The following is a 57395-nucleotide window of genomic DNA, read 5'->3' on the forward strand; positions in this document are numbered from 1 at the left end:
CGAGGACGACGACTTCCCCGGCTTCACCGTGCCGGCGGGGGGCACCGTCACCGTCCAGGTCCGGATGGCCTTCACCTCGGACACCGAGCCCGGACGGGTCACGGCCAACGCGGCCGTCGTGCAGCGGCTGGCGGCGGTGGAGCGGCGCGGCGACGACGGTGACTGGGTGGGGGAGTCGGAGGACTACACCTTCGACGTCGTCGAGGGAGACCTCGACGGGGGGACCGACCTGGAGCCCACCGGGCCCGGGAAGGACGCCGACGAGGAGAGCGGTACGGAGACCTCCGAACTGGCCCGCACCGGGCAGGAGGACCAGGCCGCCGCGGCCGGACTCGCTGCCGGTGTGCTGCTCGCCGGCGGTGTGGCCGCCCTGGCGGGCGCACGCAGGATCCGTCGCGTACGGGCCTGACCTGGGCCTCCCCGCGGGCGAGTGCGTCGAGGGACCGGGAGCCGGCCCCGACCGGCTGCCCGCGTCCGGTCGGTTCCGGCCGGTGGAGCGTGCGGCCTAGGATCAGGGCGTCGGCGCTGCACAACGCGGTGCCGCCGGCGTCCAGCACCCCGAGTGCACAGCGCGTACGGCAGGAGCCCGTCACATGGCAGAGCGCAAGCCGATCGAATCCTGGCTGACCGACATGGACGGGGTCCTCATCCACGAGGGCACACCGATCCCCGGGGCCGACGCCTTCATCAAGCGGCTGCGCGATTCCGGGCTGCCGTTCCTGGTCCTCACCAACAACTCCATCTACACCGCCCGCGACCTGCACGCGCGCCTCAAGCGCATGGGTCTGGACGTGCCCGTGGAGAACATCTGGACCTCCGCCCTGGCCACCGCCCAGTTCCTGGACGACCAGCGGCCGCGCGGCACGGCGTACGTCATCGGCGAGGCCGGGCTCACCACCGCGCTGCACGACATCGGCTACGTCCTCACCGACCACGAGCCCGATTACGTCGTGCTGGGAGAGACCCGGACCTACAGCTTCGAGGCCCTCACCAAGGCGATCCGGCTGATCAACGGCGGTGCCCGCTTCATCTGCACCAACCCGGACGAGACCGGCCCGTCGGCCGAGGGGCCGCTGCCCGCGACCGGCTCGGTCGCCGCGCTGATCACCAAGGCCACGGGCAAGGCGCCGTACTTCGCGGGCAAGCCCAACCCGCTGATGATGCGGACCGGGCTCAACGCCATCGGTGCCCACTCCGAGACCTCCGCCATGATCGGCGACCGGATGGACACCGACGTGCTGGCCGGTCTGGAGGCGGGGATGCAGACCTTCCTGGTCCTCACCGGCCTGACCACGGAGGACGACATGGACCGGTACCCCTTCCGGCCGTCCACGGTCGTCGACTCGATCGCGGACCTCGTCGACCTGGTCGATCTGCCCCTGACGTAACCCGACCGGGCTACAGCGGATGCGGGGTGCCGCCCGGAGCGTGAACCTTCACTCAGGAGGTTTACGATGCGTTCACTGCCCCTCACGTTCTGTGCCGCGATCGTGGCCGGGACGATAGCCCTTCCCGCGTCCGCCGCGCAGGCCGATTCCAAGTCCGACGACTCCAGGGACGAGAAGCGTTCCGGGACGGTCTCGGTCAGCCCGTCCCGTGTCTCACCCGGCGGGGAGGTGGAACTCCGGACCGATGCCTGCGGCAAGGGCAGGTCGGCCCGGGGTAACTCCGAGGCCTTCGCCTCCGAAGCGCGCTTCGAGCGGGGTGACGGCAAGGAGCTCGTCGCCGAGGCCCGGATCCGCTCCGACGCCGCCCCCGACGACTACGAGGTCTGGGTGACCTGCAAGGACGGCCACGGCAAGGCCACCGGCACGCTCACCGTCGTCCATCACAGCCGCCCCTCGCCCGTCGCCCCCGTGAGGGCCGGCGGCGGAGGGACCGCGGTGCTCGCCGAGGAGGCCGCCGACGAGGGCCCCGGCACCCGGCACGCGGTGATCGGTCTCGGACTGGGCGCCGTCGCGGCCGTCGCCGTCGCGTTCCGCAGCGCGCGACGCCGCCGCCCGGCGCAGCACTGACATGTCGGCCCCGGACCGTCCCGCCGGGACCGGACGGCTGCTGACCGGTGTCACGTGGGCCGTTCTCCTGCTGGGACTCTGGCTGTGGGGCCGTGCGGCCACAGCGGGGAACTCCGCCCCGACGACAGGGGACGTCGCGGCGGTCGGCCGCCCCCTGGGTGTGCCGCTGCCCCCGGCGCACGACCCGCTGGACGGTGCCACGCCGCAGCGGGTCGAGATCCCCTCCATCGGGATCGACGCGGACCTCGTGAACCGCGGGCTGGACGACGAAGGGGCGATCGAGCCCCCGCCGTTCGAGACGCCGGGCGCCGTCGGCTGGTACGCCGAGGGCACCGAGCCCGGCACGGAGGGCGCCGCGCTCTTCGTCGGCCATGTCGACACCGAGACGAAGCCGGCCGTCTTCTACGGGCTCAGCGCCGCGAGACCGGGCGAGAAGGTCCGGGTGAGCCGGTCCGACGGGAAGATCGCCGAATTCACCATCGACGACGTCCAGGTCTTCACCCGCGAACGCTTCGACGCACAGAAGGCGTACGGGCCCCGCAAGGACGGGCGGGCGGAGCTCCGGCTGATCACCTGCGGCGGTACGTACGACCACAAGTCCCATGCGTACACGGCCAACGTCGTCGTCTCCGCGTACCTGACGGCGGAGAAGGGCGTGGAGAAGGACGGCTCGAAGAGCCGCGCATGAACGGCAACCCGGCCCGGTCGGCGCCCGCTCCCCCTCGGAGCCGCCGGCCGGGCCGGTCCTCCACCACGGTGTCCGGACCGCGGGAGTGACCCGGGCACGACGCGGGAGGTCGGGTCGTTCGCACCGGGACGACACTGTAGGCCGACGGCGCCCCGCACTCGGAGTGTTTTCGGCAGGATGTCCGGATCCGGGCGGGGCCTGGCCCGCGCCACCGGGCAGCCCGGCGGGTCCCGAGGCGTTCCGTCAGAGTGCGGCGGTCTCCAGGACGGCCTTGACGAACGCGCGCACCTTCGGGGTGTTTCCCGTGGCCGGCCAGAGGAGTCCGTACTCCACCGGCGGCGCGTCGCGGAACGGGACGTAGACGATGTCCGGGCGCGAGTAGTACTGCGCCGCGCGGTGGGAGGTGGGGGAGACACCCTTGCCCGCGCCGACCAGGGCCAGCACCTCCTGCCAGGCGGTGGTCGACGGGCCGCGCGGGATGGGCCGGCCCTTCGGGGTGTGGCGGGGGTAGTGGAGGTCGAGGAAGTACGAGGGCTGGCCGGTGATGGTGACCAGCGGTGCCTCCGCGAGGTCCTCCACGGAGACGGTCTCCCGTTCGGCGAACGGGTGGCGGGCGGGAACGACGAGTGCGCGGGGCTCGGAGAAGAGCACCGGGCCGTTGACGATGTCGGGCTCGTCGATCGGCAGCTCGCTCAGCTGGATGTCGCGGCTGCCGTCGCGCAGCGGCCCGAGGGGATCGTTCAGCTGGGAGTCCTGGATGTGGACCACGCAGTCGGGGTGGCGGGTGCGGAACGTGTCGGCGGCCGCCACGACGAGGTTGCCGGCCCAGGCGGCCGAGTAGGCCACGCGGAGTTCCCCGGAAATGCCCTGGCCGGCTGCGGCCGCGGTGGCCAGGGCGTCCTGGATCTGCTGATAGCCGACGGCGAGGCCGTCCCTCAGCTGCCGGCCGACGTCGGTCAGCTGGACGTTGCGGCTGGTCCGCTTGAACAGTTCGGCGCCGATGGCGCGTTCCTGCTTCTTGATGACCTGGCTGACCCGGGCCGGAGTGACGCGCAGCCGGTCCGCCGTACGGCCGAAGTGGAGCTCCTCCGCCAAGGCGAGGAAGATCTCGATCTCCCGCAACTCCACGCTGTCCGACCCCGATTCATGAAGTGCTGTGTTAACCGGCGTTGCAGGATACGTCGTTGATTCACCTTCCCGTACTGCCGATGCTTGACCAGAGGGCAGTCGGCCACGAGGAAGGAGCTCAGCGCATGAATATCATCGCGTCGGCGGTGGTGCTGGCCGTCGGCGATCCGGCGGCATCGAGCCGGTTCTTCACCGACCATCTGGGGTTCCGGGAGGTGCTGGCGGCCGAGGGCGTCATCCACCTCTCGCGGGACGACGCGGCCAGCGACCTCGTCGTACTGGAATGTGGTCCCGAACCGCGTTCCCGCCGGGAGCAGTCAGGCATGCAGCCCGAGGTGCGGGTCTGCTTCACGGTCACCGACCTCGCCGCCGAACACCAGCGGCTGCGGCGGGAGGGCGCACGGATCCTGGAACCGTTGCGCCAGGAGCCGTGGGGCGAATGGATGCTGCAGCTCGTCGACCCCAACGGCGTGGTGATCCAGATCGTGGAGTGGGTGCCGCCCGCCGGCGCCTGAGGCCCCTCCTTTCCCATCCCGCGAGCTCCCCACTTCCGCGAGCTCCGCGACTCAACTGATTTCCCTGACACTTCACCCCGAACGGGAGGGCTCCATGCCTTCATCTGTCATGCCCACGATCGGTCGGCCCGGTGGTCAGCGGCCGCCCGCCGCCATCTCCGCCGTCGGTCTGCGCAAGTCCTACGGGGACAAGACCGTCCTCGACGGCATCGACCTGCACATCCCGGCCGGCTCGGTCTTCGCCCTGCTCGGCCCGAACGGGGCGGGCAAGACCACCGCCGTGAAGATCCTCTCCACGCTCGTCACCGCCGACGGCGGGCAGGCGCAGGTCGCGGGCCGCGATCTGGCGACCGACCCGCAGGCGGTGCGGGCCGCGATCGGTGTCACCGGGCAGTTCTCGGCGGTCGACGGTCTGATCACCGGGGAGGAGAACATGCTCCTGATGGCCGACCTGCACCACCTCTCCAAGGCCCAGGGGCGGCGCACCACGGCCGAGCTGCTGGAGCGGTTCGATCTGGTGGAGGCGGCGAGGAAGCCGGCCTCCACCTACTCGGGCGGTATGAAGCGCCGTCTGGACATCGCCATGACGCTGGTCGGCGGCCCGAGGATCATCTTCCTGGACGAGCCGACCACCGGTCTCGACCCCCGCAGCCGCCACAACATGTGGGGCATCATCCGCGGGCTGGTGTCCGAAGGGGTGACGGTCTTCCTCACCACCCAGTACCTGGAGGAGGCGGACGAACTCGCCGACCGCATCGCCGTGCTCCACGACGGCAAGCTCGCCGCCGAGGGCAGCGCCGACGAGCTCAAGCGAATCGTCCCCGGCGGACACATCCGGCTCCGCTTCACCGACCCCGCCGCGTACCGTTCCGCCGCCTCCAGCCTGGGCGAGGCCGCCCGGGACGACGAGGCACTCGCACTGCAGATCCCCAGCGACGGCAGCCAGCGCGAACTGCGCGCCGTCCTCGACCGGCTGGACTCGGCCGGCATCGAGGCGGACGAACTCACCGTGCACACCCCCGACCTCGACGACGTGTTCTTCGCCCTGACCGGCCCGGCCGGTGTACCCAGCCAGTCCAAGGAGACTGTCCGATGAGTTCCCTCTCCCTCGCCGTGCGCGACTCGTCCACCATGCTGCGCCGCAACCTGCTGCACGCCCGGCGCTACCCCTCGCTCACCCTGAACCTGCTGCTCACCCCGGTCATGCTCCTCCTGCTCTTCGTCTACATCTTCGGCGACACGATGAGCGCGGGCATCGGCGGAGGAGACCGCTCCGACTACATCGCGTACCTGGTCCCGGGCATCCTGCTGATGACGATCGGCTCCACCACGGTCGGTACCGCCGTGTCCGTCTCCACGGACATGACCGAGGGCATCATCGCCCGCTTCCGCACCATGGCCATCCACCGCGGCTCCGTCCTCATCGGGCACGTCGCCGGCAGCGTCCTGCAAGCGGTCATGAGCGTGGTCCTCGTCGGCGCCGTCGGCGTGGCCATCGGGTTCCGCTCCACCCAGGCCACGGCCGTCGAGTGGATCGCGGCATTCGGGCTGCTCGTGCTCTTCGCCCTGGCGCTGACCTGGATCGCCGTCGGCATGGGGCTGGTCAGCCCGAACGCCGAGGCCGCCAGCAACAACGCCATGCCGCTAATCCTCCTGCCGCTCCTGTCCAGCGCCTTCACCCCGGTCGAGTCGATGCCGGGCTGGTTCCAGCCGATCGCCGAGTACCAGCCCTTCACCCCGGCCATCGAGACCCTCCGGGGCCTCCTCCTCGGCACCGAGATCGGCCACAACGGATGGCTGGCCGTCGCCTGGTGCCTGGGTCTGGTGGTGCTCGGCTACGTCTGGTCGGCCTCGAGGTTCAACGACGACCCGAAGTAACGCCAGGCGCAGATCTCGATGCGCTGCTCGGATGTGCCGCGCAGAGGCGGACATGAGCGAGGCCCCCTCACACTCGGTGAGGGGGCCTCGCTGTTGCGTGCGCCGTCAGGGACTCGAACCCCGGACCCGCTGATTAAGAGTCAGCTGCTCTAACCAACTGAGCTAACGGCGCCTGCTGACCTGAAGAACTTTACCCGATGTCCAGGAGTGCTCCTGACCAATTCCTCTTCGGTACGGCCTGTCGGATGGTCGTTTTGTCTCTTTAATCCGTCACCATGAGATATGCCCGGAAAGTTGAGATGCGGAAGATCTGGACGACTGCCGAGGGGAAGAGGAGTCGCATGACCGTGCCGGTCTTCGAGGAGTACGAACCCGCTGCCGACTGTGGCTGTCCGGGCTGCGCGCAACGACGCCGTACGGCCGCCGCGCTACCCGTGCGGCACGGCGGCCACCCGGCCGCGTACGGTGCGAGGCGGGCGCTGGTGCTGGTCACCGCGGCGGGGGTGGTCCTGTCCTGCGGCGCAGGTCAGGCCGCCACCGCAGCCGGGCGGGACGCCCGCGGCGGCACGGTGACCGACCCCCAGCCGGTCACCCCCCAGGGCACGGTGGGCCCCCTCAACAGCGACGGATCCTCCGGGCCGCCCTCCGCCCCGGACACGGCGCCGCGCACGACGACACGGACCGAGATCATCAACCGCGCCAAGAAGTGGGTGACGGCGAAGGTCCCGTACGACATGGCGGCGTACTGGTCGGACGGCTACCGGCAGGACTGCTCCGGCTTCGTGTCGATGGCATGGAACCTCGGCAGCAACGAGTGGACCGGCAGCCTCGCCACCTTCGGGACGAAGATCGCCCGGGCCGACCTGGAGCCCGGCGACATCCTCCTCTTCCACAACCTGGCCGACCCCGCGGTGGGGTCGCACGTCACGGTCTTCGGCGGTTGGACCGACCACACGCACAGTCACTACCTCGCGTACGAGCAGACCCGCCCGAACGCGCGGAAGGCGACGACGCCGATGGCGTACTGGAGCAACTCCTCGAAGTACGTGGCCTACCGCTACAAGGGCATCGTCACCGGCGCGGGCGGCAGCGGCTCGGCCACCCCGTTCCCCGGGGCCGGGAAGTTCGGTCCCGGCGCCGACAACGCGCATGTGACCCGGCTCGGGCAGCTGCTCATCGCTCAGGGCGGCAAGCGCTTCTACAAGGAGGGCGCGGGGCCGCGCTGGAGCGACGCGGACAAGCGGGCGACCCAGGCGTTCCAGCTGGCGCAGGGGTGGAAGGGCAAGGAAGCGGACGGCGTCCCCGGCCCGGGCACCTGGAGCCTGCTGGTCAAGGGCACCGGCCACAGGATCCCCGCCGCCGGGTCCGGCGGCACCACGGGCGGGGCCGTGGCGTACCCGGGGAAGAGCTTCTTCCGGCCGGGGCAGTCCAGCAGCCACGTCGAACAGCTCGGCGACCGGCTGGTGAAGAAGGGATACGGCGCGCACTACGTGACCGGCCCCGGCCCGCGCTGGACGGAGGCGGACCGCCGCAACGTCCAGGCGTTCCAGCGCGCCCAGGGCTGGAGCGGGGGCGCGGCCGACGGATATCCGGGGCCGGAGACATGGCGACGGCTCTTCGCGTGACGGGTGAAGCGACGGAACGGACATGACGGAGGCGGGAATGCGGTCAACGGAGAACGTACGGGGCGAGTGGGACGAGCTGGGCGAGCGGGAGACGCGGGTGATCGTGCCCGGTCCCGGCGTGGGGGACGCGCAGGGAGAGGGGCCTGTCGAGGTGCTGCCGGTGGCGGTTCCGGAGCCGTCGGCCGAGCCGGCCGGGGACGGGGCGCACGCGGCCGCGGCTCCTGCGGTGGACGTGCCGGCGGCGCTGGAGGACGACATCCCGGCGGACCTGGGGCCGGCCCTGGACGCCGTCGCCGTGGTGGGCCGGGCGGTACCGGCGGACGGCGGGGGTGTTCCGGCGGACCTGGACCTGGACCCGGACCTGGACCTGGGGCTGGGGCTGGATATGGAGCCGGAGCCGGAGCCGGAGACGGAGCCGGAGACGGAGCCGGAGACGGCGTCCGGTCCGAGGGACCTGGGCTTCGACCTGGACCTCGACCTGGAGCCGTGGCTCGGCTCCGAGCCGGCGCGTGACTCCGAGCCCTTGGGGGCGGAGCCGGAGACGTGTCTTCTGCCGCCCGTCCCGGAAGCGGTCGTCGGGGCGGACTCCGGGACGGCGCCCGCCCCGGCGGACCAGGACGCCGGCGAGGGGGAGCGGCCGCCGGATCTCCGGAAGCCCGAGCCCGGCCGGTTCCGGCCGGCCGGCGGAGAGGGTGCCCCGGTCACGCTCACCGTCGGTGCCGCGGACCCGGTCGCCTGGTGGGGGGCCGGGCGCCGGCAGCCCGTCATCACCACCGAGACCACCGCGCCCATCCCCGTACACCTGCTCTTCCGCGACGACGACCAGGGCGACAGACCCGCCGGTGCGGGGACCGGCACCGCGCGGCGGTCCGACGTGCGCCGTGCACCCCTGCCGCGGTCCCGCCGGACGCCGGTGCCCACCCGGCCCGCACCCCTCGCCGACCCCCGGCTCACCGAGCGGCCCGGGCCCGTACTGCCGGGCTGGGCCGCGCTGTTCACCGCGACGGCCGGGGCGGCTGCCGGACTGGCCGCGCTGTGGTGGCACGGCGCGCTGCCCACAGCCGTGACCGGCCGGCTCGGCCTCGGGGCACGGCCGTACGACGGCATCGGCACCGGGACCTGGGCGCTGCTCGCCCTCGTGGTGGCGGTGGCACTGTTCGCGCTCTGCGGTCTCGGCCGGGGCCGGTCCGGACACGCCTCGGTGCTGACGCTCTTCGGCGACTACCGGGGCAGCGTCCGGCGCACCGGCCTCCTCTGGATCTCGCCGATCCTGCGGCGCCGCCGGATCGACGTACGCCTGAGGCACTGGCGCAGCGAGCCGCTGTCCGCCGTGGACGCGAGCGGCACGGCGCTGCGGGCCGTGGTCCTCGTCGTATGGCGGGTGAGGGACACCGCGCGGGCCACGCTCGGGGTCGCGGACCACGAGCGGTACCTGCGCGACCAGGTGGAGGCGGCGCTGGCCCGGGTCCTCTCGCAGCTCCCCGCCGACGCCTTCCACGAGGACAACACCCGCACCCTGCGCGACGCGGAGGCGGTGGGTGACGCGCTGACCCGCATGCTGAAGGCGGACTGCGTGCCCGTGGGCATCGAGGTCTACTCCGCGCAGCCCACCGGGATCGAGTACGCCCCCGAGGTCGCGGCGGCGATGCAGCGGTGCCGGGTGGCGGCCATCGACGCGAAGCACCGGGACGAGGTGCTGACCTCCGTCGTCGACGCGGTGGACGACACGGTCGGCCGGCTGACCGCGCGCGGCATCGTCGAGCTCGACGCCTACGAGCACAAGGCCCTGGTCAGGGATCTGACGGTGGCCTTCTACACCGGTCGCGGCGGCGGTGAGGGGGCCTGACCGCCTCCGCCTGCGCCGGAGGGCGCGCGGAAACCCGATCCACATTGGTCTGGACATGTTCATGCCGTGTCAATAATCTGGACTTGGTCTAGACCGCACAGCGAGGCGCGCAGCACAGTTCGGATCATCCCCAGAACATCCCCCACGTTCTCGAGGAGCGACACAGCATGCGGAAAAGGGCAAGCGCGGCCGTCATCGGCCTGGCGATAGCGGGCGTCTCCATGTTCGCGACCAGCAGTGCCAGCAGCCATGGCTACACGGATTCCCCCATCAGCCGGCAGAAGCTCTGCGCCAACGGCACCGTCACCGGCTGCGGCAACATCCAGTGGGAACCGCAGAGCGTCGAGGGCCCCAAGGGCTTCCCGGCGGCAGGACCGGCGGACGGCAAGATCTGTGCCGGCGGGAACAGCAGTTTCGCCCAGCTCGACGACCCGCGCGGCGGCAACTGGCCCGCCACCCAGGTCACCGCGGGGCAGGGCTACAGCTTCCGCTGGCAGTTCACCGCCCGGCACTCCACCAGCGACTTCCGCTACTACATCACCAAGAACGGCTGGGACTCCACGAAACCGCTGACCAGAGCGGCCCTGGAATCGCAGCCCTTCATGACGGTGCCGTACGGCAACCAGCAGCCGCCGGCGACGCTGACGCACCAGGGCACGATGCCCACCCAGAAGTCCGGGAAGCACGTCATCCTGGCCGTCTGGAACGTCGCCGACACCAGCAACGCGTTCTACGCGTGCTCCGACGTGAAGTTCTGATCCGGAACGGCACAAAGCACAGTGGGCGGTCTCCCCGGAAGGAGACCGCCCACTGTGGTGTCTGTGCGCCGTCAGGGACTCGAACCCCGGACCCGCTGATTAAGAGTCAGCTGCTCTAACCAACTGAGCTAACGGCGCCTGGTGACTCGAAAATAATACCTGGTCCTCGGGGGTGCTGATGACACCTTCCGCACGCCTCCGTGTGACCCTCCCCGCACGCCGCCCCGTGGTCCTCTCCGACGAGGAGGGGCGGCCGCTCCGGAGTGAAAGTCATTTTCTTTCGTAAGTGATCTTTATTTTTGCGTAGCTCTTTGTAGGGTGAGCTCCGTGACGAAACGACGACTCTCTCAGGTGGCCGAGTACGCGGGTGTCAGCGAGGCGACGGTCAGCCGTGTGCTCAACGGCAGCCCCGATGTGGCGAGCACGACCCGTGAGGCGGTGCTGAGCGCACTGGACGTCTGCGGGATCGAGCGGCCGAGCCGCTACCGGGCCGAGCGGGCCGCGCTCATCGGCCTGGTCGTGCCCGACCTGCAGAACCCGATCTTCTCCGCGTTCGCCGAGGCCCTGTGCGGGCTGCTCAACAAGCGCGGCCTCATACCCGTGCTCTGCACCAGAACGGCCGACGGCGTCTCCGAGGCCCACTACATCGAGATGCTTCTGCGCCAGAACATCGGCGGCATCGTCTTCATCGGTGCCAGTTACGCCGACGCCGGTCCCGAACACGGCCGTGCGCTGCGCGAACGCAGGGTCCCGATGGTGCTCCTCAACGCAGCCGACGAGAACACTGGCGTCGCCCAGGTCAGGGTGGACGACGCGCTGGCGGCCGACCAGGCGCTGACGCACCTCTCGGCACTGGGGCACGAGCGGATCGGCATGATCCTCGGCCCGGTGGGGCACGTCCCCTCCGCCCGGAAGCTAGCCGGCTTCGCCGCCTTCTGCGCGCGCCGCGGTACGGCCCCGGACGACTGGCGGCGGCTGGTGGCGCACGCGCTCTTCACGATGGAGGGCGGTGCCACCGCGCTGCCGCGGCTCCTGGCGGAAGGGGTCACCGGAATCGTTTGCGCCAGCGACGCACTGGCGCTCGGCGCTGTCCGGGGGGCCCGTCGGCAAGGGGTGTCCGTGCCGCGTGACCTTTCGGTGGTCGGGTTCGACGACTCGCCGTTCATGGTGGCCACGGACCCGCCGCTGACCACCGCCCGGCAGCCGATCCAGGCGATGGCCTCGGCTGTCGTGGCCTCACTGGCGGCGCAGATCGACGGCCACGCGGGTGCAAACGAACTGATGATGTTCGACACGGAGCTGATCGTCCGGGGATCGACCGCCGCCCGGCCGCACTGAGGGTCCGGGGCGGGTGTCGTGTTTCTTGCACAAGCCGCCGAGATTACTTTCTTGCGTAGATGCATTGACTTCTTGCGTAACCGGCTTCTACCTTCGGCGCAGCTCAGTGCGCGGGGTCCGACATCCCCGTGGCGGACCTTCAGGAAGGCACGATTCCCATGGTTGGCATGCCCGGCATCAGCAGACGTCAGGTTCTCGGTTCGGCGACAGCGGTCGCCCTCTCCCTCGCCCTCACTGCGTGCGGGGGCTCCGGCTCCTCGCCGTCCGGGGTGGACAAGAACGGCGTGGTCACGATCAGCGTGAACGGCATGCCCGCCAAGACGCAGGCCCTCGACCGCCAGAACTTCATGGAGGACGTCAAGGCCTTCGAGAAGAGCCACCCGAAGATCAGGATCGACGCCCGCGAGGGCCAGATGGACCCGAAGACCTTCGCGGCCAAGCTCGCGGGCGGCCAGCTGGAGGACGTGTACTACGTCTACTTCACCGACCCTGCCGGACTGATCCAGCGCCGTCAGGCGGCCGACATCAGCAAGTACGTCGGCGACGTGCCGTACTTCGAGGACATCGACCCGGCCCTGATGAAGGTCTTCAAGGACGCCGAGGGCAAGACGTACGGCCTGCCCACCGGCAACTACTCGATGGGCCTGCTCTACAACCGCGATCTGTTCGCCAAGGCCGGTCTCGACCCCGACAAGCCGCCGGCCACCTGGGAAGAGGTCCGCACCGCCGCGAAGAAGATCAGCGCGCTCGGTGACGGCACGGTCGGCTACGCCGACTACAGCAAGAACAACCAGGGCGGCTGGCACCTTACTTCGTGGATCTACTCCATGGGCGGGGAGGTGGCCACGAAGCAGGACGGCCGCTGGAAGGCCGCCTTCGACAGCGAGGCGGGCCGCAAGGCGCTCGATGCCCTGCACGACATGCGATGGACCGACAGGAGCATGGGCACCCGCCAGCTCCTCGAGATAGCCGACGTCCAGAAGATGATGGGCTCCGGCAAGCTCGGGATGTACATGGCCGGCCCCGACAACATCCCCACCATCGTCAAGCAGTTCGAGCGCCAGTACGAGGAGTACGGCCTGGCCGCGCTCCCCGGCACGGCGACCCTCGGCGGCGGCGACGGATTCATGTTCAACCCGAAGGCCTCCCCGGAGAAGATCAAGGCCGGACTGCAGTGGGTCCAGTGGAAGTACCTGCGGAGTCCCGAACGCGAGGCGTTCGACAGCAAGAGGTCCAAGAAGACGGGTGTGCCGATCGGACTGCCGCAGCCCCGGCTCTTCGCGGGCGACGCGCAGGCGGAGATCGACAGGATCCACGAGCAGTACGCCAACACCCCGGTCGGGAACTACCAGCCGTTCATCGAGCGGAACGCCAAGGTGGAGACCAAGGTCGAGCCGCCCAACGCCCAGCAGCTCTACACGATCCTCGACGGTGTCATGCAGTCCGTGCTGACCAAGGAGGACGCGGACATCGACGCACTGCTCGCCGAGGCCGCCAAGAAGGCCGACACCGTCCTCGCCTCGGTGAAGTGACATGACGGTGTCCCTCCAACCGCTCTCCGACGCGGGTGAGAAGACCACGGAAGGCGAAGACCCCCCGCCCTCGCCCCGGGCCGGGACCACAACCGGGAACCCCCGGCTGCGCCGTGCCCTGCGCGAGAACCTGGTCGCCTACCTCTTCCTCGCCGCGGGAGTCCTCTGCTTCGCCCTCTTCTCCTGGTACCCGATCGTGCGAGGTGCCCTGCTCGGCTTCCAGCAGGTCACCTTCGCCGAACCGGCCCGGTGGGTGGGCCTGGACAACTTCCGGCGCCTGTTCGACGACCCGCTGTTCCTGACCGCCTGGCAGAACACCGGCTACTTCACGCTGCTCGCCCTCGTGTTCGGATTCGCCGCCCCGTTCGCCACCGCGGTCATCCTGAACGAGCTGCGGCACGGGCGCTCGTACCTGCGCATGACCGTCTACCTGCCGGTCATGCTGCCGCCGATCGTCACCATGCTGCTGTGGCGGCAGTTCTACGACCCGGGCCCCGGCCTGTTCAACAACGCGCTGGAGGTCTTCCACCTGCCGGCCCAGCAGTGGCTGGAGTCGGAGAACCTCGCGATGGTGTCCCTGGTCCTCGTCTCCACCTGGGCCAACATGGGCACCACCACCCTGATCTACATGGCGGCGCTCGGCGGCATCCCCGGCGAGCTGTACGAGGCGGCCGAGCTCGACGGCGCGTCGATCCGGCAGAGGCTGTGGCACGTCACCATCCCGCAGATGCGCTTCATCCTGATGATCACGCTGCTGCTCCAGGTCATCGGCACCATGCAGGTCTTCGTCGAACCGTTCGTCCTCACCGGCGGCGGGCCCGACGACGCGACCGTCACCGTGCTCCTGCTCCTCTACCGCTACGCCTTCGTCTACAACGACTTCGGCCTGGCCAGCGCCATGAGCACGCTGCTCTTCGTGGTGCTCGGCCTCTTCTCCGTCGTCTATCTGCGCCTGACCCGGAGCAAGGGCTGAGAGGAACTGCTGCCATGGCTGCCGAAACCCCCGTACGCACACTGATCGCGCCCGCCGAGATGACCCGGCGCACCGGCCGGTTCCTCTACCGCTTCGTGCTCGTCGCCACTCTGACCGGCTTCACCATCGCCTTCGTCTTCCCGCTCTACTGGATGACGACGGGAGCGGTGAAGTCGTCGTCCGAGCTCGCCGGCCAGAGCCTCAGCCTGTTCCCCGAGAGCTGGCACCCCGAGAGCTACGTGGACGCGTGGACGAACGTCGGCCTCGGCCAGTTCTTCCTCAACACACTGCTGCTGGCCTCCGGGGCCTGGCTGACGCAGCTGCTGGTCGACGTGTCCGCCGCGTACGCCCTGTCCAAGCTCCGGCCCGTGCTCGGCAACGTCGTCCTCGGCATGATGCTGGCGACCCTGATGCTCCCCGTGTCGGCGCTGCTCGTACCGACGTATCTGGCCGTGGTCGACGTGCCGCTCTTCCACGTCAACCTGATCAACACGCCGTTCGCCATCTGGCTGCCCGCCGCGGCCAACGCCTTCAACATCTTCATCCTCAAGCGGTTCTTCGACCAGATTCCCGCCGAACTCCTCGACTCCGCACGGATCGACGGTGCCGGCACGCTCAGGGTCCTGATCTCGGTCGTCCTGCCGCTCTCCCGGCCGGTGCTGGCCGTCGTCTCCATCTTCGCGGTCGTCGGGGTCTGGAAGGACTTCCTCTGGCCGATGCTCGTCCTCCCGGACGAGGCGAAGCAGCCCATCACCGTCGCGCTCAACCGGCTCTCGGAGTTCATGCCGGCCAACCAGCTGTTGGCCGGGATGGTCATGGCGAGCATCCCCCTGCTCGTCCTCTTCCTGATCTTCCAGCGCCACATCATCGCGGGTCTCACCGCGGGCAGCCTCAAGGGCTGACCCACCACCCCCAAGGGAAGGACACACAGTCGTGTCTCCTGCACCAAGAACGCGCTCCCGAGCCGCCGCGCGGTTCACCTATCCCGTCCTTCTGTCCCTGCTCGGCACCGTCCTGTACGGGACGGCGTCGGCACAGGCGGCCACCACCACCCTGGAAGCCGAGTCCGCCCGGCTCTCGGGCGGAGCCGCCGTCTCCACCGAGCACAGGGGCTACACCGGGACCGGCTTCGTCGGCGGCTTCACCGACGCCAACAAGGGCAGTGCTTCCGTGTCCTTCGGCATGACGGCGGAGGCGGCGGGCAGCGGTTCCGTCTCCGTGCGGTACGCGAACGGGACCGGCGCCACGATGACGCTGAGCCTGTACGTGAACGGGGCGAAGGTCCGCCAGGTGAGCCTGCCGGCGACCGCGAACTGGGACACCTGGGCCACGCACCAGGAGACGGTGACGTACGCGAAGGGCGCCAACACCGTCGCCTGGACGTTCACCACCGCCGACAGCGGCAACGTCAACATCGACAACGCCACCGCGGCCACCTCCACCGGTACGGGAGCACCGACGCCCGCCGGCAGCCTCGAAGCCGAGTCCGCCCAGCTGTCCGGCGGCGCCGTCGCGGCCTCCGACCACAGCGGCTACACCGGCGCGGGCTTCGCAGGCGGTTTCACCGACGCCAACAAGGGTTCCGCCTCCGTGTCCTTCGGTGTGAACTCCGCCGAGACCGGGGCCGGTTCGGTCTCCGTGCGGTACGCGAACGGGACCGGCGCCACGATGACGCTGAGCCTGTACGTGAACGGGGCGAAGGTTCGCCAGGTGAGCCTGCCGGCGACCGCGAACTGGGACACCTGGGCCACGCAGGAGGAGGCGGTGACGTACGCGAAGGGCGCCAACACCGTCGCCTGGACGTTCACCACCGCCGACAGCGGCAACGTCAACATCGACAGCCTCACCCCGGCCACCCCCACCGGGCCCACGGACCCGGTCCCCGTCACCCTGACCCACCAGGCCGAGGACGCCTTCGTCTCCGGCGGCCCGGCGAAGGCCACCACCGCCACCGGCTACGAGGGCAGCGCCTACCTCTCCGGCTTCACCGCCACCGGTGCCCGTGCCGTCTTCGCGGTGAACGCCCCCGGCGCGGCGACGTACCCCGTGACCGTGCGCTACCGCACCCCGGGCGCCGACGCGTCCACCGTCACCCTGCTCGCCAACGGCACCACGGTCCGCCGCGTGACCCTGCCCGGCACCGGCGGCGCCTGGAAGAGCGCCGCGACCGACGTCCCCCTGCGCGCCGCGCTCAACCACGTCACCCTGCGTACCGCCGCCGGGGACAACGGGACCCTCCAGCTCGACGGCATCGGGGTCACCGGCTCCACGGCCGGCAGCACCCGGGGCGCCACCCTCCCGTACACCACGTACGAGGCGGAGAGCGGCAGCACCAACGCCACCACCATCGGCCCCGACCGCACCTACCTCACCGTCCCGTCCGAGGCGTCCGGCCGCAAGGCCGTCGTCCTGGACGCCACCGGCGAGTACGTGCAGTTCACGCTGACCAAGCCCGCCAACGCCCTGACCCTGCGCTACTCCGTCCCGGACAACACCGCGGGCACCGGCATCGACACCACGCTCAGCGTCTACGCCGACGGTACCCAGCTCCGCGACCTGCCCCTGAGCTCCAAGTACAGCTGGGTGTACGGCGGTTACCCGTACAACAACGACCCCTCCCAGGGCTCGGGCCACCACTTCTTCGACGAGACCCGCACCCTGCTGACCGCCGGGCTCCCGGCCGGAACGGTCCTGAAGTTCCAGAAGGACGCCGGCGACACCGCCGCCTCCTACACCCTGGACCTCGTCGAGACCGAGACCGCGCCCGGCGCCCTGGCCATGCCGTCCACCGGTTTCGTCTCCGCGACCACGCTCGGCGTCACCCCGAACGACTCGACCGACGACACCGGGGCCCTCAACTCGGCGCTCACGAACGCCACCTCGCAGGGCAAGGGACTCTGGCTGCCCGCCGGTACGTACGACATCTCCGGCCACGTCGACCTGGCGGGGGCCGACCTGCGCGGGGCCGGTCAGTGGCACACCGTGCTGCGCGGCAAGAACGGCAAGGGCGGGCTCTTCGGACGCGGCGGCACCAGCAACGTCCAGGACCTGATGATCGCCGGAGACGTCTCCTACCGCGACGACGCCAACTTCGACGCCGCGGTCGAGGGCGACTTCGGCAACGGATCCACCCTGACGAACCTCTGGATCCAGCACACCAAGGTCGGTCTCTGGATCGACGCACCGACCAACGGCCTGTACGCCTCCGGGCTCCGCATCCGCGACACCTTCGCGGACGGCGTCAACCTCCACAAGGGCACCAAGGCGACCGAGGTCTCCCACAGCAGTGTCCGCAACACCGGGGACGACGGGCTCGCCATGTTCTCCGAGGCCCAGGCCGTCACCGACAGCGTGTTCCGCTTCAACACGGTGCAGCTCCCGATGCTCGCGAACACCGTCGGCATCTACGGCGGCCACGGCAACCGGGTCGAGGACAACCTCCTCGCCGACACGGTCACCGGCTCATCCGGCATCGCCATCAGCAGTCGCTTCGCCCCCGTGCCCTTCAGCGGGACGACGTCCGTGCAGCGCAACACCCTGACCCGTACGGGCGGATACGAGCCCAACTGGCAGAGCAAGCTCGGCGCCCTGTGGATCTACGCCGACTCCTCCGACATCACCGCGCCCGTCCTGGTCAAGGACAACGAGATCCTCGACAGCACCTACAGCGGGCTGCTCATCTCCTGGCAGAAGAACGTCGGCGCGCTCACCGTCGACGGACTGAGGATCGACAAGGCCGGTTCGTACGGCATCGAGATCAACTCCGCGGGCGCGGGGACCTTCTCCGGCGTCACCGTCGCCGGCGCCGCCGCGGGCGGACTCTCCAGCGCGGGTGGCTTCACGATCACCCGGGGCACCGGCAACACCGGCTGGTAGCCCGAACGGTGCGGGCCCGCCCCTGACCTGCGGGCCCGCGCCACCTCATATATACCGAGCAAGGAGTCTCAGTGACCACCCACTGGTGGCGGCACGCCGCGATCTACCAGATCTATGTACGCAGTTTCGCGGACGGTGACGGGGACGGCACCGGCGACCTCGCCGGAGTCCGCAGCCGCCTCCCGTACCTGCGGGAGCTCGGCGTCGACGCCCTGTGGTTCAACCCCTGGTACACCTCGCCGATGGCCGACGGCGGATACGACGTCGCTGACTACCGCGACATCGACCCGCTGTTCGGCACCCTCGCCGAGGCCGAGCGGCTCATCACCGAGGCGCACGAGCACGGACTGCGGGTCCTGATCGACCTGGTGCCCAACCACTGCTCGGACCAGCACATCTGGTTCCGCGACGCTCTCGCCGCGGGGCCCGGATCCGCGGAGCGCGAACGCTTCTGGTTCGTCCCCGGAAGGGGAGAGGGCGGCGAGCTGCCGCCCAACGACTGGACCTCGTACTTCGGCGGCAGCGCGTGGACCCGGGTGACCGAGGCCGACGGCAGCGCCGGGCCCTGGTACCTCCATATGTTCGCGCCCGAGCAGCCCGACCTGAACTGGGAGCACCCCGAGGTGCGCGCCGAGTTCGAGGACGTCCTGCGTTTCTGGCTGGACCGGGGCGTCGACGGTTTCCGCATCGACGTCGCCCACGGCCTGGCGAAGAAGCCCGGCCTGCCCGATGTCGGCCCGGACCCGGACGTCACGGATCTGCCCTACCAGGACTGCGACGCGGTGCACGACATCTACCGCTCCTGGCGCAAGATCCTCGACAGTTACGAGGGCGACCGCACGTTCGTCGGGGAGGTCTGGCTGCCGACCCCCGAGCAGTCGGCGCGCTATCTGCGGCCCGACGAGCTGCACTCGGCGTTCAACTTCGACTTCCTGTGCTGCGCGTGGGACGCCGACGCGCTGCGCCGTGTCATCGAGGAGACCTTCGCCGGGCACGCGCCGGTGGGGGCGCCGCCCACCTGGGTGCTCTCCAACCACGACACGATCCGCCACGTCACGCGGTACGGACGGGAGGACACCTCGTTCGACATGGGCGACAAACGGCTGCTCGACCCGAGCGACCTGGTACTCGGCCGCCGACGGGCCCGGGCCGCGGCGCTGCTGACGCTGTCCCTGCCGGGCGGGGTGTACGTGTACCAGGGCGACGAACTGGGCCTGCCGGAGGTGCAGGACCTGCCCGACGAACTGCTCCAGGACCCCACCTTCGTACGGTCGGGCGGCTCGGACCGGGGGCGGGACGGGTGCCGGGTGCCGATGCCGTGGAGCGGGTCCGGGGCCTCGCTGGGCTTCTCACCCGAGACGTCCGGCGCCGCCCCCTGGCTTCCGCAGCCGGCGGCCTGGTCCGGACTGAGCGTGGCGTCGCAGCACGACGATCCGGAGTCCTTCCTCAGCCTCTACCGCTCCGCGCTGGCACTGCGCAGGGACCGCCTGACCGGCCTGCCGGAGTCACTGGCCTGGGTGGACGCGGGGCCCGGAACGGTGTGCTTCGACCGGCAGGACGGCTTCCGCTGCCTGCTCAACGCATCGGCGACGGCGGTCCCGCTACCCGAGGGTGCGCAGGTCTTGCTCGCCAGCGGCCCGCTCCCGGACGGCACGGTGCCACCGGACACGGCGGTATGGCTGCACCTCTGAACGAGGGCCCTCCTCGATCGGGAACGAGGCGTTCCGGGCTCCCGGAACGCCTCACCCGACGGGGCTAGAGGGCCAGCGACAGCAGAACCGGTGCCGCGCGCCGGTTCAGCGTGGCGGCCGCGGCCCGCAGCCGGTGCGCGTGCTCGATCGGCAGGGAGAGCGCCAGGCACCCGGCCGACGACCCCGCCGTCAGCGGAACGGCCGCGCACACCGTGCCCACGGCGTACTCCTGGAGGTCGAGCACCGGGACCGTCGCCGGCTGGCTGTCCAGCTTGGAGAAGAGCACCTTCTCGTTCGTGATCGTCCGCGACGTCAGCCGTGCGATCCGGTGCCGGGACAGATGGTCGCGCCGGCCGTTCTGGTCGAGCTGCGTCAGCAGACACTTGCCGATCGCGCTGGCGTGCGCCGCCGAGCGGAAGTCGACCCACTCGTTGACGGCGGGCGTGCGGGGCCCGTCGGCCATCTGCGTGACGCGGATCTCCCCGTCGACGTAGCGGCTGACATAGACGGCCGCACCGACCGAGTCGCGCAGCTGCACGAGGGTCTGCTGGAGCTTCGCCTCCAGGGCCCGCCTGCGGGCGGCTCCGGAGCCGAGCTCCAGGAGCGAGGACCCGATGATGTACGCGCCGTCGGCGACCTGCTCGACGTATCCCTCGCGGCGCAGCGTCAGCAGGAGCGGCGTGAGATGCCCCGTCGGCAGCCCCGTCTCCCGGGAGAGCCGTGCCTCGGTCACCCCGCTGCCGTGGGTGGACACGGACTCGAGGACCCGAAGGGCGTACTGCACCGAATGGAACGGCGCCTTCGGCTCGGGCTTCAACGCCACGGTTCCCCCTCCAGGGCATCTGCCAGGTTGTGACCGCAAGCTCACGACCCACGATAGTCGTCAACAGGCCGTTGGGGAGGGGCTGTCGAGGAGTTGATGGTGCGCCCCGGCTGTGTCAGCTGGGGCGCACCCGCTCGGCATATGCCAAGGTCACGGTCGTTATGCCAAAGGCAAGGTCACAGCACCGCGTTGAGGAATTCGCGCGTGCGTTCGTGTTCGGGGTCGGTGAATATTTTTTCCGGCGTACCGGACTCCACGACCCGTCCCGCGTCGAACATCAGGACCTTTTCGGACACGTCCCGGGCGAAGTTCATCTCGTGGGTCACACAGAGCATCGTGATGTTGGTGTTCCTCGCGATGTCACCGAGGAGCTCCAGCACGCCCGCCACCAGCTCCGGGTCCAGGGCCGACGTCACCTCGTCGAGCAGCAGGATCTCCGGCCGCATCGCCAGCGCGCGGGCGATGGCGACGCGCTGCTGCTGGCCGCCGGAGAGCTGGGAGGGATGGGCGTCGATCTTGCCGGAGAGCCCGACCAGGTCGAGCAGCTCCCGGGCCCGGGCCTCCGCCTCGTCCTTGTCCATGCCGAGGACGTTGACGGGCGCCTCGGTGATGTTCTGGAGCACCTTCATGTTCGGGAAGAGATTGAACTGCTGGAAGACCATCCCGATCTTCTTCCGGGACTCCCGTAGCTGCTTCTCACCGGCGGGCTTCAGCGAGCCGGAAGGCGTCCGCACGTGCGAGAGCGGCGAGCCGTCCACCCAGATCACGCCGTCGCTGACCTTCTCCAGCGTCATCAGGAGCCGCAGGATGGTCGTCTTTCCCGAGCCGCTCGGTCCGATCAGCGTGACGTGCTCGCCACGCCGCACGGTGAAGTCCAGCTCGTCCAGGACCACATGGTCGCCGTACCGCTTCACGACCTTGTCGAAGCGGACCAGCGGCTCGACGCCGGTCAGCGGGGCGTCCGGAGCCGTGTCCGCGGGCCCGGGTTCCTTTTCGAGAGGTGCGGATTCAGTGGCCAAGGCGCTTCTCCAGCTTTCTCATGAGCAGTGAGGTGGGGTAGCTCGCGACCAGGAAGACCAGTCCGGCGAGCGTGAACACCTCGGTGTACACGAAGTGGTCGGCTCCGTACTTCCGGGCTTCGAAGACCATTTCCTGCACCGTGATCACGGCGAGGAAGGGGGTCTCCTTGAACATCGAGATCGCGTAGTTGCCGAGCGCGGGCAGCACGTTGCGCACCGCCTGCGGCAGGATCACGGCCTGCCAGGTCCGCCGCGGCGACATGGAGAGCGCCCGGCAGGCCTCCCACTGCCCCTTGGGCACACCGTCGATCCCGGCCCGGTAGACCTCCGAGGTGTACGCGGCGTAGTGGATGCCCAGCACGACGATGCCGATGGTCAGCGGCTCCACGGAGCTGAAGACGGCTGCCGCGCCCACCAGCTGGACCAGCAGCGGGGTCGAGCGGACGAACTCCGTCAGCGCCTTCACCGGCACGGTCACGAAACGGGACGGTGCCCGCCCGGCCACGGCGACGGCCAGCCCCAGGACCGCCGCCACGAGCGTGCCGAGCACGGTCGCGAGCAGCGTGACCCTGAATCCTTCGAGCAGCAGGGGAAAGGCGTCCCCGACGGCATCCCACCGGAACGACTGGTTCACCGGGCACCTCCCGCTGTGGCGGCGGCTTCCGCCGTGCGTGTCCTGAGCAGGCTGCCCGCACCGGTGTGCAGTCCCAGCCGCCGCTTGGCGGTGCGCTCCAGCATGTTCATCAGCAGCGTCAGCGCGTAGGCGAGAACGAAGTAGACGGCCAACAGCAGCAGATAGGTGAGGAGGCTCTCACCGCTCCGGCTGCGGACGTGTTCGATCGCGGTCATCAGATCCGCCGCGGAGAGCAGCCACAGCAGGGGCGTGCACTTCAGCAGCTGGATCAGCAGGTTGGTGAAGGACGGGATCATCTGCACCCAGGCCTGCGGCATGATCACCTTCCGCATGCGGTGGAAGGGCGTCATGTTCAGCGCCACCGCCGCCTCGTACTGCGCGCGTGGCACGGAGTTGATCGCGCCGCGCACGATCTCGGAGCCGTACGCCCCGTAGTTCAGCCCGAAGGCGACCACTCCGCAGACCAGCGGGGTGAGTTCGTAACCCGTGAGGGGCGGCATCGCGTAGTAGAGCCAGAACAGCTGGATGTAGAGCGAGGTGCCGCGGAAGAACTCCACGACGGTCCGGGAGACCCCGCGCACCAGCAGCAGCTTGCTGCCCGCGGCGAGGCCGAGGACGAACGACAGCAGCAGGGCGAGCAGGGAGCCCAGGACCGTCGCCTCGAGCGTCACCCACAGGCCCGACCTGACCTGGGGAAACTCTTCGCCGAGTATGGAGAGGAAGTCACTCATACGCTGGGGTCCGTCCTCGTCAGCCCTTGCACAGGTCGGCCGTCTTGAGCGTGGCCGGCGGAATCTCCGTGGCGCCGAAGCCGTACTCCTGGAGGAGCTCCACGTAGCGTGACTTGTCCGAGACGATCTTCTTGAGCTCGCGGTTGAAGGAGTCCCGCAGATCCTCGTTGCCCTTGCGGAACACCGCGCCGCCCGGCGAGAACTGCTTCGTGCCGTCCAGCTCGGGGACGAAGGCCTCGGTGACCTCGGTGTCCGGGTTGGTCTTGGCGAGCCAGCGCAGCGAGATGCCGGTGAGCAGGAAGGCGTCGATCCGGCCGCCCTTGACGGCGTCCGCGCCGTCCTGCGGCTTCTGCAGGGTCTTGATCTTCCCCTCGGCGATGCCCGCACCCTCGGCGTACGAGGCCTCGACAGCACCGGACATCACGCCGACGGTGACTCCGGCCGCCTTCGCGGACGCCAGGTCGGTGAGCTTCTTCGGGTTGCCCTTCTTCACCATCAGGGCGGTGGGGGAGATGAACTCCGGTTCGGAGAACAGGGCGTTGGCGCAGCGCTCGGGGGTGATGGCCATGCCCGCGCTGACGACGTCGTACTTGCCCGCCTGGAGACCGGGGATGAGGCCGTCCCACTCCGAGAGGGTGGGCTTCAGCTCGTCCACGCCGAGCGCCTTGAATATCTCCCGGTGCAGCGTGGGGGCCTCACCCTTGAGCTGCTTGCCCTCCATGTAGCCGTAGGGGGCCTCGTTGGCGTACGCGACCCTGACGAAGCCCTGCTTGCGGAGCTTGTCGAGCGCGCCCTCACCGTCCGTGGCGCCGGCGTCGGTCTTGCTGCACGCGGAGAGCAGGCCGGGAACGACGATCAGACCTCCCACAGCTGCCGTTCGATTGAGGAAGCCCCGACGGGACAGGTGAGGGAAGTCAGCCATGGTTCGCAATCTCCTGGAGAAATCGGGGTGTCGAACAGTCCGGACAGGGTGAGCACCTTCCCGCTCCCGGACGTCTATGCAGCAAGCGCTGCCATGTAACCGAACAGTGGCCGGAGGGTGACCTTCCCGTGTCTCGTCATGGGCGGAGGGCGACGACGGGTGTGCGGGGCGTATTCCCCGCCGCAAGCGGGTTCATGACTGCCCGTCACTCCGGACCGTCAGGCGTGGATGTCCGGAGAAGGTACGTAACCACGCACCATGTCCACCACGTTGGGGAGCGGCTCACCGGCCACCCAGCCCTCGTACATCGAGACGAACTGCTCGCCCAGCCGGTCCCGCCAGCCGGCGGTGTCGCCGCTCATGTGCGGGGAGACCAGCAGCCCGGGCACGTCCCACAGCGGGCTGGACGGAGCCAGCGGCTCCTCGTGGAACACATCGAGCGCCGCGCCCGCGATCCAGTGCTTCCGCAGCGCGTCGGCGAGATCCTCCTCGACGGTCATCGGGCCGCGCCCCACGTTGATGAAGTGGGCGGAGGGCTGGAGCAGTCCGAAGAAGCGGGCGTCGAACATCCCGCGCGTCTCGTCCGTCAGCGGGGCCGCGCAGATCACCCAGTCCGCGCCGGCCGCCAGCCGGCCCAGATCCTCGGCGCCGTGGATCGTGCGCCGGCCCGTCCGGCCGACGAGCGCCACCTGGACGCCGAGGCCGTGCAGCAGCCGCATGATCTCCCGGCCGACGGGGCCGGCACCGACGACCACGGCGCGGCTGCCGGCGAGTCCCCTGGTCTCCCGGTGGCGCCAACGGCGCTGCCGCTGGAGCTCCAGCGTGCGGGGCAGGTCCTTCGCGAAGGCGAGCACCAGCCCCGCGACGTACTCGGCGATGGGCAGCTCGAAGACGCCTCGGGCGTTGGTGACGACGGTGGGGGAGGCGGCCAGCTCGGGGCAGAGCAGCCGGTCGACACCGGCGCTCGCGGTATGCACCCAGCGGGGGCGTGGCCCGTCGCCCGGCCAGGCCTCGCGGACGGCGTCGGAGGTGAAGTCCCAGACGAGCAGCACATCCGCGTCGGGCAGCCGGGCGGCCAGCGTCCGCTCGTCGGCGTACCGGACGACGGCCCGGCCGGTCAGCCGGCCCAGGCGCGGTGACGGGTCGGTGTCCAGGACGAGGATCACGGGAGTGGTCATCGGAATGACCACGCTCGCACCGGGGAACACGCCCGTCAACAGGGCATCCGCCTACGAGGAGAAACCGCTGGTCACCCCGGTTGCGGGCGGCGGTATGGGGTGAAAAGGGGAATACTTGTCCCAGGCAGGGGCAGCGGTGGTTACGAGTGCCGACAGGACATCCGGACGCACGGGAAGGGTGGACATGACGACCGTAGGACTTCTCTACCCGGGCCACGCCGCGGAGGACGACTTCCCGCGGATCGAGGTCATGCTCGACAGCGACATCAGAGTGCCGCTCTTCCATACCGACATCGACGAGGACGTCCGCAGGGCCGACAACCTCCGAGCGGCGGGCTCGGCCGAGCGCCTGAGCGCCGGCGTCGAGGAACTGCGGCTGGCCGGCGCCGAGTCGCTGGTCTGGGCCTGCTCGGGCGGCAGTTTCGCCTACGGCTGGGCCGGGGCGCACGAACAGGCCGCGGACCTGGCCAGGGCCGCCGGGCTCCCCGCGTCCAGCACGTCCATCGCCTTCGTCCAGGCGGTACGCGAGCTGGGGGCCACCCGGGTCGCGGTCGCAGCGACCTACTCCGATGACGTCGCCGCGCTCTTCGCGGGCTTCCTGGGGTCCGGGGGCGTCGAGGTGACCTCGACCCGGGGCGGCGGCATCGTCACGGCGTCCGCGGCGGCCGACGCGGACATGGAGCTCGTGAAGGAGCTGGCCGTGGCCGGCGACCACCCGGACGCCGAGGTGGTCCTGCTCCCCGACAACGCCCTGCACACCGCCGCGTACGTCCCCGAACTGGAGGAACTCCTCGGCAAGCCGGTCCTCACCGCCAACCAGGTGGCGGTCTGGGAAGGACTCCGGCTGGCCGAACGCCGGATCTGGGCCCCCACGCTCGGCACCCTGTTCGCCACCCGGGAGCCCCCGCTGGGCGCCTCGGAGCCCCGGGGCATCGAGGTCCGGGAGTAGGCGTCCCGCCCCAGGTCCGGGGAGCGGTCGGGAATAAGCGGAGCCATCCTCCTGTTGGCACCCTCCGGTACACAGACGTAGCACCGGAGAGGCCGAACACGTGGACGAGAACCGAGGCGACGAGAACCGAGGCGACGGGATTCGCGGCACAGCGGGCGGTACGGCCTCCGTGCCCCTCTCCGTGCTCGACCTGGTGACCGTGGGCCAGGGCCGCACAGCGACCCAGGCCCTGCGCACCGGCGTGGAGATCGCCAAGCTCGCCGAGAGCCGCGGTTTCCACCGCTACTGGGTCGCCGAGCACCACTCCATGCCCGGGGTGGCCTCCTCGTCCCCCGCCGTGATCCTCGCGCACCTGGCCGCCCACACCGAGCGCATCAGGCTCGGCTCCGGCGGGGTGATGCTGCCCAACCACGCCCCGCTGGTGATCGCCGAGCAGTTCGGCACGCTGGAGGCGATGGCCCCCGGCCGTGTCGACCTCGGCCTCGGCCGGGCCCCCGGCACGGACGGCGCCACCGCCGCCGCCCTGCGGCGCACGGACCGGCTGAACGAGGGCGCCGACGACTTCCCGCAGCAGCTGGCCGAGCTGACCCGCTTCCTGGACGACGACTTCCCGGACGGGCACCCCTACGCCCGTATCCACGCCGTCCCCGGGCCCGTGCAGGCCACCTCGCCCGGTGGCGTGCAGTCGCCGGGCCGCCCGCCCGTCTGGCTGCTGGGCTCCTCCGGCTTCAGCGCCCGGCTGGCCGGCGTGCTCGGCCTGCCCTTCGCCTTCGCCCACCACTTCTCGTCCCGGAACACCGTGCCGGCCCTGGACCTGTACCGGGAGTCCTTCACGCCCTCCGCGGTGCTCGACGCCCCCTACGCCCTCATCGGGGTCGCGGCCCTGGCCGCCGACGACGAGCGCGAGGCCAGGCGTCAGGTGCTCACCGGCGCCCTGTCCATGGTCCGGCTGCGCACCGGGCGCCCGGGCCTCGTGCCGAGCCCCGAAGAGGCCGAGGCGTACGACTTCAGCCCCATGGAGCGCGAGTTCGTCGACGGCTGGCTGAAGGACATCGTCCACGGCACGGCGGACGAGGTTCGCAGCGGCCTTGACGACCTCGCCAAGCGCACCGGTGCCGACGAGCTGATGATCACGGCCAACGCACACGGCGGCGAGGCCCGGCTGCGCTCGTACGAACTCATCGCGGACGCCTACGGGCTGCCCCGCCTCGGCTGACCCGGTCAGCTCTCCGGTGGCCTCGTGCCGATCAGCTCGGCGATCCGCTCCGGGGCCACCGCACGGGAGTACAGCCACCCCTGCCCGGTGTCGCAGCCGATCCGGCGCAGCCGCTCCGCCTGGCCCGAGGTCTCCACGCACTCCGCGGTGACCGTCAGGCCCAGGCGGTGCGCCAGCTGCACCATGGCCTCGACGATCGTCTCGTCGGCCGGGCTGGGGTGCGCGCCGTCCTCGTAGCGGAAACCGCGTACGAAGGAGCCGTCCAGCTTCAGTACGGACACGGGCAGCCGGCTGAGATAGGCGAGGTTGGAGTAGCCGGTGCCGAAGTCGTCGATCGCGATGCGGACCCCCATGTCGCTGAGCGCCTGGAGCACCCGCAGCGGCCTGCCCGACGACCCCATCACCGCGGACTCGGTCAGCTCCAGCTGCAGCAGCCCCGGTTCGAGGCCGGTCTCGGCGAGGATCTCCGCGACATCGGTCACCAGGTCGGAGTCCCGGACCTGGCGCACGGCGACGTTGACGCTGATGAACAGCGGCGGCTCGTCCGGGTGCTCCAGCTGCCAGCGGCGGGCCTGACGGCAGGCCGTGCGCAGCACCCACCGGCCGAGCTGGACGATCGTGCCGTCCTCCTCGGCGATCGGGACGAACCGGCTCGGCGCGAGCAGACCGAACCGCGGGTGATTCCACCGGACCAGGGCCTCCACACCCCGTACGACCTCGTCCGCCATGCCGACCAGCGGCTGGTACTCCAGGGTGAACTCCCCGCGCTCGACGGCCGGGCGGAGCGTGGAGGAGAGCGCCTGCCGGGTCATCCGGTGGGCGTTGCGCTCGGGGTCGAAGAGGGTCCAGCGGGCCCGGCCGTCGGCCTTCGCCCAGTACAGCGTGGTGTCCGCGGCCTGCATCAGGGCGGTGGCCGAGGTGCCGGCCGACGACCGCTCCACCACCCCGATCGACGCGGAGACCGACAGCCGGTGCCCGGAGACCTCGAACGGCCGCTGGAGGGCGGAGAGCACCGAGCGGGCGAGTTCGGTGAGCTGCTGCGTACCCGACGAGTCCTCGACCAGGATCGCGAACTCGTCCCCACCCAGGCGCGCCACCAGATGACCGCCGGTGCGCCGGCCGTCGGCCTCGGCGCAGTCGGTGAGCCGCCCGGCGACGGCGGCGAGGAGACGGTCGCCGGTGCGGTGCCCCAGGGTGTCGTTGACCGCCTTGAAGCCGTCGATGTCCAGGTAGCAGAGGCCGATCCGGCCGTGCGGGGCCGTCGACCCGTCCTGGTGCGGCGGAGCCTCCAGCGCACTCGCGAGCCGCTCGAAGAACAGGGTGCGGTTGGGCAGCCGGGTCACGGGGTCGTGTATCCGCAGATGGCGCAGCCGCTCCCGCATCTCGCGCCGGTCACTGACGTCGGCGACCGACAGCAGCACACGGCCGGCGCCGGTGGTCCGGTCGCCCATCGGCACGACGGTGACCTCGGCCCACAGGGGCCGGCCGTCGGCGTGCTTGAGCCGCCGGGTGCACCGGAGCCGGGGGCGGGTGCCGCGCAGGACCTCGGTGTACGCCCGCCAGGTGGGGCTGTCCGAGCCGAGATCGAGGAGGTCGGCCGCGGTCTGCCCGGTCAGGGACGAGGGGGCGGCGCCGAGCAGCCCGCCCAGCGCGTCGTTGGGCCTGACGATCAGGCCGTGGTGGTCGACCACGGCCATCGGGAAGTCGGACGCCGCGAACGCGGCGCGGTAGTCGCGCAGCTCGGAGAGGTTCGGCCTCGAATGATCACCCTGTGTGACCTCTGACCGTCCGGCGCCGGGAGCCGTGCCCGCCCGGGGCGTCGGCCCTTCGGAGGTTCCGCTCACCGCTCGCTCCCGCTGTGCAGATTGTCGTGAACAGGTGTGGCCGGGCAGCTGCGTGGAGTGGAGCGCCGCGCCGGAGGCGGGAACCACGCAGGAAAACGAGGTGAAGCATAGAGGGTGGCGCACCGGCCGTTCCAACGCGCCCGCCGTTTCGGACAGGGGGCACGCACATGGCCCACGCCTGCCTCACGCCTCTCCCGCTCGTGACACCCGCATGCGCGATGGCCGTAGATGATCATTTTTGTGCTGATCTGGACGATTCGGATTTCGGAGTGAGCAAATGTGACTGTCCGTAAGGGTGATCGTGTGCCCTTCAGGTGATCACCGGGGCCTCCGCTGACCCGTGTGAACCCGTGTGAACCCGTGTGGGGCAGCACAACAGGGCGTACGCCGCCGACTCGGCACAGGGTGAAGGGGAAGTCCCGCATTCGCCACCCGGAGGTAGATGTGCCGCGTCAGCGCAGACCCGGGGGATCGGAGAGGTCGAGGCTGCGCAGCGCGGCGGCTGCTCTCACGTCCCTCCTGGCGCTCGCCGCCACCGGACTCGTCGCCGGTCCCGCCGTGGCGGCCTCGCGCGACGCGGGACCGTGCGCCCTGCCGAGGACCGGGGCGCACCACTCCCTCGGCCTCGACACCTGGAACGGCGCCTACTCGCGCCCCGACCGCAGCCTCGACGCGGTCATGGTCTTCCTCTCGTTCCCCGACTCCGACCCCGTCGTGCCCCCCGAGGTGCTCGCCGCCGACTACTTCCCCTCCACCACCCGCTTCTTCCAGCGCGCCTCGTACGGGAAATTCACCCTGCGCGCCCACCCGCAGCGGCGGTGGACCTCCATGCCCCACCCCTCCACCTGGTACGGCATACAGCGCGACTGGGGCTCCGAGCGCCGCAGCGCCTATCTGCGTGACGCGATCGAGGCCGCCGACGAGGAGACCGACTTCTCCGCGTACGACATCGTCTACCTCGTCGCCGACCCGGACGCCCCGGGAGTCGACTCCGACGCCACCAAGGTCGTCAACTTCGACCGTCCGGTGCGCGCCGACGGCACGGACATCAGGCGAGTGGTCACCGTCTTCGAGGAGCACCCGCCGGACCGGAACGTCCTCGCGCACGAGACCGGACACGTCTTCGACCTGGCGGACCTCTACCACCGCCCGGAGGACGGGAAGGGCGACTGGGACACCTACGTCGGCGACTGGGACGTGATGGGCAGCCAGTTCGGACTCTCACCGGACCTGTTCGGCTGGCACAAGTGGAAGCTCGGCTGGCTGGACGGCGAGGAGGTCGTGTGTGTGCAGGGCGCCGCCGACCTCACCCTGGAACCGATGGCCGAGGTGCCCGTGCGCGGCGCGTCCCTCGGGACCCGGCTCGCGGTCGTCAGGACCGGCCCGGACAGCGCACTGGCCATCGAGGCCCGCAGCGCCACGGGCAACGACCGTACGACGTGCACCGAGGGCGTGCTCGTCTACCGCATCCGCAACGCCACGCCGTCCGGCGGCGGCCCGGTCGAGGTGCTGGACACCCACCCCGGCTCCGACGCCTGCTGGGACCGGTCGGTCTACCCACCGCTCGCGGACGCCCCGCTCCGGGAGGGCGAGCGCTACACCGTGCCCGGCGAGCGCATCCGCATCGACGTCGCCGACCGCACCCGGTCGGGCGCCTGGACCGTCCGGATCGCCACCGGGACCTGACTCGCTCCGGCACACGAAGAAGCCCCCTCGCTTCCACGAGGGGGCTTCTACCGTCGGTGCGCCGTCAGGGACTCGAACCCCGGACCCGCTGATTAAGAGTCAGCTGCTCTAACCAACTGAGCTAACGGCGCCTGCTGACGTCGTAGACATTAGCACCCGGATCGGCGGGAGGAAAAATCGAATTCCCGGTGGTCGACGGGGCCGCCGACCTGCCCACCCTCACACAGGCCCACAGCAGCACGTCCGGTCCCGGGAGCCAGGGGTTACGGGTGTCCGGGGCGACCACCCAGCGGGGCCCGCCGGCGCCCGCGCCGCTGGTCAGGGGTGGAACGGTGACCGCGTCCCCCGTGCCGTGACAGAGCACCGGCGGCAGGGCGCCCTGCCGCCGGCGGCCGTCGGCGGAACCCGTGCCCCACTCCTCCCAGGCCAGCAGGGACGGCAGCCGCTGGGCCGTGCCGGGGGAGGCGAACAGCAGCATCCGGCCCCGGTGCGTGGCGACCGGGCCCGATCCCGGCCCCTCCGCCCAGAGCTGCTCCAGCATGCGCCTGCCGAACAGTGCGGGGACGCTCACGACGTCGAACGAGGAGCCGCACGGCAGCACACCGGGGGAGCAGGGGCGGGCCTCCCACTGCGAGAGCGTGCTGCGCGGGTAGGCCGAAGCGCCCGCCAGCCACGCGGCACCGGACGCCGTGACCTGGGCGGCCCTGTCGTCGGCCCGGCGGTCCACGCGGTCCCGCAGCAGGGCGAAGATGTCGACACCGTCACGCGGGGCGGCAGCGGTCCGCAGGGTCGTTTCGTCATTCAGCCATGCGCTCATGCCGACATGTCTACCGGCCGTGACGCTCCTGTTCCCCAGAGTTGCCGAAAGCCGGACAGGACGGACCCCGGCGGAGTATCTTGCCCGACGGCATATGCCACGGGTGTACCCGCAGTGACGGACGGTCGTGCGCTGTCAGGGGCCGCCGTGGGCTCCCGGGGTCAGGGCGCGGGGTCGTCGAGCAGGGACCGGCCGAACTCGATCATCTTCTTGGCGTAGTCCTCGGTCCACTCCGCGCGCTCGGCTATGTCGGCGGCCGTGAGCCGGTCGAACCGTCGCGGGTCCGCGAGCTGGGCGGCGGCCACGGCCTGGAACTCCACGGCCCGGTCGGTCGCCGCCCGGAAGGCGAGCGTCAGCTCCGTCGCGCGGGCCAGCAGCTCCTTCGGGTCCTCCATCGACTCCAGGTCGAAGAAGTGCTCAGGATCCGCCGCCGCCTCCGACGGCTCGAAGAGCAGCGGCGCCGGACGCAGCCTCTGCCGCTCGTTCCGCTCGGGTTGTGCCATGTGGTGTTCCTTCCTCGTACGGCCGGACGGCCACCTTCCATTGTCCAGCCCGGCGCAAGGGCGCAGCCCAGGACCGCCCGCCGCAGGAGCGCTGCCCAGGATCAGGGCGCCCCATGCACACGGTGCTCGGCGAGGTGGGCCAGCACCGCGTGGTTCGCCTCCCAGCCATCCGGGAACTTCACCGTCACGCCCAGCTGGACCGGCTCCGTCGACGGGTGCTCGTCCAGCAGGTCGGCCACCCCGGCACGGCACACCACCACGCAGGCGTGCCGGTGCCGCGAGGCCAGGACGCACAGACGGCCCGTCTCCAGATGGAAGGCCGTGGCGTCCGGGCGGCCCGACAGCGGGTGCAGGACCACGGTCACATCGAACTCGCGGCCCTGGAGCCGGTTCGCCGTGTCCACCGCCACGCCCGACACACCCAGCTCCGCGAGCGCCGCCCGCACCGCGGCGGCCTGGTCGCGGTGGGCCGTGCCGACCGCGACCCGCTCCGCCGTCACCGGGACCGGATCCGGGCCGCGCTCGCTCGTCGCGGCGCCGCCCCGGTCCAGCAGCCTGCGCACCACCAGGGCCACCGCCCGGACCGCCTCCGGGTCCGTGCGCGGGGTGTGCCGGGCCGGGAGCTCCAGCAGCCCCCAGCCGGACTCCGCCGCCACGTCCAGCACCCGGTCCGGGCCCGACCCGTCCGAGGGCACGCCGAACGACAGCCTCCGGTCGCCGTGGTCCGTGCCGCTGCGGAACGGGGTGTACGGGTAGAACGCGGCCGAGACCAGGGGAGCGGCCGAAGCCGGCAGCCGCCACGACACCGGCAGCCGGTGCTGCGGCAGCTCGGGATTGTGCGCGAGCAAGGTCGAGACGGCGCTCGCCGACGGGTCGTACGACAGGCCCGCCCACTGGTCGGCGCCCACGATCGAGAACGGGTCGAGCTGGCCCGGATCCCCGACGAACAGCGCCCGCTCGAACAGTCCGGCCACCGCCAGGAGGGCGTCCGACCGCATCTGGTACGCCTCGTCGACGATCGCGTGCCCCCACGGCTCCACGTTCTTCACGTGCGCCCACTTCGCGGCCGTGGAGATGACGATGTCCAGGCCCGCCAGATCCGCCGCCTTCGCCGACTTCCGTACGTTGTCCAGGCCGTCCAGGACCTTGTCGTACGGATCGGCGTCGCTGCTGTGCAGCCGGCCCACCGGCAGGTCGGGAGCCTTCTCCGCCAGCCGCACCACCAGATCGTCCACCTGGGCGTTGGTCTGCGCGACCACCATCAGCGGGCGGCCCGCGGCGGCCAGCTCCAGCGCCGCACGCACCACCAGCGTCGACTTCCCCGCGCCCGGTGGAGAGTCCACGACGATGCCGCGCGCCGTGCCGCGCAGGGTGTCGCCCAGGATCGCGTCGGTCGCCCGCGCCGCCGCGGCGCCAGGGTCGGTAACGGCTGTCACAGGAGGTCCTCCGCGGTCACGGGATCGGGCTGCTCGGCGTGGCCGGTGGAGCCGGCGGCGCCCGGCGGACCGCCATGGGTCCACGGGGTGTCCTCAGGATCGGGCAGCTTGGGACCGCCCCGCTGGTCGTGTTCGAACAGGGTCCAGGCGATCCGGTCGCCAGGCTCGGGCACCGAACCGGGCGCGGGCTCCTTGCTCCGGCCCATCCGGTCCGTGATCCGCAGGACGAGGTCGACCGTGCCGGCGCTCCCCGCGTCCTCCGCGGACTCGGTGGCGTACCCCACGAACTCCGCCGTCTGCGGTTTGCCCTCCAGCGAGCGGTACACCTTGGTGCGCTCGCCGAGGTGCGGGCGCTCCTCCGTCCGCACCGTGACCAGGGGGCGCGGCGAGGGCCGCTTGGACTCGCTGTACGCCATCTCGACCTCCGTCACCTCCCCCATGAACGCTTCCCCCGCCAGCCTGCGGCCCGCGAGCACCAGCGGGTCGTCGAGCGCCTCCTGGGCGTCCAGCTGCGCCTGGGCCGTCTCCCGCGAGGCCAGCTTCTGCGCGGCCGTGACCGCGTCGTCCCGGCGCGGCTGCGGGGGCTCGCCCGCCCGCACCCGGTCCCGGTGCGCGGTGAACGACCAGCGGTCCCTGGTCCAGCGGTCCTCCGCCCTGGTCCCCTCCGGCAGCTCCCGCAGCAGGTCGAGCCCTCGCCACACGGCGTCCCAGGTGGGCAGCAGCACCCCCGCGAGGATCGACCTGATCTCCCGCTCCGCACCGCTCAGCTCACCGAGCCGGGTGTCGGCGTCGAGGCCGTCCTCCGCGGCGGCCAGCGCTTGGCGCGCCCGGTCGTACCGCTCGATCGCGGGCGCCAGCAGCCTGTTGTCGAACGCCGGATCCGTCGCCGGTCCGGCCGGCGGGCAGACCAGCTGACCGGCACGGTCCCGCTCCAGCTCCGCCCGGAGCGCGGCCTCCGCGCCGGACTCGCCGGCCGGCGGGTCGACCCAGGCGAGCAGTGCGCCGAGATGCTGGTCCTCCAGGCTGCTCTGCCCGGTCGCCCAGTGCCGGTTCAGCAGATCCGTCGTGGCCAGCAGCAGCGAGGAGCCCGGCACCCGGGCCCGCTCCCCGTAGTGCGTCAGCCAGCGGCCGAGCAGCGGCACACGGGCGGGAGCCGGATAGGGGGTGTCCGGATCGTCCTCGGCGGTACGCCGGAACCGCATGGACCGCCCGAGCAGCCGTACGAAGTCGAGGCCGGCCCTGCTGGGCACGATCAGCTGGGCCGCGTCCGCGCACAGCTCGACCTCGACCTTGACCTTCTTGCCGGTCCCGGGATCGACCTCGCTGCGCTCGGCGGGCTCGACGACATCGGCGTACGACTCGATGTGCGGCAGCACCGCCTCGGCCAGCTCGGCGAGGAACGCGAACCGCAGATCGCGGTCGCGCGGCTGGGCCACCACCAGCAGCCGGGGCGCCGCGCGGTCCGTGCCCACGAGCGCGCCGAGCGGGGCGCCGGCCTCACCGGCGGTCGTCAGCGGCACCAGCACGAGCGGCCGGTCGGTCAGATGACGGTGGCGGACGGTGGCCAACGGCTGGGCCCGGCCGCTGTCGACGGCCTCCAGCCGGGCGAGCGTGCTGATCAGCGACATGGAACGCCGCCGTCCACACCGGCCAGCGCTTCGGCCCGCAGCGCGGCGGCCCGGCGCAGTGCGGCCACCGTCGGGTCGGCCGGGTCGCCCTCCTTGCCGGCCGCCGCCGCCAGCACCCCGGCGACCGTCGTCAGGCCTCCGAGCTCGCCCCGCACGCTCCGGCCCAGCGACTCCACCGCGCCCTCGGCGCGGGCCTTGGCCCGGCAGTGGAAGGCCAGCTCGCACGCGGCCAGGCACTCGGGGGCGTACGCCGCGGGGACCGCCTCGACCGCGGTGCCCAGCTCCTCGGGGGAGCAGCCCGGGTCGAAGGTCGTGCCCTCGGGCAGGGCGGCCGCGATGTCCTCGACACGGGTCAGCCGTGTCAGCTGGCGGCTGGTGACGGCACGCTGTTTGCGCACGTCCACGACAGAGGCGGTCGGCAGGTTGGAGAAGTCCTTCGGGCAGACCAACAGGACCCGGTGCGCGACCTCGGCGCCCTCCGTCTTCGCGGCGATCCGCTCCAGCGCCAGGACGTAGACGGCGGACTGACGGGCCGCCGCACCGACCTTCGCGGCGTCCGCCGAGCTGTCGATCATGGGGAAGGACTTGATCTCGACGACCGTCCAGGTGCCGTCGGGGTGGACCACCACGGCGTCCGGCTCGAGGTAGGCGGGTGAGCCCGCGACCTCCAGGGCCAGCATCGGATGGTCGAGCAGCGCCCAGCCGCCCGCAGCCGTGGCCTCGCGCAGCGCCAGCGCCGTACGCGCGGCGCGGCCCTCGGGGCCTGCGGCCGTCAGATCGGGCACCACGGCCGAGGCCGGCGCTTCGGCGCCGCCGCCGAGCCGCTCGACGAGGAGGCGCAGCAGCTCCGTGCCGCCGTCGGCCTTGACCTTCGCCTCGAAGGCGTTGCCCCGCACGAACGCGAACTGCGACTGGCCGAACGCGGCGGGGGAGCCGAGCGCGGTGGCCAGCCCGGCCTTGTCGACGCCCGCGCCGTCGAGCAGGGCGCGCCGCTTGCAACCCGGGTTGGCGGCGAGCGCGGCCAGCGCGCGTGCGTCGAGCGGATGCGGCGCGACGGCCGGACCGCGCAGCTCAGCGAGCCGCTGCCGGAGCGTCGTCGCTGGCTTCGACTGCGGAGCGGGTGCGCGCGTCGCTGGAATCTGCGGAGGCGGTCCGCCGGCCGGGTATTCGCTCACCCGCGGAAGTCTTGCATCCGTCACTGACAATCGTGGATCCCGTGGGGGTGCGGGATGCGGGCACCCGTGCGAACACCGCCCTCACCCGGTCCTTGACGCGGTCCGCGATCCGCATGAACGGCCTGGTCAGCAGCGCGCCGACGGCCATCACGGCGGCGCCGGCCACGGCGTCGAGGAAATAGTGGTTCGCCGTGCCCATCACCACGAACACGGTGACCAGCGGATAGGCGATGCCCGCCGCCCGGACGAGCGGGTGGCGGCCGTGGCGCCACAGCAGAACGCCGCACCACACCGCCCAGCCGACGTGCAGGCTCGGCATCGCCGCGTACTGATTGGTCATCCCGCTGAGTCCGCGCGGGGCGCTCGCGCCCGCGCCCCACCACCCGTACGCGCTGTACTGCGCCATCGTGTCCACGAAACCGTGGTGGGCGTCGAGCAGCCGGGGCGGACAGGTCGGCATCAGCGTGAAGCCGACCAGCCCGAGGAGGGTGGAGGTCATGAGCCAGGTACGGGCCGCCCGGTAGACGGCGGTACGGCGCCGGAAGATCCAGACCAGGACGGCCGGGGTGACCAGGTAGTGCAGGGAGGCGTACGCGAAGTCGGCGGGTATCCCGAGCGCGGGGTTGCCGGTCAGGAGCCGGTTGAGGGGGTGCTCGGCGTTGAGGTGCAGCGCCTTCTCCAGGCGGAGTATCGCGAGCCCGTTCTCCACGGCCGCCGGTATGTTCTCGTGGACCAGCAGCCGGCCGGTCGAGTACAGCCCGTACACCACGGCGATCAGCGGAAGCTCCGTCCACCAGCGGGGCCGGTGACCGGAGGACGGTGTCGCGGCGGTGGCGTGCGGCATCCGGTAGCTCTCCCCAGTGTTCATGCGGTCGACGGCGGGCGTTCAACCGTACGGTGGTCGTATGCCCTGATTCCCCCCGGGGCCCGTCCCACGCGGACGGCCCTGGTCATGCGTGGGGAGGGACGCGCACTCCGCCCCGCAGGTTGCCCGTGGAGCCTGTGGGAGATGATGGAGCGGGGCCCGATCCCGCACCGGTCTCCCGGCCGGCCGCTCGCGTCCGCCGCCCCGTCGCCGTCCCGGACACCGCCGTCCCGGACCCACCAGATCCTAGGGTCCCCGGATCTTCGGATCTCCGTATTTTTCAGGGAGAGCCGTCATGGCACCGCGAATCCTGCTCGCCCGGCACGGCCAGACACAGTGGTCGGTCCAGGGCAATCACACCGGCAGGACCGACATCCCCCTCCTCGACACCGGCCGCCAGGGCGCCAAGCTGCTCGGCGAACGGCTGCACCGGGAGCCCTGGGGCGGACTGCCCGGGGTCGAGGTGCGGACCAGTCCGCTCGTCCGGGCCGCCGAGACCTGCGCGATCGCCGGATTCGGCGAGCGGGCCCAGCCGTGGGACGCGCTGATGGAGTGGGACTACGGGGATTACGAGGGCCTGACCCCGGCGCAGATCAAGGCGGACCGGCCGGACTGGCTCATCTGGCGCGACGGGGTCCCGGGGGGCGAGAGCCTCGCCTCACTGGCGGCCCGGGCGGACGAGGTCGTCGAGTGGGCGCGGTCCGCGGACCGCGACGTGCTGGTCTTCGCGCACGGCCACATCCTGCGGGCGCTGGGGGCGCGGTGGTTGGGCGAGGACGTGTCGTTCGCCGCGCGGATCCGGCTGGAGCCCACGTCGCTGTCGGTGCTGGGGTGGGCGTACGGCCTCCCCGCGCTGGAGCGCTGGAACGACACGGGCCACCTGGACCGCTGACCGGGCCACCGTTCCAGGCGGGCACATCCAGCCCGCGGGCTGCAATTGGCCGGCCAGGGCTGGAACGTGCCGGGCGGGCCGGGCCTCACGCGTCCGGGGGCAGCTCCTCGTAGCGGGCCAGGAGGGCCGTCACCTCCGGGCCGCCCCGAGGACGGAGCACCCGTACGGCGCTCGACAGCATCCCGCGGATCCGGGAGGACTGCACCCGGTCCAGCAGGTCCAGCACCTGGTGGCCCGCCGCCGCGGCCTCGTCGGCCGTGCCCGCCCGCGCCAGGTCACCGGCGAGCTGCGCGCGGTACAGCGCGAGGTTCCGGGTGAAGTGCGGGTCCTGCAGCCGGGTCGCCCGCCGGGCATGCCGCGCCGCCCGGGGCCAGTCACCCAGCGCCGACCAGCACTGCGCCTCCAACAGCTCCATCTCCGCCTCCCGGAAGAAGGTCATCCACTCCGGGTCCGCGTCGCACGGCCCGCGCCCGAACGCCGTCTGCGCCCGCCCGATCGCCTGCTCGCACCCCGTGCGGTCGCCGAGCCACGCCCTGGCCCCCGCCTCCCGCAGTGCCAGCAGTGCCAGCAGCCGCGGGGAGCCGAGCGGCCTGGCCGCCCGCTGCCCGGCCTCCGCCGCGCGGACGGCCTCCCGGGCCCGCCCCGTGTCGCGGGCCAGGAACGAGGCGTTGCAGAACGCGTGCGCCTCCAGCGCGGCGTCCCCGGCCAGCCGGGCCGTCGCGAGCGCCTCCGCGTAATGGGAGCGCGCGTCGTCGAAGCGCCCCGAGTCGTGGGCCAGCCAGCCCACGGAGATCGCCAGCTCACCGGCGCCGGCGTGCAGCCGGTCCGCCGTGCTGCGCCGCGCCGTGGTCCCGGAGTCGAGCAGGGCGTACGCGGCGCGGAGCGGCTGGGAGGCGCGCCGGTAGAGGCCGTCCGCGCCGTGCCGGTCGTCCAGCAGCCGGATCTGGCGCACGGCCTTCTCCACGGCGCTCACCTCGGCTTCGCCGATCCGGCGCTGCGCGGGGACGGTGAGAGGGCCCGCGGCGGACGCATGGCCGCCCAGGCCCAGGGACGCGGCCGCCACAGTGGCGGTACCGCTGGTCATGAACACGCGACGCAGCACGTCGCTCTCCTCGTGGATCTCGCTGTCGAGCGCGGGGGGTGTGGTGGGCGGGGGCAGAGGTGTCGTGCGGGCCCCCCGGCCGCGCACGCTCTCGCGCGCCGAGAAGCCCAGGTCCGCGAGGCTCGCCCCGGGGAACATGTGCAGGAACACCCGTTCGTACGCGTAGTTGGGGCAGCGGATCTCGCCGGACTCCACGCGTCCGATGTACCGGGCGTCGCACGCGACGTGTTCACCGATCTCGCGTGCGGCCCGGCGGACCGCGGCCGCGAACTCCCCGGCGGAGCGCTGTCCGCGCAGCCGCCGGAAGGCGAGGTTGGGAACTGCCCGTGTCGACACCATGGCGGGGCCCTCTCTGGTGCAGCCGGGCTCCTGCTTCCGGTGTCCCGGCGGAGCAAGAACGTACCTGCTGTGACGGACCGCACACGCAGCGTTTAGCTATAAAGCGGACATCTCGCCCGTGATCCGCCATGAACTGCCACCCTTTGCGGCGGCGTGCCGCCGTAGCCCTTGACGCCGTCGGCGCGTTGGTCCATGAGGAGACGGGGCGCGGCGCCGTCTCGTCGAGACGAGAGGAGGGGTTCCCTTGCCTCACATGGACAGGGCCCCGGAGACCACACCGTGCGACCTGGTGACCGTCCCGGCGCGTCAGGGCCTGGAGGCCGTGGACATCCTGCGCAGGGGAGCGGAGAACGAGCCCGTCGGCCCGGTCCTGCACGACGGAGCCTGCGCCGTCCTCGGCTTCCTGGTGCCGCCCGGTACGGCGGAGGCGTGGGACGTACCCGGCAGTGCCTGTACGCGGACAGACGGCCGCGGGCTGCGCGTCCCCGCCGAGCCGCCCGTCATCGGAGGGGGGTGGCTCCTGCCGCCCGCCCAGGAGACCCCGGTCACCGATCCGGCCGTCCTCCGGGCCGCCCTCGACCAGGCGGCCAGGCTCATCGAGGCGGCCGACAACTGCCGCTGAGGCCATAATGGCCAGGTGGGCGGAGTTTCCCGCCGTCGCCGGCCCCACCGGGGAACCGGCCCGAACCGGTGAGCAGTGGGGACGAGCGCGCGTGGCACGTCGAGGAGCGGACCGGGGCGCGAGCGACCGGAAGCGGTCCGAGCGCCGGCAGGAGTCCGTCTCCGCGACGGTGGACGGCGGCCTCGCCGAGCTCGTGCCCGACCGTGAGCGCCCGCGCGCGTGGACGCTGCTGCTGGACGGCGCCCCGCAGTCCCATGTGGACCTGGACGATCCCGCGTACCTCTCGTTCGAATACCAGCGCAGGCTCGGCCATGTCATCGATCTCGCCGGCCCGGCCGGCCGGCCCCTCCAGGTGGTGCACCTCGGCGGCGGAGCCTTCACGCTCGCCCGGTACATCGCCGCGAGCCGCCCGCGCTCCACGCAGCAGATCGTGGAGATCGACGCACCCCTCGTCCAGCTGGTGCGGCGGGAGCTGCCCCTGGACCCGCAGGCGCGGATACGCGTCCGCTCCGCGGACGCCCGCGCCGGGCTCGGCAGGATCCAGGACGGCTGGGCCGACCTCGTCATCGCCGATGTCTTCGGCGGGGCCCGCACCCCCGCGCACCTCACCTCCGTCGAATTCCTCGCCGAGGTGCGCCGGGTGCTGAAGCCCGGCGGGCAGTACGCCGCCAACCTCGCGGACGGGCCGCCGCTCGCCCATCTGCGCGGCCAGATCGCCACGGCCGCCTCGCTCTTCCCCGAGCTGGCCCTGGCCGCCGACCCGACCGTCTGGCGCGGCCGCCGCTTCGGGAACGCGGTCCTGGTCGCCTCCGACCTGCCGATCGCCGTCGCCGACCTGACCCGGCGGGTCGCGAGCGACCCGCACCCCGGCCGTGTCGAACAGGGCCGCGCGCTCGCCGACTTCACGGGAGGCGCCGCGGTCGTCACCGACGCGGGCGCCAAGCCGTCCCCGGCCCCGCCGCCCGACGCGTTCTCGTAACCGGACTACTGGTCCACGGTCTCCACGACCGGCGGGTGCCCGTTCCAGGTGCAGAACACCGAGACCGTCGCGCCCGCCCCGTCGCTGAAGTCCACCCGGATCCACTCCGGGTTCGTCCACACCTGCATCGACCAGCCCGGCTCCGGCGTCGCCGAGACCAGCTTCGCCGAGGCCTCCGCCAGCTCCAGGACGACCCTTCCCCCACGCGTCGGGTAGCTCTTCACCTCGCCCGAGGCGGCCGGGGACGCGGGGGGCTCCGCCGCACCGCTGCTCGCGGCCGGCGGCCGGGAGGACGGCTTGCGGGAGGGCCGTGGAGACGCCGGGGCCGTGGAGCGGGAGGCGGTGGCGCTGGGCGAGGGGGAAGGCAGCGCGCGGTGCGTCGAGGACGACACCGGCTCGTCCGTCGACTGCGCGCCCCGCGCCCCCACCGAGATCGGAACCGCGCGCGGAGGGTCGTACGCCGTCCCCGACATGACCGTGTGCACGCCCCACCACGACAGGGTCACCGCCGCTCCCGTGGCGAGCGACCACGCGATCGCGTGTACGAGTCCTCGTTGCATCGGGCACATCCTGCACCACCCGCACACGTGCTGTCCTGGAGGGGACTCCGTTACTCCGGATGGGCTACGGTGCGGCGCATGCCTAGTGTGCTCGTGGTCGAGGACGACCAGTTCGTACGTTCCGCCCTCATCCGGCACCTGACCGAGGCCTCGCACACCGTACGGAGCGTCGGGACCGCGCTCGAAGCACTGCGCGAAGTCGCGCACTTCCGTTTCGACGTCGTCGTCCTCGATCTCGGGCTGCCCGACCTCGACGGCTCCGAGGCCCTGAAGATGCTGCGCTCCATCACCGACGTACCCGTGATCATCGCGACCGCGCGGGACAACGAGGCCGAGATCGTCAGGCTGCTCAACGACGGTGCCGACGACTACCTGACCAAACCGTTCTCGGTGGAGCACCTCTCCGCCCGCATGGCGGCCGTCCTGCGCCGCACCCGTGGCCCCGGCGCCCAGGCGCCGCCCCCGCGTGTCCTCCAGGTCGGCGGGCTCTCCATCGACCCGCTGCGCCGCCAGGCCGAACTGGACGGCGCGGCGCTGGACCTGACCCGCCGTGAATTCGACCTGCTGGCCTTCCTCGCCGGCCGCCCCGGCGTCGTCGTCCCGCGCCGCGAGCTGCTGGCCGAGGTCTGGAAGCAGTCCTACGGGGACGACCAGACCATCGACGTCCACCTCTCCTGGCTGCGCCGCAAACTGGGCGAGACGGCCGCCCGGCCGCGCTATCTGCACACCCTGCGCGGAGTCGGCGTCAAGCTCGAACCACCGGTCGCGGGGCCGTCCGTATGAGATGGGCCCTGGTCAAGGTCTGCCTGGCGGTCACCGCCATGGTCGTGATCGCGTTCGCCGTCCCGCTCGGGCTCGTCATCAAGGAGATGGCCCGGGACCGTGCCTTCTCCGACGCCGAGCGGCAGGCCGCCACCATCGGCCCCACCCTCACCATCACCACCGACCGTGAGGAGCTGACCCGGGCGGTCCTGTCCACCGAGCCCGGCGGCCGGGGGCGCCTGGCGGTCCATGTCCCCGCAGCCGAAGAGGGGGGCGACCGTCTGGAGATCGGCACCCGGCGCGCCACCCGCGAGGACCTGGAGACCGTCGGCACGTCGGGCCGCGCCTCCATCGCCGAGGTGCCCGGCGGCTCCGCGCTGCTCCAGCCCACCGCGCTCGGCTCCGGAGGCATCGCGGTCGTCGAGGTGTTCGTGCCCGAGGACGAGGTCTCCAACGGGGTGAGCACGGCCTGGCTGGTGCTCGCCGGGGTCGGGATCGCGCTGATCGTCGGCTCGGTGGCCGTGGCCGACCGGCTCGGCGTACGGATGGTGGAGCCCGCCCAGCGGCTGGCGGGCGCCGCCCAGGACCTGGGGGAGGGCCGGCTGGGCACCCGGGTCCCCGAGGAGGGCCCCACCGAGCTCCGCTCCGCAGCGGTCGCCTTCAACTCCATGGCCGACCAGGTGGTCCAGCTCCTGGCCAACGAACGCGAACTGGCCGCCGACCTCTCGCACCGGCTCCGCACCCCGCTGACCGTGCTCCGCCTCAACGCCGCCTCGCTGGGCGAGGGCCCGGCAGCCGAGCAGACCAGGGCGGCCGTCGAACAGCTGGAGCACGAGGTCGACACGATCATCCGTACGGCCCGGGAGCAGCGCCCGCAGACCCAGGGCGGGCAGACGGGGGCGGGAGCCGGGTGCGACGCGTCGGAGGTCATCCGGGAACGCATGGGGTTCTGGTCGGCGCTGGCCGAGGACGAGGGGCGCACGGTGCGTCTGGCGGGTGTGGACCGCACCGTACGGATCCCGGTGGCCCGGCCCGAGCTGGCCGCCGCTCTGGACGCGCTGCTCGGCAACGTCTTCCGGCACACCCCGGAAGGCACAGCCTTCGCCGTCGACGTGCACCACACCGGCCACGCGGTGATCGTGCTGGTCTCGGACGCCGGGCCCGGGATACCCGATCCGGAATCCGCCCTGGCCAGGGGCGCCAGCGGCCGGAACGGAGCGCGGGGCGAGGTGGGTTCGACCGGCCTCGGCCTCGACATCGTCCGCAGGGTCGCCGAATCCACCGGCGGTGACCTGCGGATCGGGCGGTCGGTGCTCGGCGGCACGGAGGTGCGCATCTGGATAGGGCTCGACGGCGGCCCGGCCGAGCGCGCGCGCCGGGGCCACCGGGTGGGGCGGCGTACCGGAAGGTGGGGGCCACGGGGGGCACGAGGCCGGAACGCGGAGTTCCGTGGTGCTCAGGGGTCCGGCCCGAACCCCCGGGACAGCCGGTCTTAACCGGCACCGATGTCTCCCTTAAGCAAACCCTAAGAACATCAACTCGGGTCCCATGAGTACCTTTTGCCTGGTTGGCGGGGGCTAGCGTGCAGACGCAACCACCCCCCGGCAGGACAGAGGCACGCGATGGGCACCACTACGCACCGCCGCACGGCGAGCACCCGCACGAAGGCCGTCGGCGCCCTCGTCGCCGCGGCCGTCGTGGGCGGCACGGTCTTCGCGCTCACAGGCACCGCGCAGGCGGCGGCCGTGGGCGCCACGTACACGAGGGCCAGCGGCTGGACCGGTGGCTACACGGGGCAGTACGTCGTCTCGAACGACACCGGGACGGTCCAGTCGGGCTGGACGCTCGAATTCGACCTGCCCGCCGGCACGGAGATCGACTCGCTCTGGAACGGCGAGCACACCGTCAGCGGCAACCACGTCACCGTGAAGCCCGAGAGCTGGAACAAGGACATCGCTCCGGGCGCGTCCGTGACGGTCGGCTTCGTCACCAAGTCCGCCTCCGTGACGACCGCCGCCGATCCGGAAGACTGCCGCATCAACGGCGCCGCCTGCTCCGCGGACGGCGGCGCGACCCCGGAACCGAGCGGACGCCCGACCGGAACCCCGACGCCCACGTCCACCCCGGCGCCCACTTCGGCGCCGACGGAGGACGCCACGCCCACGGAGGACGCCACGCCCACGGAGACCGCGACGGCCGAGCCGTCCGGGACGCCGGGCGGCACGGCTGGTGGAGCAGGATTCGCCCCGTACGTAGACACGTCGCTCCAGCCCGCCTACGACCTTCTGGACACCGCGTCCAGGACCGGCGTCAAGGAGTTCAACCTGGCGTTCATCACGTCGGGCGGCAGCTGCGCGCCGCTGTGGGGCGGCGTCACGGGCCTCGCCGACGACAAGGTGGCCGCCCAGATCGGCGCGCTGCGGGCCGAGGGCGGGGACGTCCGGGTCTCCTTCGGAGGGGCGGCCGGCGCCGAACTGGCACTGCACTGCTCCTCGGCGGAGGAGCTCGCCGCGGCGTACGCCGAGGTCATCGACACGTACGAGCTGACCAAGGTCGACTTCGACATCGAAGGCGGCGCGCTGCCCGACACCGCCGCCAACTCCCGCCGCTCGGCAGCCATCGCCCAGCTCCAGAAGTCGCACCCCGGTCTCGACGTGTCCTTCACGCTGCCCGTGATGCCCGAAGGGCTGACCCAGCCGGGCGTGGACCTGATCGCGGACGCGAAGAAGAACGGCGTCTCGATCGACGCGGTCAACATCATGGCGATGGACTACGGGGCGTCCTACAGCGAGGACATGGGCGACTACGCCACCCAGGCGGCTACCGCCGCACAGGCCCAGATCAAGGGCGTGCTCGGGCTCACGGACGCGGAGGCCTGGAAGGCCGTCGCGGTCACCCCGATGATCGGTGTGAACGACGTCGCCACCGAGATCTTCACCGTCGAGGACGCCACGCAGCTGGTGGAGTTCGCCCAGGAGAAGGGCATCGGCCGGCTGGCGATGTGGTCGGGCACGCGGGACGCGCAGTGCGAGGGCGGCGCGAAGCCGACCGCCGACGCCACCTGCAGCTCGATCCTCCAGGAGCCCCTGGCCTTCACCAAGGCGTTCGGCGCCTTCGGATAGTCGCGCCACCCTTCGACCACCACCTCGACGCGCGCGTCCCGGCCGCCCCCCACGCCCCCCACACCCGGCCGGGGCGCGCGTCCCCTTCGTGCCCCTCCACGCCCGGTCCCCGGTGCGCGGAGGGGTCCTGCTTTTCCCGGCCCCCCGGGAGGAACCGGAACCTCCCCGCGCCGCGGTGGAGTTCGGGGAAAGAACACGGAAACGCCCCATGACCCCCCTGTGCACCCCCGGAACCCCCCGCCCCGTTCATCTTCCGGCGGGCCTCTCGCGGCGGCGGGGGCCGGCGGGGCCCTTTCCGGCATGGCGCGGAAATCTGCGCGACGGACCGCCCATTCCTGCGGCCGGTAAGGCGTAAGGGCGCCCAACACCCCACTGACCTGCGGAAATTGGGATCCCCGTGCGCTTCGCATGCAGGGCGCGGAGGTAAACGCAAGCCCTCGGTCGGACACGTTCCCGTGACTTGCAGGACACGCTCGGGCAACGGAAGCGTCTTCAACTCTTGACACCCACTCCGTGAGGTAGCAATCTTCCGGCATCAGCGCATGGGAGCGCTCCCATCTCGAACGATGTTTTTCGCTCGTACGGGGACGGCACCGCCCATGTCCTCTCCGTACCACCGGCACCCGCACCCACCAGCGCGTATGCCGCAGATCGAACGCAAGTCCCACCCTGGAACAAGGAGTAGTGGAATGCGCATCACCCGCACCGTCGCAGGTCGAAGCCGCAGAACAGCCGTCCTGGCTACCACGGGCCTCACGGCCGCCGCCCTGCTGCTGACCGGCTGCGGCGATTCCGGCTCGGATTCCGATGAGGCCGACGCGGACGGGAACATCACCCTGACCCTCGCCGACTTCGGACAGTTCGGGTACAAGGAGGCGAAGCTCTTCGAGAAGTACCACGAGCTCCACCCGAACATCACGGTCAAGGCGAACACCGCCGCCGAAGAGCCGGTCTACTACACCAAGTTCCTCCAGCAGCTCAACACGGGCAGCGGCCTGGCCGACGTGCAGGGCATCGAGGTCGGCCGCGCGAAGGAACTCGTCGACACCAAGGCGGACGCCTTCGCCGACCTGTCCAAGGTCATCGACACCAGCCAGTGGGTGAACTGGAAGGCGCTGCAGGCGACCACCGACGACGGCAAGGTCATCGGTGCCGGTACCGACATCGGTCCGATGTCCATCTGCTACCGCCGTGACCTCTTCGAGCAGGCCGGGCTGCCCACCGACCGCGAGGAAGTCGCCGCGAAGCTCGCCGGCGGCTGGGAGGACTACCTCAAGCTCGGTGAGGAGTACAAGAAGAAGGCCCCCGAGGGAACCTTCTTCATGGACTCCGCCAGCGCCATGTACAACGGTGTGGTCAGCTCCGGTTCGGAGCAGTACTACGCGAAGAACGGCGACCCGATCTACAAGGAGAGCGCCGGCGTCAAGGCGGGCTGGAAGCTCGCCTCCGAGGCGGTCGACAAGCAGCTGACCCAGGGCCTGGCCCAGTTCCAGGACCCGTGGAAGGCCGCCCTGCGCCAGGGCACCATGGCCACCGTGGCCTGCCCCGCGTGGATGGCCGCGCAGATAGCCACGTACTCCGGCGACAAGTACAAGGGCAAGTGGGACATCGCCCGCACCCCGGGGGAGACCGCGGCCAACTGGGGCGGCTCCTTCCTCTCCGTGCCCGCGAAGGGCAAGCACGTCAAGGAGGCCGGCGAGCTCGTCAAGTGGCTGACCGCGCCCGAGCAGCAGGCCGCCGTGTTCAAGGCTGCGGGCCTCTTCCCGTCGAACAAGGGTGCCTACGAGCTCCCCGACGTGAAGACCGCCAAGCTCGAGTACTTCAACAACGCCCCCATCGGTGAGATCTACGCCGAAGAGGCGCAGATCATCCCGGCCGCGGTGCTCGGCCCGAAGGACGGCGTGATCAAGGACACCTTCTCCAAGCAGATCAACAACATGGAGCAGCGGGGCACCAAGCCGGATGCCGCCTGGGACGCCGCCATCGACGACATCGACAAGGTGGTCGGCTGATCCTCGCCGGTGCGGGCGGCCGGGACGTCTTCCACGCGTCCCGGCCGGCCCGCACCGGTGCCGGTTCTCCACCGGCGCCGCGCACCTTCTCCGACACCTCCGCCGGACCTGACCAGAGGCCCGGCCTGCCCCTGCGGTGTCGGCACACCCCAGGGAAGGACTCCCACCTGTGGCAACCACGACCCCCACGCGGGCACAAGGCTCCCGGCCCAGCCGCCGCGCCCCGAAGCCCATGACTCCCGGCCGCCAGGCATGGCGCAGCCGGCTGTGGCGATTCGACGACAAGGCGTCGCCGTACGCCTACATCGCGCCCTTCTTCCTCGTCTTCGGAGCCTTTGGGCTCTACCCCCTCGTCTACACCGGCTGGATCGCCCTGCACAAGGTGGAGATGACCGGCCTCGACCAGATGGAATGGGTCGGCTGGGAGAACTTCAGCACCATCCTGCAGGACTCCGAGTTCTGGACCGCGGTCACCAACACGTTCGTCATCGGCGTCATCTCGACCGTCCCGCAGCTGATGGTCGCGCTGGGCCTCGCCCACCTGCTGAACTACAAACTGCGGGCCAGTACCTTCTGGCGCACGGTGATCCTTACCCCGTACGCCACCTCGGTGGCCTCGGCGGCCCTCGTCTTCGCCCTGGTGTTCCGGGCCGACGGCGGTCTGCTCAACTGGGTGCTCGGGTTCTTCGGTTTCGGCGAGACGAACTGGGTCAACGGCCACTGGACGTCCAACATCGCCATCGCCGTCATCGTGATCTGGCGCTGGACGGGTTACAACACCCTGATCTACCTCGCCGCGATGCAGGCCGTGCCGTCCGATCTGTACGAGGCCGCCTCGCTCGACGGCGCCTCGCGCTGGCAGCAGTTCCGCAACGTGACGATCCCCGCGCTGCGGCCGACGATCCTCTTCACGATCGTCATCTCGACCATCGGCTCGATGCAGCTCTTCGGTGAACCCCTCCTGCTGGAGGGCGGCACCAACGGCGCTCAGGGCGGCACCGAGCACCAGTACGAGACGCTCAGCATCTACCTCTTCAACTACGGCTGGAACCTCGGGCACCTCGGTACGGCCGCCGCAGTCGCCTGGGCCATGCTCGTCCTGCTGCTGCTCATTGCCGCGATCAACTGGCTCATCGGGCGCCTCGGGCGCAAGACCGCGGCCTGACGGGAGCGATACCCATGACCACCACAAGCCCCATCACCGCCTCGGATCACCGGCGCGTCTCCAAGGCCGCCGTCCGCGACGAACCCCCGCGCCGCCGCCGCTTCAAGCCCGGCGCCGGCCGTCAGCACCACGCGGGCCCCTTCGCCTACTTCGCCCTGGCCGTCGTCGGCATCGGCTCGCTGTTCCCGCTGTACTGGACGCTTGTGGCCGCGTCCCGTACCCAGGACGAGATCCTGGACACCACACCGCCGCTCGTCCCGGGCGGCAACCTGTTCCACAACCTCCAGGCGGCCTGGGAGCAGGCCCACCTCGGCAAGGCCATCCTCAACACGGTGATCGTGTCCGCCAGCATCACTCTGGCGACCCTCTTCTTCTGCACCCTGGCCGGTTACGCCTTCGCCAAGATGCGCTTCAAGGGCCGTGGAGCACTGATGACGGCGGTCATCGCCACGCTGACGATCCCCCCGCAGCTCAGCGTCGTACCGCTGTTCATGATGATGTCGGACATCGGCTGGGGCGGTCAGCTGGAGTCGGTGATCTTCCCGACCCTGGTGAGCGCGTTCGGCGTGTTCTTCATGCGCCAGTACCTCGTGGAGGCGCTGCCGTACGAGCTCATCGAGGCGGGCCGGGTGGACGGGGCGAACAACCTCCGCATCGTGTGGAGCATCGTGCTCCCGGTCGCCCGGCCGGCCATGATGGTGCTCGGCATGCTCACCTTCGTCCAGGCCTGGAATGACTTCTTCTGGCCCTACCTCGCTCTGAACGCGGAGAACCCGACGCTCCAGGTGGCCCTCGGCCAGCTGACCGCGTCCTACGTGCCCGACCAGAGCATCGTCATGGCCGGCGCGCTGATCAGCACCCTGCCCCTGCTCATCGTCTTCGTGATCTTCGGCAAGCAGATCGTCGGGGGCATCATGTCCGGCGCCGTCAAGGGCTGACCTGCCCGTTCGCCGCGGTCCGCACCCGGGCGCCCGTACGGCCTGTACCTGACGACAGGCCGTACGGTTACCGGGTCCCGCACTTCCCGTCCCCGTCCCTCCACCCCATGGGAGCGCTCCCGCATGACAGCCGTACGACCCGACACCACCCCGAAGCAGGCGCCCGAGGCACAGTTCCCCACGGGCTTCATCTGGGGCGCGGCGACCGCCTCCTACCAGGTCGAGGGCGCTGCCGCCGAGGACGGCCGCACGCCGTCCATCTGGGACACCTTCAGCCGCACGCCCGGCAAGGTCCGCAACGGCGACACCGGTGACATCGCCGCCGACCACTACCACCGCTACCGCGACGACGTCGCGCTCATGAAGCAGCTCGGGCTGAAGGCGTACCGCTTCTCCGTCTCCTGGTCCCGGGTCCAGCCCACCGGCCGCGGGCCCGCCGTCGAGCGCGGCCTGGACTTCTACCGCAAGCTCGTCGACGAGCTGCTGGACGCCGGCATCATGCCCGTCGCCACCCTCTACCACTGGGACCTGCCCCAGGAGCTGGAGGACGCCGGCGGCTGGCCCGAGCGCGTGACCGCCGACCGCTTCGCCGACTACGCCGCCATCGTCTCCGGCGCCCTCGGCGACCGCGTCGGCATGTGGACCACCCTCAACGAGCCCTGGTGCTCGGCCTATCTCGGCTACGGCTCCGGTGTGCACGCCCCCGGCCGTACCGAGCCCGCAGCGGCGCTGCAGGCGGCCCATCACCTCAACCTCGCCCATGGCCGGGCGATCGAGGTTCTGCGCGCCCAACTCCCCGCTTCTGCGCAGACCTCGGTCACCCTCAACCTTCACCAGGTCCGCCCGCTCACCGGCAGCGAGGCCGACGCGGACGCCGCGCGCCGCATCGACGCCGTCGGCAACCGCGTCTTCACCGGCCCGATGCTGCGCGGCGAGTACCCCGAGGACCTGATCACCGACACCTCGCACCTGGTGGACTGGTCGAAGCTGGTCAGGGACGGCGACCTCGCCACCATCTCCCGCCCGGTCGACGCCCTCGGCATCAACTACTACACGCCGACGCTGGTCTCCACCCCGGTGGCCGGCGCCGACTACGCGCGCAGCGACGCCCACGGCGCCAGCGACCATTCCCCCTGGCCCGGTTCCGAGCACGTCGCCTTCCACCTCGCCGAGGGGAAGGAGCGCACCGCCATGGACTGGTCGATCGACCCCGACGGGCTCTACAACCTGCTCATGGACGTCACCAGGGACCACCCGGGCCTCCCGCTGATGGTCACCGAGAACGGCGCTGCGTTCGACGACTACGTCTCTCCCGAGGGCAAGGTCGCGGACCCGGAGCGGGTCGCGTACCTGCACGGTCACCTCGACGCCGTGCAGCGGGCGGTCGCCGACGGCGCGGACGTCCGCGGCTACTTCCTCTGGTCGCTGATGGACAACTTCGAGTGGGCGTACGGCTATTCGAAGCGCTTCGGCGCGGTGTACGTCGACTACGCCTCCCAGCGCCGGATCCCCAAGGCGAGCGCCCACTGGTACTCCGACGTGATCCGCCGCCACGCACTGCCCCCGGTCGGCACCGTCTGACCCCGACCGGCACGGAAGCGCGGGACCCGGCACACCGCCGGGTCCCGCTTTTCCGTGCCCGCCCCGCCCGCCTTACGTGTTCGTCATCCGGACCCCGTACGCTTGGGAGCGCTCCCAAGAGTTGTGGCGCTGCATGGACCGCTGGGTCCTGACAAGTGTCGAGGGATCGTACGGCGGGACTTGGTTTGGCCAACCCGCTGTGAGAAATTGACGGCGAACGGGAGGCAGCCATGGCGGCAGCGCGAGTACGGAGTGGCGGGCGGCCCACGCTCGAAGAGGTAGCGGCCCGGGCCGGAGTGGGGCGGGGCACGGCCTCACGCGTCATCAACGGCTCGCCGCGGGTCAGCGCGCAGACCCGGGAGGCCGTCGAGGCGGCGGTCGCCGAACTGGGTTACGTACCCAACCGCGCGGCCCGCGCCCTCGCGGGCAACCGCACGGACGCCATCGCGCTCGTCGTGCCCGAGTCCGAGACCCGGTTCTTCGCCGAGCCCTACTTCTCCGACATCGTGCGGGGCGTCGGCGCCGCCCTCGCCGACACGGAGATGCAGCTGCTGCTGACCCTCGCGGGCAACGACCGCGAGCGCCGCCGGCTGGCCCAGTACCTGACCGCGCACCGGGTCGACGGGGTGCTCCTGGTCTCCGTCCACGCCGACGACCCGCTGCCGGACCTCCTCGAACAGCTCGGCATGCCCGCCGTGATCAGCGGCCGCAGGCACGCGGCGGAGACGCTGCCCTCCGTGGACTCCGACAACTTCGAGGGTGCCCGCGCGGCCGTCGACCACTTCATATCGCGAGGCCGCCGCTCCATCGCCACGATCACCGGCCGCCTGGACGTCTACGGCGCCCAGCGCCGCCTCGACGGCTACCGCAAGGCCATCGCCGCGGCCGGTCTCGACCCCGACGAACGGCTGATCGCCCCCGCCGACTTCAGCGAGGAGGGCGGCGCCCGCGCGATGCGGGAGCTGCTGGAGCGCCGCCCCGACGTGGACGCGGTCTTCGCCGCCTCCGACGTGATGGCCGCGGGCGCCCGCCAGGTCCTGCGCGAGTCCGGCCGCCGCATCCCGGACGACGTGGCTCTGATCGGCTTCGACGATTCCGCGGTGGCCCGCCACATGGACCCGCCGCTGACGAGCGTGCGCCAGCCGATCGAGGAGATGGGCCGCACGATGACCCGCGTCCTGCTCCAGGAGATCGCGAACCGCTCGTCTGGCGACGTCGCGGATGAGCGGCCGAGGATCGTGCTGCCCACGGAGCTGGTGGTGCGCGAGTCGTCCTGAGGCGACCGGGTGAATCGCTCACCTGCGGGAACGGCGGGCTTTCACGACTTCTCCACAAAAGAAGTGCTCGGCCGTTAGGATTCCCCCGAGTACGGCGAACGTGTGACGCACCACACAACGTCACACCATCCTGTCTGCCGCGCGTGCGCCCTGGACCGGCAGTGCTTCTGGGGGACCGCATGCAGAAGATGGTCAAGGGTGCCAACGTCGGTCTGGCCGCACCGGGCGAGGATGTCGCCTCCGTGGTGATGAGCCTCGGTTGGAGCAGCGCGGCCGGGGAGGGCGACGCCGACGTCTCCGTGCTTCTGCTCGACGGCGACGGCAAGGTGCGCAGCGACGGCCTCTGTTCCCTCGACAACCCGGTCGTCGGCAACGGCAGCGTGCGGCTGCTCGGCAGGACCCCCACGGCTGACGGCAGCGAGGACCGGATCGGTTTCGACCTGGACGCCGTACCGGCGGAAGTCGAGCAGATCGTCGTGGCGGCGAGCCGCTACGACGGATCCCGGTTCGGTGACCTGGGCGACCTCCATCTGACCCTCGCCGACAGCTCCGGCGGCGCCTTGGTCAGGTTCTCCGTCGAGGACGCCGGTGAGGTGAGCGCCTTCATCTTCGGCACGCTCTACCGGCGCGGCGGCGGGTGGAAGTTCCGGGCCGTCGGCGAGGGGTACGAATCAGGCTTGGCCGGGCTGGCGGCGGACTTCGGTGTCGCCATCGATGATGTTTCCTGGGATGGGACGCCGGGGCGTACCCCAGAGAAGGACACCGGGGTGGGCCCCGGCCCGCAGGTGGCGCCCCCGGCGGTGACGGTGCCCTCGCCCCGGGCGCCGGAGGCCGGGACCACGGCCGAAGGCGTCGACGCCGAAGGTGACGACGAGGCCGCCGACCGGAAGGCTGTCGAGCATGAGCGGGCCGAGCTACGGGAGTTCATCAAGGGGCTGAGCCCGGACGACATCAAGTCGGGCGGCTGGTTCACCAAGCTCAGCGCTCAGGCCCTGAGTTCCTATACCGCCAAGGTCGACTGGCAGTACTTCCAGGAGCGGTACGAGGGCGTACCCGCGGATGCGGTCGTCGATCAGCGGATCAAGATGGCGGCACGGTACGCCGCGCTCGAAGGCGGGCTCTCCGCCGGCGCCTACACGGCGACCGTCGCCGCCACCCTCGGGAGCCTAGGTGGCGCGTCGGCGGCGACCGTCCCAGCCGCCGTCGCGACGATGATGGTCGATGTTGCGTACGTGACCCGGCTCCAGCTGCGCCTGGCCTACGACGTCGCAGTCCTCTACCGGGTCCCGCTCGACCTGTCCGACCCCGACGACATGTGGAAGCTCATTCGCGTGGCCTTCACGATCAAGAGCGGGGAAGTGGTCCGGGAAGGCGTGATCAAGGCGGTTCCGGCCCTCATGCGGCCGGTGATCAAGCGCTTCTACTCCAAGGGGGTACTGACCGCCGCGAGGGGGCTCCCCGTCGTCGGGAAGTACCTCCTGCAGCGCAACGTCATCAAGATCGGTATCCCCGTGGTCGGCGTTCCGCTCGCGGTGGTGCTGAACCGCTATACGACGCTGGTCGCGGGGCGGCACGCGCAAGCCGTCTTCCGGAACGAGGCGCGTGTGATCGAAATCGCCGAGGGCCTGACCGAACGGAGCCGTCACCCGCAGTTGATGCTGTGGGTCGCGTGGCTCATCATCATGGCGGACGAAAAGGTGGCGGACGATGAGGCGCTGCTGATCCGGCACCTGGTGAGGCTGGTCCGGGACCGGCATCAGGTGGTCGACAGAGAGCTCGCCCACCTTGTCGACATCGACCCCGCCGAGGTGTGGCGACGCGTGGACGCCGAGCCAGGGGATCTGAGCGACATCCTTGATGCGGCCGACCGGGTGGCCACTGTGGACGGTGCCGTCAACGCGCGCGAGAGTGCCGTCATCTCGGAGCTCCGAGTTCGCTGCCGTCGAGTCTGACGTCGTCACCCGCTGTCGCCCGCGACGGCCTGCGGGCAGTCTCGCGGCGTGAGGCCCGCTCCGATGTACTGAGGGTCTGCATCGAGGCCATCCGTACACACGATGGGCAAAGTTTTCACAAGTCCTCCATCGAGCATCCGTCGGCAGATAAGGTTCCGGAGTCCGGCGAACGTGTGACGCACCACACAACGTCACGCAAGAATCTGCCGCGCGTGCGCTCTGGCCCGGCAGCGCATCTGGGGGGCCCGCATGCAGAAGATGGTCAAAGGCGCGAACGTCGGACTGGCCGCGCTCAGCGAAGATGTCGGCTCCGTGATGATGAGCCTGGGCTGGAGCAGCCCGACGGGTGAGGGTGACGCGGATGTTTCCGTCCTGCTGCTCGACGGCAACGGCAAGGTGCGCAGCGACGCCGACTTCTGTTTCTACAACAACCCGATCGCGGGCAACGGCAGTGTCCAGCTGCTCGGGAAGACTCCGACGGCTGACGGCAACGAGGATCGCATCACTTTCGATCTCGACGCGGTACCGCCGGAGGTCGAGCAGATCGTGGTGGCGGCGAGCCGTTACGGCGGATCCCGTTTCGGGGACCTGAACGACCTCTACCTGACGCTCGCGGACAGCTCCGGCGACAGTCTGGTCCAGTTCTCAATCGAAGACGCGGGCGCCGTGAGCGCCTTCATCTTCGGAGAGCTCTACCGGCGCACCGGGGAATGGAAGTTCCGCGCTGTCGGGCAGGGCTACGAATCCGGCCTGGGCGGGCTGGCGACGGATTACGGCGTCGACATCGACGACGACGCCGGGGAGGAGGAGCAAGACGGTGCCGCCGAGGATGAGCCTGGACAGCAGGGCCAGCAGGACACTCAGCAGACGGTCGTCCCTGCGCCGCGTGCCCCGGAATCGACCACTCCCGTACCGCACGGCGAGGCGACAACGACCGAGCCGAAGAGGAGTGTCAGGCCACGTACAGCCAGGAAGAAGGTCACGCTCCCGAAGACTGCGAAGAAGTCGCTCGCCGAAAACGATTCCTGGCATACGGCCCGGCTGTTTCCCCTCTCCGTACTCAAGAACGACCGCGAGCGTGAGACACGCGCCACCTCGGTGCTGTTGTCGGTGATGGCCCAGGTGCCGGAGCTCGGCCGCCGTCTGACAGCCGGGTTCGGCGCGCCTGCCGGGCGGATGGAGACGTTCACCGAGGTCTCGCTGCCTCACGGCGATTCACCTCGCCGTCCTGACGGAGTGATCCGTGTCGAGCGGGCGGGCAAATTGTGGACCGCCTTGGTCGAGACGAAGACGAACGGCAACGCCCTCAAGCCGGACCAGGTGCAGGCATACATGGATATCGCCGCTCGGCGTGGCTACGAGGCCGTCATCACCCTGTCCAACGATGTGGCGCTCGAAGGCAGCCCTCTCGTAGATGTCAAGATCGACGGCCGGCGTAAGCACAAGGTCGCGCTCTGGCACCTCTCCTGGGCCGACGTCGCGCACCAGGCGCAGATGCTGATCCGCCACGAGGGAGTGGGCAACGCGGCGCACGCGTGGCTGCTGCAGGAGTTGCTGCACTATCTCCAGCACGAGCACTCGGGCTGTCACGGCTTCCAGAACATGGGTTCCGCCTGGGTGCCCGTCCGTAAGGGCATCGATGACGAGACGCTCTGCCAGGGCGACCCTCGGGCCACCGAAGTCATCGAAAGCTGGGAAAGGCTGGTCCGGCAGGTATGTCTGCGGCTCGGCGGCGAGCTCGGACAGAAGGTACTTCCTGTACAGCGCACCAAGCGAGGAGCTGACCCCCGCGCCCGTCGGGCGGATCTCGCCGACAAGCTGTGTTCTCAGGGACGGCTGGACGCCGAGCTCCGCATCGAGGGGACTCCGGGGGTCCTGGCCATCGCCGCGGACCTGCGCACGGGAAAGCTGCGTACGTCGATCGAGGTGGCGGCGTCCGAGCAGGGATACCCGCTCAGCCGTGCGAAGCGGCTGATACGGCAACTGGACTCCGCCCCCGCGGACCTGCACATCGAGACGCTCGTCGAAGCCGATGGTGTGGGTCCACGAGGAACGCTGGAACGACTGCGTCCCGAGCCTGCGGACCTCCTGCCGAAGGACGGCGGGGAGATCGTGGGATTCCGTCTCTCCCTGTTCAAGGGGATGGGCAACGGACGCGGCAGTGCGGAGTCCGGGTTCATCCGCAGCGTCGACGAGGCGGTGGACCGCTTTCACACGCTGGTGATCGCGCAGCTGGAAGTGGGGCGAGCACGTCGTACCGGGGGCGGGGCGGAGGCCACCCGCTGAGTGCTGTGCGACAGGACGGGTCCACCGCGTCGGGGGAGTACGCGGCGGGTCCGTCCTGTCGGGACGGCCATCGGCAGACGAGTCCTACGGAGCGAGGGTTCGCTGCCGCGGAACGCACGTGCGAGCAGGTGGAGTTGCCCTCGGTCGGCCACCTGGCTTCGAGCCAGGCATGCGCTGCTCCGGGACAGCGGCGGTGTGCGCTTTCCGAGGGTCGGCAGCGGGCTGTAAGCCTCTGGGGGTCCACGTCACGGAAGGGGGCCGACAGTGATCTGTCGGCCCCCTTGGGGTGTAGGTGCGGCGTGTGCCGCGGTGCGGTCAGATCCGGCCGCCGGTGAGGCGGGTGATCGGTCCGGCATGGGTCTTGGCCGTCTGGCGTCCGAGGGCGAACGCGCCGCCCAGGAGGCCGCCGATGCCCGCGGCGGCTCCCACCGCTATGGCCTTGCGGTGCTTGACGACCGTCCACGCGGTGGTGGCCGTCGAGGTCACCTTCCCCGCTGTGTCCAGGACGGTCTGCCGG

Annotated in this window: 49 protein-coding genes and 3 tRNA genes (2 of these 52 running past the window's edge); 32 read left to right on the forward strand and 20 right to left on the reverse strand. The window is 71.1% G+C overall.

The features are described from left to right. The 4 genes from ACIQM3_RS13080 to ACIQM3_RS13095 form a co-directional block, all read left to right on the forward strand. A protein-coding gene (locus tag ACIQM3_RS13080; protein ID WP_401623053.1) for a hypothetical protein crosses the window boundary here: on the forward strand, window positions 1–409 show its end. Its footprint begins 461 nt before the window's first position; only the last 409 of its 870 coding nucleotides appear in the window; its start codon lies beyond the left edge, outside the window; it ends in the stop codon at window positions 407–409. A gap of 184 nt (window positions 410–593) precedes the next feature. Further along, window positions 594–1388, forward strand: a complete 795-nt coding sequence (locus tag ACIQM3_RS13085) for an HAD-IIA family hydrolase (protein WP_401623056.1) — start codon at window positions 594–596, stop codon at window positions 1386–1388. A 66-nt stretch (window positions 1389–1454) separates the two neighbouring features. Next, entirely contained in the window at window positions 1455–2015 is a 561-nt protein-coding gene (locus tag ACIQM3_RS13090; RefSeq protein ID WP_401623059.1) for a hypothetical protein, read from the forward strand. 1 nt (window position 2016) lies between these two features. After that, window positions 2017–2703 (forward strand): class F sortase, encoded by a 687-nt coding sequence (locus ACIQM3_RS13095; RefSeq protein WP_401623062.1) that lies wholly within the window; start codon window positions 2017–2019, stop codon window positions 2701–2703. Between the two features lie 243 nt (window positions 2704–2946). Here the strand turns inward: ACIQM3_RS13095 and ACIQM3_RS13100 are convergent, their stop codons facing one another. Then, window positions 2947–3831 carry a LysR family transcriptional regulator gene (locus ACIQM3_RS13100; RefSeq protein ID WP_401623065.1) on the reverse strand — a complete coding sequence of 295 codons (885 nt, stop codon included), beginning with the start codon at window positions 3829–3831 and terminating at the stop codon, window positions 2947–2949. 125 nt (window positions 3832–3956) lie between these two features. Between ACIQM3_RS13100 and ACIQM3_RS13105 the strand changes: the two genes are divergently transcribed. From ACIQM3_RS13105 to ACIQM3_RS13115, 3 genes are all read left to right on the forward strand, one after another. Further along, window positions 3957–4346 (forward strand): VOC family protein, encoded by a 390-nt coding sequence (locus tag ACIQM3_RS13105; protein WP_401623068.1) that lies wholly within the window; start codon window positions 3957–3959, stop codon window positions 4344–4346. A gap of 94 nt (window positions 4347–4440) precedes the next feature. Continuing rightward, window positions 4441–5442 carry an ATP-binding cassette domain-containing protein gene (locus ACIQM3_RS13110; protein WP_401623071.1) on the forward strand — a complete coding sequence of 334 codons (1002 nt, stop codon included), beginning with the start codon at window positions 4441–4443 and terminating at the stop codon, window positions 5440–5442. Next, the gene (locus ACIQM3_RS13115; protein ID WP_401623074.1) at window positions 5439–6224 is read left to right on the forward strand and encodes an ABC transporter permease; all 786 of its coding nucleotides are present in this window, start codon (window positions 5439–5441) and stop codon (window positions 6222–6224) included. The genes ACIQM3_RS13110 and ACIQM3_RS13115 overlap by 4 nt, the downstream gene beginning before the upstream one ends. Window positions 6225–6322: 98 nt before the next feature. Here the strand turns inward: ACIQM3_RS13115 and ACIQM3_RS13120 are convergent. Then, window positions 6323–6396 (reverse strand) — tRNA-Lys (locus ACIQM3_RS13120). Between the two features lie 169 nt (window positions 6397–6565). Here ACIQM3_RS13120 and ACIQM3_RS13125 point away from each other — a divergent pair. The 3 genes from ACIQM3_RS13125 (at window position 6566) to ACIQM3_RS13135 (ending at window position 10453) form a co-directional block, all read left to right on the forward strand. After that, window positions 6566–7849, forward strand: coding sequence for a peptidoglycan-binding protein (locus ACIQM3_RS13125; RefSeq protein ID WP_401623077.1), 1284 nt, complete (start codon window positions 6566–6568; stop codon window positions 7847–7849). Between the two features lie 37 nt (window positions 7850–7886). After that, a complete protein-coding gene (locus tag ACIQM3_RS13130) occupies window positions 7887–9695 on the forward strand; it encodes an SPFH domain-containing protein (RefSeq protein WP_401623080.1) in 1809 nt (602 codons plus the stop codon). A 167-nt stretch (window positions 9696–9862) separates the two neighbouring features. Next, a complete protein-coding gene (locus ACIQM3_RS13135) occupies window positions 9863–10453 on the forward strand; it encodes a lytic polysaccharide monooxygenase (RefSeq protein WP_401623082.1) in 591 nt (196 codons plus the stop codon). A gap of 64 nt (window positions 10454–10517) precedes the next feature. Here the strand turns inward: ACIQM3_RS13135 and ACIQM3_RS13140 are convergent. Then, a tRNA-Lys gene (locus tag ACIQM3_RS13140) sits at window positions 10518–10591 on the reverse strand. Window positions 10592–10780: 189 nt separating this feature from the next. Between ACIQM3_RS13140 and ACIQM3_RS13145 the strand changes: the two genes are divergently transcribed. The 6 genes from ACIQM3_RS13145 (at window position 10781) to ACIQM3_RS13170 (ending at window position 19863) form a co-directional block, all read left to right on the forward strand. After that, window positions 10781–11791: a LacI family DNA-binding transcriptional regulator gene (locus ACIQM3_RS13145; RefSeq protein WP_401623085.1), complete on the forward strand. Its 1011-nt coding sequence runs from the start codon at window positions 10781–10783 to the stop codon at window positions 11789–11791. 158 nt (window positions 11792–11949) lie between these two features. After that, complete coding sequence (locus ACIQM3_RS13150) at window positions 11950–13323, forward strand: ABC transporter substrate-binding protein (RefSeq protein ID WP_401623088.1); 1374 nt, start codon at window positions 11950–11952, stop codon at window positions 13321–13323. A 1-nt stretch (window position 13324) separates the two neighbouring features. Further along, a complete protein-coding gene (locus ACIQM3_RS13155; RefSeq protein WP_401623091.1) occupies window positions 13325–14296 on the forward strand; it encodes a carbohydrate ABC transporter permease in 972 nt (323 codons plus the stop codon). 14 nt (window positions 14297–14310) lie between these two features. After that, entirely contained in the window at window positions 14311–15198 is an 888-nt protein-coding gene (locus ACIQM3_RS13160) for a carbohydrate ABC transporter permease (protein WP_401623094.1), read from the forward strand. Window positions 15199–15229: 31 nt separating this feature from the next. Further along, window positions 15230–18172 (forward strand): carbohydrate-binding protein, encoded by a 2943-nt coding sequence (locus ACIQM3_RS13165; protein ID WP_401623097.1) that lies wholly within the window; start codon window positions 15230–15232, stop codon window positions 18170–18172. 71 nt (window positions 18173–18243) lie between these two features. Further along, a complete protein-coding gene (locus ACIQM3_RS13170; RefSeq protein WP_401623100.1) occupies window positions 18244–19863 on the forward strand; it encodes a glycoside hydrolase family 13 protein in 1620 nt (539 codons plus the stop codon). Window positions 19864–19927: 64 nt separating this feature from the next. On the opposite strand, the gene ACIQM3_RS13175 is transcribed toward ACIQM3_RS13170, so the two are convergent. The 6 genes from ACIQM3_RS13175 to ACIQM3_RS13200 form a co-directional block, all read right to left on the reverse strand. Next, complete coding sequence (locus ACIQM3_RS13175) at window positions 19928–20686, reverse strand: IclR family transcriptional regulator (protein ID WP_401623102.1); 759 nt, start codon at window positions 20684–20686, stop codon at window positions 19928–19930. Between the two features lie 176 nt (window positions 20687–20862). Then, window positions 20863–21705, reverse strand: a complete 843-nt coding sequence (ehuA, locus tag ACIQM3_RS13180) for an ectoine/hydroxyectoine ABC transporter ATP-binding protein EhuA (RefSeq protein ID WP_401623105.1) — start codon at window positions 21703–21705, stop codon at window positions 20863–20865. Beyond that, entirely contained in the window at window positions 21695–22339 is a 645-nt protein-coding gene (gene ehuD, locus ACIQM3_RS13185; protein ID WP_401511845.1) for an ectoine/hydroxyectoine ABC transporter permease subunit EhuD, read from the reverse strand. Before ehuD ends, ehuA begins: the two co-directional genes overlap by 11 nt. Further along, window positions 22336–23070: an ectoine/hydroxyectoine ABC transporter permease subunit EhuC gene (ehuC, locus tag ACIQM3_RS13190; RefSeq protein ID WP_401623109.1), complete on the reverse strand. Its 735-nt coding sequence runs from the start codon at window positions 23068–23070 to the stop codon at window positions 22336–22338. Before ehuC ends, ehuD begins: the two co-directional genes overlap by 4 nt. 19 nt (window positions 23071–23089) lie before the next feature. After that, complete coding sequence (gene ehuB / locus ACIQM3_RS13195) at window positions 23090–23992, reverse strand: ectoine/hydroxyectoine ABC transporter substrate-binding protein EhuB (RefSeq protein ID WP_401623112.1); 903 nt, start codon at window positions 23990–23992, stop codon at window positions 23090–23092. A gap of 218 nt (window positions 23993–24210) precedes the next feature. Further along, window positions 24211–25170 (reverse strand): D-2-hydroxyacid dehydrogenase, encoded by a 960-nt coding sequence (locus ACIQM3_RS13200; protein WP_401623115.1) that lies wholly within the window; start codon window positions 25168–25170, stop codon window positions 24211–24213. A 184-nt stretch (window positions 25171–25354) separates the two neighbouring features. Here ACIQM3_RS13200 and ACIQM3_RS13205 point away from each other — a divergent pair, with 184 nt between their 5' ends. Beyond that, window positions 25355–26119 (forward strand): decarboxylase, encoded by a 765-nt coding sequence (locus ACIQM3_RS13205; RefSeq protein ID WP_401623118.1) that lies wholly within the window; start codon window positions 25355–25357, stop codon window positions 26117–26119. 100 nt (window positions 26120–26219) lie between these two features. Then, window positions 26220–27335 (forward strand): LLM class flavin-dependent oxidoreductase, encoded by a 1116-nt coding sequence (locus ACIQM3_RS13210; RefSeq protein ID WP_401623121.1) that lies wholly within the window; start codon window positions 26220–26222, stop codon window positions 27333–27335. A gap of 5 nt (window positions 27336–27340) precedes the next feature. Here the strand turns inward: ACIQM3_RS13210 and ACIQM3_RS13215 are convergent, their stop codons facing one another. Beyond that, window positions 27341–29179, reverse strand: a complete 1839-nt coding sequence (locus ACIQM3_RS13215; RefSeq protein ID WP_401623124.1) for a putative bifunctional diguanylate cyclase/phosphodiesterase — start codon at window positions 29177–29179, stop codon at window positions 27341–27343. 444 nt (window positions 29180–29623) lie between these two features. Here ACIQM3_RS13215 and ACIQM3_RS13220 point away from each other — a divergent pair, with 444 nt between their 5' ends. Next, on the forward strand, window positions 29624–30865 hold the full coding sequence (locus ACIQM3_RS13220; protein WP_401623127.1) for a M6 family metalloprotease domain-containing protein: 1242 nt from the start codon (window positions 29624–29626) through the stop codon (window positions 30863–30865). 57 nt (window positions 30866–30922) lie between these two features. Here ACIQM3_RS13220 and ACIQM3_RS13225 read toward each other — a convergent pair. The 7 genes from ACIQM3_RS13225 to ACIQM3_RS13255 all read right to left on the reverse strand — a co-directional run bounded on the left by ACIQM3_RS13225 (window position 30923) and on the right by ACIQM3_RS13255 (window position 37268). Continuing rightward, window positions 30923–30996, reverse strand: a tRNA-Lys gene (locus ACIQM3_RS13225). Then, on the reverse strand, window positions 30987–31682 hold the full coding sequence (locus ACIQM3_RS13230) for a hypothetical protein (RefSeq protein WP_401623129.1): 696 nt from the start codon (window positions 31680–31682) through the stop codon (window positions 30987–30989). Before ACIQM3_RS13230 ends, ACIQM3_RS13225 begins: the two co-directional genes overlap by 10 nt. 161 nt (window positions 31683–31843) lie before the next feature. After that, entirely contained in the window at window positions 31844–32185 is a 342-nt protein-coding gene (locus tag ACIQM3_RS13235; protein WP_203186437.1) for a hypothetical protein, read from the reverse strand. Window positions 32186–32286: 101 nt separating this feature from the next. Continuing rightward, a complete protein-coding gene (locus ACIQM3_RS13240) occupies window positions 32287–33621 on the reverse strand; it encodes an AAA domain-containing protein (protein ID WP_401623132.1) in 1335 nt (444 codons plus the stop codon). After that, the gene (locus ACIQM3_RS13245; RefSeq protein ID WP_401623135.1) at window positions 33618–35249 is read right to left on the reverse strand and encodes a hypothetical protein; all 1632 of its coding nucleotides are present in this window, start codon (window positions 35247–35249) and stop codon (window positions 33618–33620) included. The genes ACIQM3_RS13240 and ACIQM3_RS13245 overlap by 4 nt, the downstream gene beginning before the upstream one ends. Next, window positions 35240–36424 (reverse strand): hypothetical protein, encoded by a 1185-nt coding sequence (locus tag ACIQM3_RS13250; RefSeq protein ID WP_401623138.1) that lies wholly within the window; start codon window positions 36422–36424, stop codon window positions 35240–35242. Before ACIQM3_RS13250 ends, ACIQM3_RS13245 begins: the two co-directional genes overlap by 10 nt. After that, window positions 36321–37268, reverse strand: coding sequence for a phosphatase PAP2 family protein (locus ACIQM3_RS13255; RefSeq protein WP_401624339.1), 948 nt, complete (start codon window positions 37266–37268; stop codon window positions 36321–36323). The genes ACIQM3_RS13250 and ACIQM3_RS13255 overlap by 104 nt, the downstream gene beginning before the upstream one ends. Window positions 37269–37584: 316 nt before the next feature. Between ACIQM3_RS13255 and ACIQM3_RS13260 the strand changes: the two genes are divergently transcribed. Next, on the forward strand, window positions 37585–38181 hold the full coding sequence (locus ACIQM3_RS13260) for a histidine phosphatase family protein (protein WP_401623141.1): 597 nt from the start codon (window positions 37585–37587) through the stop codon (window positions 38179–38181). An 85-nt stretch (window positions 38182–38266) separates the two neighbouring features. Here ACIQM3_RS13260 and ACIQM3_RS13265 read toward each other — a convergent pair whose 3' ends face one another. After that, window positions 38267–39622, reverse strand: coding sequence for a tetratricopeptide repeat protein (locus ACIQM3_RS13265; RefSeq protein WP_401623144.1), 1356 nt, complete (start codon window positions 39620–39622; stop codon window positions 38267–38269). A 253-nt stretch (window positions 39623–39875) separates the two neighbouring features. Between ACIQM3_RS13265 and ACIQM3_RS13270 the strand changes: the two genes are divergently transcribed. After that, window positions 39876–40244 (forward strand): hypothetical protein, encoded by a 369-nt coding sequence (locus ACIQM3_RS13270; RefSeq protein WP_401624341.1) that lies wholly within the window; start codon window positions 39876–39878, stop codon window positions 40242–40244. Window positions 40245–40335: 91 nt separating this feature from the next. Then, window positions 40336–41223: a spermidine synthase gene (locus ACIQM3_RS13275; protein WP_401623147.1), complete on the forward strand. Its 888-nt coding sequence runs from the start codon at window positions 40336–40338 to the stop codon at window positions 41221–41223. A gap of 5 nt (window positions 41224–41228) precedes the next feature. On the opposite strand, the gene ACIQM3_RS13280 is transcribed toward ACIQM3_RS13275, so the two are convergent. Next, a complete protein-coding gene (locus ACIQM3_RS13280; protein WP_401623149.1) occupies window positions 41229–41783 on the reverse strand; it encodes a hypothetical protein in 555 nt (184 codons plus the stop codon). Window positions 41784–41861: 78 nt separating this feature from the next. On the opposite strand from ACIQM3_RS13280, the gene ACIQM3_RS13285 reads away from it, so the two are divergent. From ACIQM3_RS13285 to ACIQM3_RS13330, 10 genes are all read left to right on the forward strand, one after another. Beyond that, complete coding sequence (locus ACIQM3_RS13285; RefSeq protein WP_401623152.1) at window positions 41862–42566, forward strand: response regulator transcription factor; 705 nt, start codon at window positions 41862–41864, stop codon at window positions 42564–42566. After that, window positions 42563–44041 carry a sensor histidine kinase gene (locus ACIQM3_RS13290; RefSeq protein WP_401623155.1) on the forward strand — a complete coding sequence of 493 codons (1479 nt, stop codon included), beginning with the start codon at window positions 42563–42565 and terminating at the stop codon, window positions 44039–44041. Before ACIQM3_RS13285 ends, ACIQM3_RS13290 begins: the two co-directional genes overlap by 4 nt. 126 nt (window positions 44042–44167) lie before the next feature. Then, window positions 44168–45667, forward strand: a complete 1500-nt coding sequence (locus ACIQM3_RS13295) for a cellulose binding domain-containing protein (RefSeq protein ID WP_401623158.1) — start codon at window positions 44168–44170, stop codon at window positions 45665–45667. Between the two features lie 689 nt (window positions 45668–46356). Continuing rightward, window positions 46357–47679: an ABC transporter substrate-binding protein gene (locus ACIQM3_RS13300; RefSeq protein ID WP_401623161.1), complete on the forward strand. Its 1323-nt coding sequence runs from the start codon at window positions 46357–46359 to the stop codon at window positions 47677–47679. Between the two features lie 169 nt (window positions 47680–47848). Next, window positions 47849–48844, forward strand: a complete 996-nt coding sequence (locus tag ACIQM3_RS13305) for a carbohydrate ABC transporter permease (RefSeq protein WP_401623164.1) — start codon at window positions 47849–47851, stop codon at window positions 48842–48844. Window positions 48845–48858: 14 nt separating this feature from the next. Continuing rightward, a complete protein-coding gene (locus ACIQM3_RS13310; protein WP_401623167.1) occupies window positions 48859–49782 on the forward strand; it encodes a carbohydrate ABC transporter permease in 924 nt (307 codons plus the stop codon). Window positions 49783–49905: 123 nt separating this feature from the next. Continuing rightward, window positions 49906–51363 (forward strand): GH1 family beta-glucosidase, encoded by a 1458-nt coding sequence (locus ACIQM3_RS13315; protein WP_401623170.1) that lies wholly within the window; start codon window positions 49906–49908, stop codon window positions 51361–51363. Between the two features lie 230 nt (window positions 51364–51593). Further along, a complete protein-coding gene (locus ACIQM3_RS13320) occupies window positions 51594–52640 on the forward strand; it encodes a LacI family DNA-binding transcriptional regulator (RefSeq protein ID WP_401623173.1) in 1047 nt (348 codons plus the stop codon). Between the two features lie 179 nt (window positions 52641–52819). After that, a complete protein-coding gene (locus ACIQM3_RS13325) occupies window positions 52820–54592 on the forward strand; it encodes a TerD family protein (RefSeq protein ID WP_401623176.1) in 1773 nt (590 codons plus the stop codon). Between the two features lie 249 nt (window positions 54593–54841). Then, on the forward strand, window positions 54842–56878 hold the full coding sequence (locus ACIQM3_RS13330) for a TerD family protein (RefSeq protein ID WP_401623179.1): 2037 nt from the start codon (window positions 54842–54844) through the stop codon (window positions 56876–56878). Between the two features lie 315 nt (window positions 56879–57193). Here the strand turns inward: ACIQM3_RS13330 and ACIQM3_RS13335 are convergent, their stop codons facing one another. Then, window positions 57194–57395 carry the 3' portion of a hypothetical protein gene (locus tag ACIQM3_RS13335; protein ID WP_401623182.1) on the reverse strand. The gene runs 251 nt beyond the window's last position, so the window shows 202 of its 453 coding nt (coding positions 252–453); its start codon lies beyond the right edge, outside the window; its stop codon occupies window positions 57194–57196.

This window comes from Streptomyces sp. NPDC091271 (genome assembly GCF_044757505.1).
Lineage (GTDB): Bacteria > Actinomycetota > Actinomycetes > Streptomycetales > Streptomycetaceae > Streptomyces.

What these genes read in the sequence shown, in the direction of transcription:
- ACIQM3_RS13255 (WP_401624339.1), bottom strand. Translation starts at nt 37,268, where the DNA reads ATGCCGCACGCCACCGCCGCGACACCGTCCTCCGGTCACCGGCCCCGC.
- ACIQM3_RS13295 (WP_401623158.1), top strand. Translation starts at nt 44,168, where the DNA reads ATGGGCACCACTACGCACCGCCGCACGGCGAGCACCCGCACGAAGGCC.
- ACIQM3_RS13290 (WP_401623155.1), top strand. Translation starts at nt 42,563, where the DNA reads ATGAGATGGGCCCTGGTCAAGGTCTGCCTGGCGGTCACCGCCATGGTC.
- ACIQM3_RS13300 (WP_401623161.1), top strand. Translation starts at nt 46,357, where the DNA reads ATGCGCATCACCCGCACCGTCGCAGGTCGAAGCCGCAGAACAGCCGTC.
- ACIQM3_RS13200 (WP_401623115.1), bottom strand. Translation starts at nt 25,170, where the DNA reads ATGACCACTCCCGTGATCCTCGTCCTGGACACCGACCCGTCACCGCGC.
- ACIQM3_RS13115 (WP_401623074.1), top strand. Translation starts at nt 5,439, where the DNA reads ATGAGTTCCCTCTCCCTCGCCGTGCGCGACTCGTCCACCATGCTGCGC.
- ACIQM3_RS13245 (WP_401623135.1), bottom strand. Translation starts at nt 35,249, where the DNA reads ATGTCGCTGATCAGCACGCTCGCCCGGCTGGAGGCCGTCGACAGCGGC.
- ACIQM3_RS13235 (WP_203186437.1), bottom strand. Translation starts at nt 32,185, where the DNA reads ATGGCACAACCCGAGCGGAACGAGCGGCAGAGGCTGCGTCCGGCGCCG.
- ehuC (WP_401623109.1), bottom strand. Translation starts at nt 23,070, where the DNA reads ATGAGTGACTTCCTCTCCATACTCGGCGAAGAGTTTCCCCAGGTCAGG.
- ACIQM3_RS13085 (WP_401623056.1), top strand. Translation starts at nt 594, where the DNA reads ATGGCAGAGCGCAAGCCGATCGAATCCTGGCTGACCGACATGGACGGG.
- ACIQM3_RS13280 (WP_401623149.1), bottom strand. Translation starts at nt 41,783, where the DNA reads ATGCAACGAGGACTCGTACACGCGATCGCGTGGTCGCTCGCCACGGGA.
- ACIQM3_RS13205 (WP_401623118.1), top strand. Translation starts at nt 25,355, where the DNA reads ATGACGACCGTAGGACTTCTCTACCCGGGCCACGCCGCGGAGGACGAC.
- ACIQM3_RS13105 (WP_401623068.1), top strand. Translation starts at nt 3,957, where the DNA reads ATGAATATCATCGCGTCGGCGGTGGTGCTGGCCGTCGGCGATCCGGCG.
- ACIQM3_RS13265 (WP_401623144.1), bottom strand. Translation starts at nt 39,622, where the DNA reads ATGGTGTCGACACGGGCAGTTCCCAACCTCGCCTTCCGGCGGCTGCGC.
- ACIQM3_RS13110 (WP_401623071.1), top strand. Translation starts at nt 4,441, where the DNA reads ATGCCTTCATCTGTCATGCCCACGATCGGTCGGCCCGGTGGTCAGCGG.
- ACIQM3_RS13310 (WP_401623167.1), top strand. Translation starts at nt 48,859, where the DNA reads ATGACCACCACAAGCCCCATCACCGCCTCGGATCACCGGCGCGTCTCC.
- ACIQM3_RS13095 (WP_401623062.1), top strand. Translation starts at nt 2,017, where the DNA reads ATGTCGGCCCCGGACCGTCCCGCCGGGACCGGACGGCTGCTGACCGGT.
- ACIQM3_RS13260 (WP_401623141.1), top strand. Translation starts at nt 37,585, where the DNA reads ATGGCACCGCGAATCCTGCTCGCCCGGCACGGCCAGACACAGTGGTCG.
- ACIQM3_RS13090 (WP_401623059.1), top strand. Translation starts at nt 1,455, where the DNA reads ATGCGTTCACTGCCCCTCACGTTCTGTGCCGCGATCGTGGCCGGGACG.
- ehuB (WP_401623112.1), bottom strand. Translation starts at nt 23,992, where the DNA reads ATGGCTGACTTCCCTCACCTGTCCCGTCGGGGCTTCCTCAATCGAACG.
- ACIQM3_RS13150 (WP_401623088.1), top strand. Translation starts at nt 11,950, where the DNA reads ATGGTTGGCATGCCCGGCATCAGCAGACGTCAGGTTCTCGGTTCGGCG.
- ACIQM3_RS13130 (WP_401623080.1), top strand. Translation starts at nt 7,887, where the DNA reads ATGCGGTCAACGGAGAACGTACGGGGCGAGTGGGACGAGCTGGGCGAG.
- ACIQM3_RS13330 (WP_401623179.1), top strand. Translation starts at nt 54,842, where the DNA reads ATGCAGAAGATGGTCAAAGGCGCGAACGTCGGACTGGCCGCGCTCAGC.
- ACIQM3_RS13320 (WP_401623173.1), top strand. Translation starts at nt 51,594, where the DNA reads ATGGCGGCAGCGCGAGTACGGAGTGGCGGGCGGCCCACGCTCGAAGAG.
- ACIQM3_RS13270 (WP_401624341.1), top strand. Translation starts at nt 39,876, where the DNA reads ATGGACAGGGCCCCGGAGACCACACCGTGCGACCTGGTGACCGTCCCG.
- ACIQM3_RS13285 (WP_401623152.1), top strand. Translation starts at nt 41,862, where the DNA reads ATGCCTAGTGTGCTCGTGGTCGAGGACGACCAGTTCGTACGTTCCGCC.
- ACIQM3_RS13230 (WP_401623129.1), bottom strand. Translation starts at nt 31,682, where the DNA reads ATGAGCGCATGGCTGAATGACGAAACGACCCTGCGGACCGCTGCCGCC.
- ACIQM3_RS13160 (WP_401623094.1), top strand. Translation starts at nt 14,311, where the DNA reads ATGGCTGCCGAAACCCCCGTACGCACACTGATCGCGCCCGCCGAGATG.
- ACIQM3_RS13135 (WP_401623082.1), top strand. Translation starts at nt 9,863, where the DNA reads ATGCGGAAAAGGGCAAGCGCGGCCGTCATCGGCCTGGCGATAGCGGGC.
- ACIQM3_RS13125 (WP_401623077.1), top strand. Translation starts at nt 6,566, where the DNA reads ATGACCGTGCCGGTCTTCGAGGAGTACGAACCCGCTGCCGACTGTGGC.
- ACIQM3_RS13155 (WP_401623091.1), top strand. Translation starts at nt 13,325, where the DNA reads ATGACGGTGTCCCTCCAACCGCTCTCCGACGCGGGTGAGAAGACCACG.
- ACIQM3_RS13325 (WP_401623176.1), top strand. Translation starts at nt 52,820, where the DNA reads ATGCAGAAGATGGTCAAGGGTGCCAACGTCGGTCTGGCCGCACCGGGC.
- ACIQM3_RS13315 (WP_401623170.1), top strand. Translation starts at nt 49,906, where the DNA reads ATGACAGCCGTACGACCCGACACCACCCCGAAGCAGGCGCCCGAGGCA.